The sequence below is a fragment of the Bradyrhizobium zhengyangense genome, from assembly GCF_022012555.1.
GTDB classification, from domain to species: domain Bacteria; phylum Pseudomonadota; class Alphaproteobacteria; order Rhizobiales; family Xanthobacteraceae; genus Bradyrhizobium; species Bradyrhizobium zhengyangense.
This window is the reverse complement of record NZ_JAKLTZ010000004.1, coordinates 113,201-169,339: the sequence shown is the minus strand read 5'-3', so window position 1 is coordinate 169,339 and position 56,139 is coordinate 113,201. Positions and strand designations below refer to the sequence as shown.

At 63.8% G+C, this 56,139-nt stretch carries 55 protein-coding genes (1 of these 55 running past the window's edge); 43 read left to right on the top strand and 12 right to left on the bottom strand.

Going from position 1 to position 56,139, the window contains the following annotated elements:
* The 17 genes from L6639_RS16320 to L6639_RS16240 form a co-directional block, all read left to right on the top strand.
* A protein-coding gene (locus L6639_RS16320) for a MotB family protein (RefSeq protein WP_237862729.1) crosses the window boundary here: on the top strand, nt 1-539 show its 3' portion. 781 nt of this gene lie to the left of the window's left edge; the window shows 539 of its 1,320 coding nt (coding positions 782-1,320); its start codon lies beyond the left edge, outside the window; the stop codon is at nt 537-539.
* A complete protein-coding gene (locus L6639_RS16315; protein ID WP_237862727.1) occupies nt 536-1,720 on the top strand; it encodes a chemotaxis protein in 1,185 nt (394 codons plus the stop codon). Before L6639_RS16320 ends, L6639_RS16315 begins: the two co-directional genes overlap by 4 nt.
* Entirely contained in the window at nt 1,717-3,045 is a 1,329-nt protein-coding gene (gene fliK / locus L6639_RS16310) for a flagellar hook-length control protein FliK (protein WP_237862726.1), read from the top strand. Before L6639_RS16315 ends, fliK begins: the two co-directional genes overlap by 4 nt.
* Entirely contained in the window at nt 2,996-3,577 is a 582-nt protein-coding gene (locus tag L6639_RS16305) for a transglycosylase SLT domain-containing protein (protein ID WP_237862725.1), read from the top strand. The genes fliK and L6639_RS16305 overlap by 50 nt, the downstream gene beginning before the upstream one ends.
* 103 nt (nt 3,578-3,680) lie before the next feature.
* Nucleotides 3,681-4,919, top strand: coding sequence for a flagellar hook protein FlgE (locus L6639_RS16300; RefSeq protein WP_237862724.1), 1,239 nt, complete (start codon nt 3,681-3,683; stop codon nt 4,917-4,919).
* Between the two features lie 46 nt (nt 4,920-4,965).
* A complete protein-coding gene (gene flgK, locus L6639_RS16295; protein WP_237862723.1) occupies nt 4,966-6,444 on the top strand; it encodes a flagellar hook-associated protein FlgK in 1,479 nt (492 codons plus the stop codon).
* Nucleotides 6,444-7,490: a flagellar hook-associated family protein gene (locus L6639_RS16290; RefSeq protein ID WP_237862722.1), complete on the top strand. Its 1,047-nt coding sequence runs from the start codon at nt 6,444-6,446 to the stop codon at nt 7,488-7,490. Before flgK ends, L6639_RS16290 begins: the two co-directional genes overlap by 1 nt.
* A 60-nt stretch (nt 7,491-7,550) precedes the next feature.
* Nucleotides 7,551-7,898, top strand: a complete 348-nt coding sequence (flaF, locus tag L6639_RS16285) for a flagellar biosynthesis regulator FlaF (protein WP_237862721.1) — start codon at nt 7,551-7,553, stop codon at nt 7,896-7,898.
* Nucleotides 7,898-8,308: a flagellar biosynthesis repressor FlbT gene (gene flbT, locus L6639_RS16280; RefSeq protein ID WP_237862720.1), complete on the top strand. Its 411-nt coding sequence runs from the start codon at nt 7,898-7,900 to the stop codon at nt 8,306-8,308. The genes flaF and flbT overlap by 1 nt, the downstream gene beginning before the upstream one ends.
* 14 nt (nt 8,309-8,322) lie before the next feature.
* Nucleotides 8,323-8,745, top strand: a complete 423-nt coding sequence (flgD, locus tag L6639_RS16275; RefSeq protein ID WP_237862719.1) for a flagellar hook assembly protein FlgD — start codon at nt 8,323-8,325, stop codon at nt 8,743-8,745.
* 2 nt (nt 8,746-8,747) lie between these two features.
* The gene (fliQ, locus tag L6639_RS16270) at nt 8,748-9,014 is read left to right on the top strand and encodes a flagellar biosynthesis protein FliQ (protein WP_220004841.1); all 267 of its coding nucleotides are present in this window, start codon (nt 8,748-8,750) and stop codon (nt 9,012-9,014) included.
* A gap of 81 nt (nt 9,015-9,095) precedes the next feature.
* The gene (gene flhA / locus L6639_RS16265; RefSeq protein ID WP_237862718.1) at nt 9,096-11,177 is read left to right on the top strand and encodes a flagellar biosynthesis protein FlhA; all 2,082 of its coding nucleotides are present in this window, start codon (nt 9,096-9,098) and stop codon (nt 11,175-11,177) included.
* Nucleotides 11,174-11,926 carry a flagellar biosynthesis protein FliR gene (fliR, locus tag L6639_RS16260; protein ID WP_237862717.1) on the top strand — a complete coding sequence of 251 codons (753 nt, stop codon included), beginning with the start codon at nt 11,174-11,176 and terminating at the stop codon, nt 11,924-11,926. Before flhA ends, fliR begins: the two co-directional genes overlap by 4 nt.
* Before the next feature lie 6 nt (nt 11,927-11,932).
* Entirely contained in the window at nt 11,933-12,352 is a 420-nt protein-coding gene (locus tag L6639_RS16255) for a hypothetical protein (protein WP_237862715.1), read from the top strand.
* Nucleotides 12,349-12,816 carry a rod-binding protein gene (locus L6639_RS16250; RefSeq protein WP_237862714.1) on the top strand — a complete coding sequence of 156 codons (468 nt, stop codon included), beginning with the start codon at nt 12,349-12,351 and terminating at the stop codon, nt 12,814-12,816. The genes L6639_RS16255 and L6639_RS16250 overlap by 4 nt, the downstream gene beginning before the upstream one ends.
* Nucleotides 12,817-12,860: 44 nt before the next feature.
* The gene (locus L6639_RS16245) at nt 12,861-13,400 is read left to right on the top strand and encodes a flagellar biosynthesis protein FlgN (RefSeq protein WP_237862713.1); all 540 of its coding nucleotides are present in this window, start codon (nt 12,861-12,863) and stop codon (nt 13,398-13,400) included.
* A complete protein-coding gene (locus tag L6639_RS16240; RefSeq protein WP_237862712.1) occupies nt 13,397-13,855 on the top strand; it encodes a hypothetical protein in 459 nt (152 codons plus the stop codon). Before L6639_RS16245 ends, L6639_RS16240 begins: the two co-directional genes overlap by 4 nt.
* A gap of 117 nt (nt 13,856-13,972) precedes the next feature.
* Here L6639_RS16240 and L6639_RS16235 read toward each other — a convergent pair whose 3' ends face one another.
* Nucleotides 13,973-14,743, bottom strand: coding sequence for a response regulator transcription factor (locus L6639_RS16235; protein WP_220004834.1), 771 nt, complete (start codon nt 14,741-14,743; stop codon nt 13,973-13,975).
* 810 nt (nt 14,744-15,553) lie between these two features.
* On the opposite strand from L6639_RS16235, the gene L6639_RS16230 reads away from it, so the two are divergent.
* Complete coding sequence (locus L6639_RS16230; RefSeq protein WP_237862711.1) at nt 15,554-16,489, top strand: hypothetical protein; 936 nt, start codon at nt 15,554-15,556, stop codon at nt 16,487-16,489.
* Between the two features lie 13 nt (nt 16,490-16,502).
* Here L6639_RS16230 and L6639_RS16225 read toward each other — a convergent pair whose 3' ends face one another.
* Nucleotides 16,503-17,081 carry a MarR family winged helix-turn-helix transcriptional regulator gene (locus L6639_RS16225; RefSeq protein WP_237862710.1) on the bottom strand — a complete coding sequence of 193 codons (579 nt, stop codon included), beginning with the start codon at nt 17,079-17,081 and terminating at the stop codon, nt 16,503-16,505.
* Between the two features lie 67 nt (nt 17,082-17,148).
* Between L6639_RS16225 and L6639_RS16220 the strand changes: the two genes are divergently transcribed.
* The 3 genes from L6639_RS16220 (at nt 17,149) to L6639_RS16210 (ending at nt 19,810) form a co-directional block, all read left to right on the top strand.
* Nucleotides 17,149-17,424: a hypothetical protein gene (locus L6639_RS16220; RefSeq protein ID WP_237862709.1), complete on the top strand. Its 276-nt coding sequence runs from the start codon at nt 17,149-17,151 to the stop codon at nt 17,422-17,424.
* 163 nt (nt 17,425-17,587) lie between these two features.
* The gene (locus L6639_RS16215; protein ID WP_237863333.1) at nt 17,588-18,808 is read left to right on the top strand and encodes an MFS transporter; all 1,221 of its coding nucleotides are present in this window, start codon (nt 17,588-17,590) and stop codon (nt 18,806-18,808) included.
* 114 nt (nt 18,809-18,922) lie between these two features.
* On the top strand, nt 18,923-19,810 hold the full coding sequence (locus L6639_RS16210; RefSeq protein ID WP_237862708.1) for a dienelactone hydrolase family protein: 888 nt from the start codon (nt 18,923-18,925) through the stop codon (nt 19,808-19,810).
* 37 nt (nt 19,811-19,847) lie between these two features.
* Here the strand turns inward: L6639_RS16210 and L6639_RS16205 are convergent, their stop codons facing one another.
* Nucleotides 19,848-20,699: an SDR family oxidoreductase gene (locus tag L6639_RS16205; protein ID WP_237862707.1), complete on the bottom strand. Its 852-nt coding sequence runs from the start codon at nt 20,697-20,699 to the stop codon at nt 19,848-19,850.
* Nucleotides 20,700-20,841: 142 nt separating this feature from the next.
* On the opposite strand from L6639_RS16205, the gene L6639_RS16200 reads away from it, so the two are divergent.
* On the top strand, nt 20,842-21,603 hold the full coding sequence (locus tag L6639_RS16200; RefSeq protein ID WP_377818814.1) for an HAD family hydrolase: 762 nt from the start codon (nt 20,842-20,844) through the stop codon (nt 21,601-21,603).
* Between the two features lie 9 nt (nt 21,604-21,612).
* Here the strand turns inward: L6639_RS16200 and L6639_RS16195 are convergent, their stop codons facing one another.
* On the bottom strand, nt 21,613-22,020 hold the full coding sequence (locus tag L6639_RS16195) for a nuclear transport factor 2 family protein (RefSeq protein ID WP_128950075.1): 408 nt from the start codon (nt 22,018-22,020) through the stop codon (nt 21,613-21,615).
* Between the two features lie 89 nt (nt 22,021-22,109).
* Entirely contained in the window at nt 22,110-23,591 is a 1,482-nt protein-coding gene (locus tag L6639_RS16190) for a mannitol dehydrogenase family protein (RefSeq protein ID WP_237863332.1), read from the bottom strand.
* Between the two features lie 133 nt (nt 23,592-23,724).
* On the opposite strand from L6639_RS16190, the gene L6639_RS16185 reads away from it, so the two are divergent.
* The 3 genes from L6639_RS16185 (at nt 23,725) to uxuA (ending at nt 26,849) form a co-directional block, all read left to right on the top strand.
* Complete coding sequence (locus L6639_RS16185) at nt 23,725-24,534, top strand: FadR/GntR family transcriptional regulator (protein WP_237862705.1); 810 nt, start codon at nt 23,725-23,727, stop codon at nt 24,532-24,534.
* A 61-nt stretch (nt 24,535-24,595) separates the two neighbouring features.
* Nucleotides 24,596-25,645: an L-idonate 5-dehydrogenase gene (locus L6639_RS16180; protein ID WP_237862704.1), complete on the top strand. Its 1,050-nt coding sequence runs from the start codon at nt 24,596-24,598 to the stop codon at nt 25,643-25,645.
* Nucleotides 25,646-25,658: 13 nt separating this feature from the next.
* Nucleotides 25,659-26,849 carry a mannonate dehydratase gene (uxuA, locus tag L6639_RS16175; protein ID WP_237862703.1) on the top strand — a complete coding sequence of 397 codons (1,191 nt, stop codon included), beginning with the start codon at nt 25,659-25,661 and terminating at the stop codon, nt 26,847-26,849.
* A 304-nt stretch (nt 26,850-27,153) separates the two neighbouring features.
* Here uxuA and L6639_RS16170 read toward each other — a convergent pair whose 3' ends face one another.
* Nucleotides 27,154-28,038, bottom strand: a complete 885-nt coding sequence (locus L6639_RS16170; protein ID WP_237862702.1) for an ABC transporter substrate-binding protein — start codon at nt 28,036-28,038, stop codon at nt 27,154-27,156.
* A 322-nt stretch (nt 28,039-28,360) separates the two neighbouring features.
* Nucleotides 28,361-29,383, bottom strand: a complete 1,023-nt coding sequence (locus L6639_RS16165) for an ABC transporter substrate-binding protein (RefSeq protein WP_237862701.1) — start codon at nt 29,381-29,383, stop codon at nt 28,361-28,363.
* 1,099 nt (nt 29,384-30,482) lie between these two features.
* On the opposite strand from L6639_RS16165, the gene L6639_RS16160 reads away from it, so the two are divergent.
* Complete coding sequence (locus L6639_RS16160) at nt 30,483-31,940, top strand: M81 family metallopeptidase (protein ID WP_237862700.1); 1,458 nt, start codon at nt 30,483-30,485, stop codon at nt 31,938-31,940.
* 99 nt (nt 31,941-32,039) lie between these two features.
* Here the strand turns inward: L6639_RS16160 and L6639_RS16155 are convergent, their stop codons facing one another.
* A complete protein-coding gene (locus tag L6639_RS16155) occupies nt 32,040-32,978 on the bottom strand; it encodes a LysR family transcriptional regulator (RefSeq protein WP_237862699.1) in 939 nt (312 codons plus the stop codon).
* Between the two features lie 210 nt (nt 32,979-33,188).
* Between L6639_RS16155 and L6639_RS16150 the strand changes: the two genes are divergently transcribed.
* From L6639_RS16150 to L6639_RS16125, 6 genes are all read left to right on the top strand, one after another.
* Nucleotides 33,189-34,268 carry an ABC transporter ATP-binding protein gene (locus L6639_RS16150; RefSeq protein ID WP_237862698.1) on the top strand — a complete coding sequence of 360 codons (1,080 nt, stop codon included), beginning with the start codon at nt 33,189-33,191 and terminating at the stop codon, nt 34,266-34,268.
* 30 nt (nt 34,269-34,298) lie between these two features.
* A complete protein-coding gene (locus tag L6639_RS16145; protein WP_237862697.1) occupies nt 34,299-35,012 on the top strand; it encodes an HAD family hydrolase in 714 nt (237 codons plus the stop codon).
* 15 nt (nt 35,013-35,027) lie between these two features.
* The gene (locus L6639_RS16140) at nt 35,028-36,335 is read left to right on the top strand and encodes an NAD(P)/FAD-dependent oxidoreductase (protein WP_237862696.1); all 1,308 of its coding nucleotides are present in this window, start codon (nt 35,028-35,030) and stop codon (nt 36,333-36,335) included.
* Nucleotides 36,336-36,357: 22 nt separating this feature from the next.
* Complete coding sequence (locus L6639_RS16135; RefSeq protein ID WP_237862695.1) at nt 36,358-37,404, top strand: ABC transporter substrate-binding protein; 1,047 nt, start codon at nt 36,358-36,360, stop codon at nt 37,402-37,404.
* 69 nt (nt 37,405-37,473) lie between these two features.
* Nucleotides 37,474-38,286 carry an ABC transporter permease gene (locus L6639_RS16130; RefSeq protein ID WP_237863331.1) on the top strand — a complete coding sequence of 271 codons (813 nt, stop codon included), beginning with the start codon at nt 37,474-37,476 and terminating at the stop codon, nt 38,284-38,286.
* On the top strand, nt 38,283-39,068 hold the full coding sequence (locus L6639_RS16125; protein ID WP_237862694.1) for an ABC transporter permease: 786 nt from the start codon (nt 38,283-38,285) through the stop codon (nt 39,066-39,068). Before L6639_RS16130 ends, L6639_RS16125 begins: the two co-directional genes overlap by 4 nt.
* Before the next feature lie 176 nt (nt 39,069-39,244).
* Here the strand turns inward: L6639_RS16125 and L6639_RS16120 are convergent, their stop codons facing one another.
* The gene (locus tag L6639_RS16120) at nt 39,245-39,892 is read right to left on the bottom strand and encodes a TetR/AcrR family transcriptional regulator (protein WP_237862693.1); all 648 of its coding nucleotides are present in this window, start codon (nt 39,890-39,892) and stop codon (nt 39,245-39,247) included.
* 208 nt (nt 39,893-40,100) lie between these two features.
* On the opposite strand from L6639_RS16120, the gene L6639_RS16115 reads away from it, so the two are divergent.
* From L6639_RS16115 to L6639_RS16095, 5 genes are all read left to right on the top strand, one after another.
* A complete protein-coding gene (locus tag L6639_RS16115; RefSeq protein WP_237862692.1) occupies nt 40,101-41,438 on the top strand; it encodes an MFS transporter in 1,338 nt (445 codons plus the stop codon).
* A gap of 22 nt (nt 41,439-41,460) precedes the next feature.
* A complete protein-coding gene (locus tag L6639_RS16110) occupies nt 41,461-42,957 on the top strand; it encodes a carboxylesterase/lipase family protein (protein WP_237862691.1) in 1,497 nt (498 codons plus the stop codon).
* Nucleotides 42,954-44,612 carry a carboxylesterase/lipase family protein gene (locus L6639_RS16105; RefSeq protein WP_237862690.1) on the top strand — a complete coding sequence of 553 codons (1,659 nt, stop codon included), beginning with the start codon at nt 42,954-42,956 and terminating at the stop codon, nt 44,610-44,612. The genes L6639_RS16110 and L6639_RS16105 overlap by 4 nt, the downstream gene beginning before the upstream one ends.
* 150 nt (nt 44,613-44,762) lie before the next feature.
* Entirely contained in the window at nt 44,763-46,526 is a 1,764-nt protein-coding gene (locus L6639_RS16100; RefSeq protein WP_237862689.1) for a cytochrome b5 domain-containing protein, read from the top strand.
* An 80-nt stretch (nt 46,527-46,606) separates the two neighbouring features.
* The gene (locus tag L6639_RS16095) at nt 46,607-46,765 is read left to right on the top strand and encodes a hypothetical protein (protein WP_200469582.1); all 159 of its coding nucleotides are present in this window, start codon (nt 46,607-46,609) and stop codon (nt 46,763-46,765) included.
* Nucleotides 46,766-46,776: 11 nt separating this feature from the next.
* Here L6639_RS16095 and L6639_RS16090 read toward each other — a convergent pair whose 3' ends face one another.
* The gene (locus L6639_RS16090; RefSeq protein WP_237862688.1) at nt 46,777-48,078 is read right to left on the bottom strand and encodes an MFS transporter; all 1,302 of its coding nucleotides are present in this window, start codon (nt 48,076-48,078) and stop codon (nt 46,777-46,779) included.
* Nucleotides 48,079-48,321: 243 nt separating this feature from the next.
* Nucleotides 48,322-49,158 carry a transporter substrate-binding domain-containing protein gene (locus L6639_RS16085; protein WP_237862687.1) on the bottom strand — a complete coding sequence of 279 codons (837 nt, stop codon included), beginning with the start codon at nt 49,156-49,158 and terminating at the stop codon, nt 48,322-48,324.
* 218 nt (nt 49,159-49,376) lie between these two features.
* On the opposite strand from L6639_RS16085, the gene L6639_RS16080 reads away from it, so the two are divergent.
* From L6639_RS16080 to L6639_RS16055, 6 genes are all read left to right on the top strand, one after another.
* Entirely contained in the window at nt 49,377-50,294 is a 918-nt protein-coding gene (locus L6639_RS16080; RefSeq protein ID WP_237862686.1) for an NAD(P)-dependent oxidoreductase, read from the top strand.
* Nucleotides 50,295-50,303: 9 nt separating this feature from the next.
* Nucleotides 50,304-50,657: a RidA family protein gene (locus L6639_RS16075; protein WP_237862685.1), complete on the top strand. Its 354-nt coding sequence runs from the start codon at nt 50,304-50,306 to the stop codon at nt 50,655-50,657.
* Between the two features lie 112 nt (nt 50,658-50,769).
* Nucleotides 50,770-52,431 carry a thiamine pyrophosphate-binding protein gene (locus tag L6639_RS16070; protein WP_237862684.1) on the top strand — a complete coding sequence of 554 codons (1,662 nt, stop codon included), beginning with the start codon at nt 50,770-50,772 and terminating at the stop codon, nt 52,429-52,431.
* Between the two features lie 3 nt (nt 52,432-52,434).
* Nucleotides 52,435-53,700 (top strand): NAD(P)/FAD-dependent oxidoreductase, encoded by a 1,266-nt coding sequence (locus L6639_RS16065; protein WP_237862683.1) that lies wholly within the window; start codon nt 52,435-52,437, stop codon nt 53,698-53,700.
* A gap of 9 nt (nt 53,701-53,709) precedes the next feature.
* A complete protein-coding gene (locus L6639_RS16060; RefSeq protein ID WP_237862682.1) occupies nt 53,710-54,453 on the top strand; it encodes an aspartate/glutamate racemase family protein in 744 nt (247 codons plus the stop codon).
* Between the two features lie 96 nt (nt 54,454-54,549).
* Nucleotides 54,550-55,251: a GntR family transcriptional regulator gene (locus L6639_RS16055; protein WP_237862681.1), complete on the top strand. Its 702-nt coding sequence runs from the start codon at nt 54,550-54,552 to the stop codon at nt 55,249-55,251.
* Nucleotides 55,252-55,374: 123 nt separating this feature from the next.
* On the opposite strand, the gene L6639_RS16050 is transcribed toward L6639_RS16055, so the two are convergent.
* Nucleotides 55,375-56,139 (bottom strand): CARDB domain-containing protein (locus L6639_RS16050; RefSeq protein ID WP_237862680.1); only part of this gene is annotated, 765 nt, incomplete at its 5' end.

Below are 56,139 nucleotides of genomic sequence, written 5' to 3'. Positions count from 1 at the left end.
CCAACGCCGCGCCGCAGGCGCGCCCGACCGATGCCTCGAAGGAGCCCGAGGCGCGCGACACCGCCCAGACCCAGCAACCGACCGTGAAGCAGCTTCAGTCCGCGATTGCTGATGCGCTGTCGGACATCAAGGCCGGCGCCGGGCCGGTCGCCGAGGTCCGCCAGGTCGAGGAGGGCCTGCTGATCAGCCTGACCGATGATGCGAGTTTCGGAATGTTCGCAGTCGGCTCGGCCGAGCCGCGGCCTGAACTGGTCCGCGTCATCGACAAGATCGGCCCGCTCATCGCGAAGCGTCGCGGCATGATCATCGTCCGTGGTCACACCGACAACAGGCCCTACAAATCGGACAATTACGACAATTGGCGGCTGTCCACGGCGCGCGCGCAGATGGCTTACTACATGCTGGTCCGCTCCGGCATCGATGCGCAGCGGATCGAGCATGTCGAAGGATATGCCGACCGGCGGCCAAAACTTCCGCACGATCCTGGGGCTGCGCAAAATCGACGGATCGAGATCCTGATCCGGGAGAAGCATCCTTGACCAGACCGCTGCTCCGCACTGTGCTGTTGATGCTGTTGTCGCTGGCGGCGACCCGTGCCTTTTCCGATCCAGCGCCATCGTCCGGCGAGCCTTATGAGCTCGTCCGCGCGCTGCAGGCGGTACAGGACGGCATCGCCAATGGCGATACCGCGGCGCATGGCAGCCACATCGCACTGATCCGCCAGATTGGCGAAAAATTTCTCGCCGCAAATCCGACCGTGTGGAGCAGCCCACAGAACGGTCAGGCGCTCGTGATCTATCTGCTGTCCGGCGGCGCGCCACAGATCGTCCGCAAGCTGCCGCGCGACAAGATCAACGTCGACAAGGCGCTGTTTGACGGCGCGCTCGCTTATGTCGAGGGACGGCAGGACGAGGCGAGGGAGCTGCTCAAGGATGTCAAGCCGCGGACGATCGCGTCCGGCATGGGCGGGCAGGTGGCGCTGGTCCAGGGCGCGCTGTTCGCCCGGTCCGAGGCCTCGCTCGCGATCGAGCGTCTGGACGATGCACGCCTGCTGCTGCCCGGTACGCTGGTCGAAGAGGCGGCGCTGCGGCGCGAGATCCTTCTGGTCGGGCAGGCCGAGGATTTCGACAAGTTCGAGTTCCTGACGCTGGCCTATATCCGTCATTACCGTAACTCGGTCTATGCAGGCGATTTCTGGCAGCGTTTCTCCACGGGCCTGACGCAATCGAATCTTGCGCTGGACGATCGTCGCTTTGCACGGGTCTCGGCGCTGCTGGAACAGGTCGATCGCGCCAGCCGCCTCAAGCTCTATCTGGTGATCGCGCGCGGGGCGCTGATCCGTGGCAAGCTCGCCGTCGTCAGCCTCGCGGCCGAGCGAGCGCTGACGCTCAGCGCCGACGCCACGCCCGATCGGGAGCGAGCACATTTCTATCGCGGCGCATCCCGCGCGCTCACCGACGAATATGACGGCGGCTTTGCCGAGCTGAAGGCGCTCGACCGGTCGAAGCTGGCGGAGCGCGATGTCCTGCTCCTCAACGCAACCCTCCAGCTCGCCCTCGACATTCGCAAGTCGATCACGGGTCCGGCTGCCGTCATGACGGCCGACAAGCCGCCGCCGACGCCGGCACGGATCGATCTCGCCTCGTCGAACGCGATGCTCGCGCGTGCGAAGTCGCAGCTCGGCGAACTGGAGCTTCTCACCAGGGATCACCGCCCATGACCAAGCTCAGTGGAACCTCCGGACAACTCTTCGCTGGTCTCGCCGAAAGCCTTGCGCGCGGGGTGACCCGGTCGACGAAAGGCGCGGCAACATCAGGCGCCAAGACCGCCGACGATTCCTCGTTTCACGATCTGCTCCACACCGTCTCGAACATGGCCAAGCGGGCCTTGGACGATCAGGGAGCTGACACGACCGCGAAGGCTGCCCCAGCACGCCCGCGCGTGACCCAGTTGACCGAGCGTGACACGTCGAAGGACGAACCGGTGCATGAACGCACCGAGGAGACCAAATCGTCGAACAAGCATGAGCAGGTCGATCAGGTCGCGAAGTCGGATGTCTCGACCAGATTGGGCCTTCCGGCGATCATGGGGCAGGAGCTTGCCGCCGCGCAGGCGGTGACAGTGCAGACACCACGGCCGTCCGGCGAAAAGAGGGAGGCGTCGACCCGGGACGAGCGTCCCTCGGTGGCGAAGCAAGGTATTGGCGACGCAAAGGCGGCGGCAGACGTCGGCCAATTCACCTCCGCTCCTTCGGCTATGGCACGTTCCGGCGGCGATACGTCCCACGCGCACGGACAGCCAGCCGCAGGCGCACAGGCTGCGGCGATGTCACAGGGAAGCGCCGTTCAGACGAATGCCATACCGGCAACACCGGGCTTCGAAGCCGTCGCAGCGAATGTCGAGCGTGCCGCAAAGTCTGCGGGCCGCGACGCCTTGCCTGAGACGACCAAGGTCACGGTGGTTCAGCAGGAGACCCATCTGCCTCCCGTGGGACAGTTGAGCGCGACCCAGCAGGTCGCAAACGCCGTCGTGTCGGAGCTCAAGGACGCGCCCGCGCCGGCGGCGTCCGCCGCGACAGATATCGCGGGCGCACAGAACAATTCTCCGGATCGGCCGCTCAAGATCCTCACCGTCAATCTCGAGCCGCCTGATCTCGGCAATGTCACCGTGCGTCTTCGTCTCGTCGGCAACGAGGTGTCGGTTCAGCTTGCCGCCGAACGCAAGGACACCAGCACGATGCTGGATCAGCAGCGCGACCAGATCCGCGACCTGATGCAGTCGGCGGGTTATGTCGCCGACGTCGCGCCGGTGCAGCACGGTTCGCTCGACGGATTCCAGGCCGGGTCGGGCCAGTCGCAGCAGCAACTCTCGGGCCAACAACAGCAATCATCGCAGTCGCAAAGCGCGTTCGGCGGTGCGGGCACGTCGGCCGGTCAGTCCGACAGCGGCCCCAGGCAAGCCCGGCAGAACCAGCAGCCCAACCAGGAGGCACGCCATGACCAGGACGTGGCGCCGCAGTCTCGTCGCGGCCCTGTTTATCTGTGACGTCGGCGCCGCCGCGGCGGCGACGGACACCGTGCGACCTTGCGAGCGCGAGATGGCGCGCGCCTCGCAGCAGCACGGAATTCCGCTCGGCATTCTCTATGCCGTCGGCCTCACCGAGACCGGCCGTCGCGGCGCGCTCTATCCCTACGCGCTCGGTGCCGAAGGCCAGACCGTGTTCGCCAAGGACATGGACGATGCGATCGCGAATTTCGAGGCGATGCGGGCCAGGGGCATCAAGTTGATCGATCTCGGCTGCATGCAGATCAACCATTATTTTCACGGCGACAAGTTCACATCGGTGCGGGCGATGTTCGATCCGGCGAAGAATGTCGACTACGCCGCGCGCTTCCTGAAAGAGCTGAAGCAGCGCGAGGGAAGCTGGACCATGGCGGTCGCCCGCTACAATGCCGGTCCGAACAATCAACCGGCGCAGAAGCGCTACGTCTGCCACATCGTTGCGCATCTCGTCTCCAGCGGCTTCGGCGCGTGGACCGACAAGGCGCGCTCGTTCTGCCAGCCGAAGACGACGTGAGCTGACGAAGCCATCGTATGAAGTTGTGCATCGCCGCCAACCATCAGCCCCGCGCAAGCAAGACCCCCCATTGTAACGACAATCTGCCAAAGGAGCCTACTACATGAGCCTGTATGGTGTTATGCGCACCGGCGTTTCCGGGATGAATGCGCAATCCAACAAGCTGTCGACGGTCTCGGACAACATCGCGAACGTCAACACGGTCGGCTACAAGCGCGCTTCGACGGAATTTTCCTCGCTGATCCTGAAGAGCGGCTCCGGCAACTACGACTCCGGTGCGGTCGAGACCACGGTCCGCTACGCCATCACCGATCCCGGCAATCTTCAGTTCACGACCTCGACGACGGACCTCGCGGTTCAGGGCAACGGCTTCTTCGTCGTGCAGGATGCGAACGGCAACAACTTCCTCACGCGTGCCGGCTCATTTGTGCCCGACAGCACCGGCAATCTCGTCAACACCGCCGGCTTCCAGCTGATGGGCTACAACATCCAGAACGGTGCCGCGCCCAACGTTGCCGCTAACGGCTTCGGCGGTCTCCAGGTTATCAACGTCAACCAGATGGCGCTGCAGGCCTCGCCCTCGACCAAGGCGACCGTGGCCGCCAATCTTGACCCGAGCGCTGCGAATGTCGCTTCCCCGCTTGCTGCAGCTGGTCCGGGCAATTACACCTCGAAAACGTCGATGGTGACCTACGACAACATCGGCAACGCCGTAACGCTCGACGTCTATGCGGCGAAAACTGGCGCGAACACCTGGGACATTGAAGTCTACAACGGCGCCAGCCTGCTGACGGGCGGTCCCTCAGCCGCGACCGCATTCAGCTTCGACGTCACCGCGGCCGGCAAGGGCGCGCTGGCTGCAGCGAGCCCCAAGACGCTCGCGTTCAACGTTCCCGGCGGCTCGGCCTTCACCATGGACCTCTCGGCCATGACCCAGGTCGCCTCCAGCTTCGACTTCAAGGCGACCGTCGATGGCAACGCGCCGTCCGCTGTCGAGAAAGTCAATATCGACAGCAAGGGCGTGGTGACCGCCGTGCTCAAGAACGGCACCCAGCTGCCAAGTTTCCAGGTTGCGCTCGCCACCGTGCCGAGCCCGGATCACCTGACGCCGGAGGCCGGCAATGTCTATTCGCCGAACCTCGAATCCGGAAACGTGCAGGTCGGTCTGGCCGGGCAGGGTGGCCTCGGAACCATCCAGTCCGGCGCTCTCGAAGACGCCAACGTCGATCTTGCGAGCGAGCTGACCGACATGATCTCGGCGCAGCGCGGCTTCACCGCGAACTCGAAGTCGTTCCAGACCGGCGCCGATCTGCTTGACGTCGTCGTCAACCTGAAGCGCTGAGTCCTGCGGCGCCGATCCCGGGCAAGAGAACGTTCAAGAGCACGCCATGTCCCTTACCTCAGCGCTCGACTCCGCCCGCAACTCGCTCATGGCGTCGGGCATCCAGTCGTCGACGATCTCGCGCAATATCGCCGGTGCCGGTTCGACCGGCTATTCGCGCAAGATCACCGAGCTGGATAATCTTCCCGGCGCTGGCGTTTATGTCGCGGCGATCCAGCGCGCCGCCTCTTCGGGCTTGTACAGCAACGTTCTGACCGCGACCTCGGCAGCCGCCACGCAGAGCGCGATCTATACCGGTCTCCAGAAGATCGCCGCTGCCACGGTGGACGATCCGCAGCTCGACCAGTCACCGACGGCGCAGCTTAATGCGCTGAAGCAGGCGCTGCAGCAATATGCCAACGCGCCTGATAACACCACGCTGGCGCAGGCCGCCGTGACGTCCGCCAAAGACATGGCGACCGCGCTCAACCAGGCGACCCAGACCGTGCAGTCGGTGCGCGAGGGCGCGGACGCCGACATGAAAACGTCGGTCCAGAACATCAACCAGCTGCTCTCCCAGTTCCAGACAGTCAACACTGCGATCGTGAAGGGTACGATCGCCGGTGACGACGTGACCGACTATCTCGACCAGCGCGACAGCATCGTCTCGCAATTGTCGCAGGAGGTCGGCGTCACGATGGCGATCCGCACCAACGGCGATGCTGCCCTCTACGCCGACAGCGGCGCGGTGCTCTTCGACAAGACAGCGCGGGCGGTGACTTTCGCTCCGACCAACGCCTATTCGGCGAGCACAACGGGTAACGCGGTCTTCATCGACGGCGTGCCTGTGACTGGTGCCAATTCGGTGATGCCGATCAAATCAGGCAAGCTCGCCGGCCTCGCCCAATTGCGCGACACCGATACGGTCACCTATCAGAGCCAGCTCGACGAGATCGCGCGCGGCCTGATCAACAGTTTCAAGGAAAGCGACCAATCCGGCGCGGCGCTGCCCGACGTTCCCGGTCTCTTCACTTATCCTGGCTCACCGACGATGCCCGCCAGCGCCACTGTCTCGGTTGGCCTGGCCGGCACGATTTCGGTCGCCGCGTCGGTCGATCCCGCCCAGGGCGGCAACCCGAATCTGCTGCGCGACGGCGCGATCAGCGGAAGCCCGGCCTATAACTATAACACGGCAGGTAACGGCGGCTTTTCGGCCCGGCTTCAGCAGCTCATCGGCAACATGGATGCGTCGCAGCCGTTCGATGCCACAACGCAGGGCAAGCCGAACGGCAGCCTGATCGACTACGCGTCGTCATCGACGAGCTGGATCGAGAACCAGCGCAAGACCGCCAACGACAATTCCCAGTACCAGAACACGTTGCTGGACCGCAGCACGACAGCGCTGTCGAACGTCAACGGCGTCAACATGGACGACGAGATGTCGTTGATGCTCCAGGTCGAGCGTACCTATTCGGCGTCGTCGAAGATCATCTCGACCGTCGACCAAATGTTGCAAGCCTTGCTAGCCGCCGTGGGGAATCCGTGATGATGAGCGCCAACTACATTTCCACCCTCGTGCTACACTCGTCCTTGAGGTATTCGATCACGAACAATCAGGCTGCGCTGAGCAAGGCGTCGACGGAAGCGACCACCGGCCGCTTCGCCGATGTCGGCCTCCAGCTCGGTGCGACGACGGGTGGCGACGTCACCCTGCGGGCGGACCTGAGCTTCGGCGATCAGCTCGTCGACACCAACGGCCTCGTCGGGGGGCGCCTGGACGTGACCCAGGACCGCATCACCCAGCTCAGCACGACCGCAACTGACTTCCTCAAGGACCTGATCGCGGCCCGCAGCACCGACGGTGGCGGGCGGATCATCCTGCCGCCGGCGTCCTCCAATCTCCAGGACCTGATCGGCGCGTTGAACATTTCTTATAACGGCTCGTACCTGTTCTCGGGCATCAACACGCAGAACCAGCCGATCACGGCCTACCAGGCCGGCTCGGCCAGCAAGAACAAAGTCGATGCCGATTTCGTTGCGGCCTTCGGCTTCACGCAATCCTCGGCCAGCGTGAACACCATTACGCCTGCTCAGATGCAGACATTCCTCAACGGCCCGTTCGACGCCGAGTTCGCAAGCCCGGCCTGGAACACCAATTGGTCGTCGGCCACTGACCAGGTCATGCAAAGCCGCATCTCGACGACCGAGATCGCCGATACGTCCGTCAGCGCCAACCAGACCGGTTTTCGCAAGCTCGCCGAGGCCTACACCATGATGGCCGATCTCGGGAACGCGAACCTCGACCAGTCGACGTTCCAGGTGGTGGTGGACAAGGCCATCGGCCTCGTCGGCAGCGCCATCACGGACCTTGCGACGCTCGGCGGCGACGTCGGCACGGTCCAGCAGCGGATCACCAACGCGACCGACAAGCTGAAGACCCAGAAGGACATTCTGAACAATCAGATCGTCGGCATGGAGAAGGTCGATCCGACCGAAGCGTCTGTGCGCGTCAACACGCTGCAGACCCAGATCCAGACGGCACTCGCACTGACCTCGCAGCTCCAGAAGATCAGCCTCATCAACTATCTCTGAGCCCAAGGGCGGTCGCGTTCGCTTTCAGTTTCCTGCAATTTCCTGCGCAGAGTATTACGGATGACTTTTGAAGCCTATGAGACGGTTGTTGAAGACAGCGGCTACGAGGCGCGAGGGCGCGAGCGCCAGGCGCTCAGCCTCGGCATCGACCGGCTGGAGCGGCTCCAGAAGGAGCAGCGCTTCAGCATCGAGGATCAGGTCCAGAGCCTGCTCTACGTCCGGCGGCTGTGGACCATCTTCATCGAGGACCTCGCGCATCCCGAGAACGGGCTGCCCGAGCAGCTGCGCGCCGACATCATCTCGATCGGGCTGTGGGTCGTCAAGGAAGCCGATCGCCTTCGCGAGGAACGATCGAACGACGTGATGCAGCTCGTCGAAATCAACCGCCTGATCCGAGACGCGCTTTAATGAAGATCTCCTTGCGGGCCGGCGAACGGGTCTACATCAACGGCGCGGTGCTGCGCGTGGACCGCAAGGTCTCGCTGGAGCTCGTCAATGACGTGATGTTCCTGCTGGAAGGGCAGGTGATGCAGGCCGCCGACGCCACCACGGCGATGCGCCAGCTCTATTTCATCGTTCAGCTCATGCTGATGAATCCGACGGACGTGGCTGCCGCCGCTTCGCTCTATGGGCAGCACCACGCAGCCCTGCTGGCCGTGTGCGAGAACCGCGAGATGCTCGACGGGCTCGCTGCGATCGACGAGATGGTCGGCGGATCCCGCTACTTCGAGGCGCTCAAGCGCATCCGGGCGCTGTTCCCTCTGGAGGAGGCGATCCTGGCCGGCACCACCACCGAATCTCCAATCAAGGCTGCCTGACAGCGGAGAGGCTCATGAACGTTCCCAGCGTGACCGATACCACAAGCACCAATTCGACCAGCTCGACCTCGTCCGGTTCGACGCCGTCGAGCAGCGGTGTCGACTACAACACTTTCCTTCAGCTCCTCATCGCCGAGATGAAGAACCAGGATCCGACCAATCCGACGGATACGTCGCAATATATGAGCCAGTTCGCCCAGCTGTCGACGGTCGAGCAGGCCATGCAAACCAACACGAAGCTGGATTCGCTGCTGTCCTCCCAATCGCTGTCGCAGGCGGACGGGCTGATCGGAAAGAACGTCAGCTTCACCGACTCGACCGGCGCGACTTTCACCGGCAAGGTCGCGTCGATCTCGATCAACAGCAACGGCTCCGTCGCGACCCTCCAGGACGGCACCAAGGTCGCGGTCGGCCCTGGTCTGACGATCAGCAACTAGCCATGAACGAGCGGGACGCCCTCGACCTCGTCCAGGCAGCGATCTGGACCATCCTCGTTGCGTGCGGACCCGCAGTCGGCGCGGCGATGCTGGTCGGCATTGTCATCGCGCTGATCCAGGCCCTGACCCAGATCCAGGAGGCGACGCTGACCTTTGTTCCGAAGATCATCGTCATCCTGGTGGTCGTGGCCATCTCCGGCTCCTTCATCGGCGCCCATCTCTCCACTTTCACGGAGATGGTCTATTCGCGGATCGAGCACGGCTTCTGATCCGCAGGCCAGGCCCGGCCACCACCCTCGCGTAAGCTTTGCGGGGCAGATTGCAGGGCGGACCCTGCCGCCCGGTGACCTATGGCCGATACGTTAGCTGCTAGCCTGCCGAACCCGCGACGCTTTGGTGCGGACGCCTTCTTCGCTGGCGGTATCGTGACCATGCTCACGATCCTGTTCCTGCCGATTCCCCCTGTTCTGATCGACCTCGGCCTCGCCTTCTCGATCGCGCTGGCGGCGCTGATCCTGATGGTCGCGTTGTGGATCCAGCGACCGCTGGATTTTTCCGCCTTCCCGACAGTGCTCCTGATCGCGACGATCCTGCGGCTCGCGCTCAACGTCGCGACCACCCGCCTGATCCTGTCGCGCGGTGGGGAGGGCGAGACCGCTGCCGGCCACGTTGTCGCCGGCTTCTCCAAGTTCGTCATGGGCGGCGACTTCGTCATCGGTCTGATCATCTTCGCGATCCTGGTCACGGTGAATTTCGTCGTGATCACCAAGGGCGCCACGCGTATCGCCGAAGTCGGCGCCCGCTTCACCCTGGATGCCATTCCCGGCAAGCAGATGGCGATCGACGCGGACCTTTCCGCGGGCCTGATCGACGACAAGGAAGCCCAGCGCCGGCGCCGCGAGCTCGAGGAGGAGAGCTCCTTCTTCGGCGCGATGGATGGTGCCTCGAAATTCGTGCGCGGCGATGCCATCGCCGGCCTGATCATCACGGCGATCAACATCTTCGGCGGCATCATCATCGGCGTAACTCATCACGGATTGACCCTGTCGCGCGCCGCTGACGTCTACACAAAACTCTCGGTCGGCGACGGTCTGGTCACGCAGATGCCGGCGCTGATCGTGTCGCTGTCGGCGGGCCTCCTGGTGTCCAAGGGCGGCACCAGGGGCTCCGCCGAGCAGGCGGTGCTGCGGCAGCTCGGTGGCTATCCGCGCGCGGTGTCGGCGGCCTCCTTGATGATGTTCGTGCTTGCCCTGATGCCGGGGTTGCCGATGGCACCGTTCGTGCTGCTGGGCGGCGTCATGGCTTTCGTCGGCTATTCGCTGCCGAAGCGGCAGGCAGCGCGCGAGCGGAAAGAAGACGCGCGCAAGGCGGAAGAGCGCGCCCAGAACGAGGCCAAGGAATCGGTCAAGGAATCGCTCAAGACCGCCGAGATCGAGCTGTCGCTCGGGAGCCATCTGTCGGTTCACCTGCTCGGTTCGCGCAACGAGCTTGCCCATCGCGTCGCCAAGATCCGCAAGAAGTTCGCCAAGCAGTACGGCTTCGTCATTCCCGAGATCAAGCTGTCTGACAATCTGTCGATCGACCCCAAGGGATACCAGATCCGGATCCACGATACGCGCGTCGCCCATGGCGAGCTCCGCATCGGCGAGGTGATGGTGCTGGTGGACAAGGACGGCAAACCGGACGTGCCCGGCGACGAGGTGATCGAACCCGCGTTCGGCATGAAGGCGCTGTGGGTGACGGAAGCCTTCACCGAAGAGGTCAAGCGGCAGGGCTGCAAGCCGGTCGACAATCTGTCGGTCCTGCTCACGCACTTAAGCGAAGTGCTGAGGGCTAACCTATCGCAGCTGCTGTCCTACAAGGACATGCGCGGGCTTCTCGACCGGCTCGAGCCCGAGTACAAGCGCCTGGTCGACGATCTCTGCCCATCGCAGATCTCCTATTCCGGCCTGCTGGCGATCCTGAAGATCCTGCTGGGTGAGCGGGTTTCGATCCGGAACCTGCATCTGATCCTCGAAGCGATCGCCGAGATCGCGCCGCATGTGCGGCGGTCCGAGCAAGTCGCCGAGCACGTGCGGATGCGTCTTGCCCAGCAGATCTGCGGCGACCTCTCCGACAACGGCGTGCTCAACGTCCTTCGCCTCGGCAATCGCTGGGACCTTGCCTTCCATCAGAGTCTGAAACGCGACGCCAAGGGCGACGTCGTCGAGTTCGATGCCGACCCGCGGCTGATCGAGCAGTTCGCGACCGAAGTCAGCGCCGCGGTCCGGAAGTTCACCGAGGACGGCACCAGCGTGGTGTTGGCGGTCACGCCGGAAGCCAGGCCCTATGTCCGCATGATTCTGGAGCGGGTGTTCCCCACCTTGCCAATCCTGTCGCATGTCGAGGTCGCTCGCAGCGCCGAGATCCGCGCGCTTGGAGCCATTTCGTGATCGGCGGCCTCACCGACAACGTGCTCGCCACGTTCATCGTGTTCTGCCGTATCGGCGCCTGCCTGATGCTGGTGCCTGGCTATTCCAGCGTGAACGTTCCGCCGCAGATCCGCCTGTTCGTTGCCCTGGTCACGACCTTCGCACTGACGCCGATCCTTATCGCCATCCTGAAACCGCTCGTCGACGGCGCCTCGCCGCTGACGCTGGCGCTGCTGATCGGCACAGAGCTTCTGGTCGGCAGCGTCATCGGCCTCGGCGGGCGGGTGTTCTTCCTCGCACTCCAGACCATGCTCACCGTGATGGCGAGCGCGATCGGGCTCAGCAGCATCCCGGGCACGCCTGTCGGCGACACCGATCCGGCGCCGCCCGTGGTGCCGCTGATCATGGCCGCCGTCACCACGCTGTTCTTTCTGACCGACCAGCACTGGCAGGTGTTGCGCGGGCTGATGAACTCCTACGACGTCTGGCATCCCGGCGAGAAGCTGACCAGCGAGATGGCCCTGAACCAGCTGGTGAGCCGTCTCGCCGACGCGTTCGTGCTGACGCTGCGGATCACCAGCCCCTTCATCGTTTATTCCGTCATCGTCAATTTCTCGGTCGGTCTCATCAACAAGCTGACCCCGGCTATACCGGTGTATTTCGTCTCGGTGCCATTCGTCCTGTTCGGTGGTTTTCTGCTGCTTTACCTGACCAGCGACGAACTGCTGGCGCAGTTCATGCTCGGCCTGTCGTCATGGCTGGCGGGATGACGAAACATGACCTCGCGCGCCGACAAGCTCAGTCGCATTGTCTCGCTGGTGAAGCTTCAGCTCCGGCTGTCCGAATGGCAGCTCGCGCAAATGCGCCAGGAGGAGCAGGCCATGCAAGATGAACAGGCATGGCTGGTGGGGACCTTGAACGAAGGCAAGGCGCCGGCGGGCTCGTCGAGCGATTCGATTGCACGGCGCCTCAACAGGACGAGCGTAGGCGCTCGCGCCGTGCAGGAGCGCGCTGCGATGCAGCTCGACAAGGTCCGCTCGGAGACCCGGCGCGTGAAGCAGCTCGAGGACGTCGCCAAGGCGGCGCTCGCCGACAAGCTGCGCGACGCCGAGAAGCGCTCGCTCGAAGACATGGTGGGAACACACGCCGCCGCGCGCGATCTGACGCCGCGGCCAGCCAGGCGGACCAAGACATGATTGTGACACCGACATCCGACCTCGTTCTCGATGTCCTCGATGCCGCCGATCCGGTTGCGCAGCGGACGGCGACTGCGAAGCTCGAGTCGCTGAAATCGTCGGACGCCGATTTTGCTGCGACGATGGATGCGGCGGCCAGCAAGGCGGCCGATCAAGCCGCGACGAGGGTGGCCGAGGCGCAATCGGGCGTGGTGAACGGACCGCCGGTGCAGGTGATCAAGAAGCCGGGCCCGGACGAGGTCTATCGCAAGTTCGAGGCATTCGTCCTCCAGACCTTCGTCGAGACGATGCTGCCGAAGGAGTCGGAGGAGGTGTTTGGCAAGGGCACCGCGGGCGGCATCTGGAAATCGATGCTGGCCGAGCAGCTCGGCGCCCAGCTGGCGAAGGGCAAGGGGATCGGAATTGCCAAGCAACTCGCCTCTGCGCATCCGGCAGGCCTGGAGGTCGCGGGCAAGTCGGGCTGATGAATCTGGGACATGGGTGACGAAATTTGAGGGGTGAATTTGCTATGCAGGTAGAACAAGGCGCGACGACCCAGGTGATGGAGCAGCCGGTCGTTGAGCAACACGTCCTGGACATCGAGGCCGTGACGGAGGCTGAGCCGCGCGACGTTCTGTTGCCGGCGCTCCTGCCTGATGTCGGCAGCGGCATGACGCCCGACGATGCCGATGCGGCAAGGTTGGAGGCGATGCGGTCCGAAGAGGTCGCCGGATTGCTGGTCGCCATTCGCCGGCTCGAAGACATCATCGAGGAGGAGACCACTGCGCTCGCGACGGGGCAGAAGGTCGATTTCGACGATTTCAGCGCGCGCAAGAGCCGGAGCATGCTGGAATTCGTCCGGCTGATGCGGGCGCGGATGCATCTCGGCCGAGAAATCGAAATCACCGAGGAGATCCAGCGGCTGCGCGAGAAACTCGAGCGAAACCGCTCTCTGCTCGAGATGCACTACGACGCCGTGCGCGAGGTCGCGAGCATCATCGTCAGGGCGATCAAGGAGGCTGAATCCGACGGCACGTACACCGGTCGCGCAGCGCAGGACGGAAAATGATCAAGCTGGTGCTGGCCGGGCTCTGGGTATGCATCCTTACCGCGGGCACGAGCTACGGCGTTGCCTATTGGAAGGAAAATGGCAGCCTGCTGCCCGCGAAGGACGAATATCTCGACGGACTGCAATACCAGAAGACGCGGGCGCTGAGCGTGCCCATGGTCGAGGGCGGCGCCGTGCAGGGCTACATCGTCGCGCGCTTCGTCTACACCGTCGAGGCGAAGACTATGCACCAGCTGACCGTCCCGCCGGAGCCGTTCGTCGTCGACGAGGCCTTCCGCAGGATCTACGCTGACGACAAGCTCGATTTCAGGAAGCTTGCCCGTTACGATCTCTCCGGCCTCACCTCGGTGATCAAGCAGCGCGTCAACGAGCGCATGCAGGCCGACGTCGTCCAGGACGTCCTGGTCGAGGACTTCAACTACGTCTCCAAGGAAGAATTCCAGCAGAAGCCGTAGTTCGCTGGTCCGCGAAGTCGCGCCGGCAGCACGACATCTCTGCCGTTAAAAGCAAACCGGCCCCTGCGGGAGCGTCCCGCAGGGGCCGGTGGTCGTTTGTGAGCCGGGCTCGCTGCTTCAGTTGCCGGCCGGGTAGGCCGCCGGGGCGGCATGGGCCCGGTTCAGGAGGATGCCGACTTCGTCGAGCTCCTGCATCGGCTCGTCGATGGTCTCATTGGCCGGGATGTTTAGCCGGTATCCGACATAGCGGCGTGCCACGATCGCATCGAAACCGAGGCGGTCGCGGAGCTTCTTGCGCAGCTTGCTGACGTGACTCTCGATCACGCTCTCGTCGAAGGTGGATTCAAAGATGCCATAGACCGCGTTGAAGATCTGCGTCTTGGTGATCCACTTGCCGTGGTTGCTGACCATATATTCGAGAATGCGCAGTTCGCGGCGGGGCAGCGTCAGGGCGTGGCCCGCGATCTCGGGGTCACGTCCGTTGAAGAAGACCTGGATCCTGGTCTCGCAGGGCCTCGGCAACTCGCCCACCCGGCGGCGAGCGATCGCGGCCGTTCGGGCGAGGATCTCACGCAGATGGATCGGAACGTGGACGACGTCGTCCACGCCGGATTCGAACAGCTCCAGCGTGTTCTTGAGCATCTTCTGGCCACTCATGGCGATGATCGGAGCCGTAGACCGCTTGCGCATCGCCCGTGGCAGGCTTCCGCGGGCATCGCAGTCCCCCAGAAGGAAGGCATCGACGGCTGCCAGGTCCGATTCACTCGCGGATTGCAGCCAGTCCCAGAATTCTCCGGAGGAGAAGCCGATCGACGATACGCCTTCGCGAACGAGCCCTCCTACGTAGCTGTTCGTGACGCTCTCGCGATCATCAACGATAATATACATCAGTCTTTCGCCCCTGTTTCGCACTTGCTGTGGCCGGGAGGTTTGTTGTGATGCCCCGGCTCGGCAGCCATGCTGTTTGACGATATTCCCTCCCGCGAACCGTTATTGTGGTTTCGATATTCGCGGGCAGCCCTACGCATTCAGTGCCCACGTGTGTGGGCCTGCTACTTCGACTCGATACTGAACGCTTACTGCGTGAAGCCCGGCGGGTGTCTTACGGATCACCTTGCGGGGCGAATTGAGACCGCGACCTGGTACAGTTGCGTTACGTTGCTCATCGCGTCCGAACGCCACTGAACTCAGTCGATCTCCTCGCCAACGGGCGAGAATCACTTGAGACAGACCGTAACAATTGCCGATTTCCGATCAAGCGTGCGGAACAAAGTGTTTGCTACGTGTGCTTGATGCTGTTGGTTTGTTTCCAGTTGTTTCTTTGTATGTTCGAACGTATCAGTTGATTTAAAATCCGAACCAGTTTGCACTGTGGCGGTTATAAAGTTCCTATACCCGTATAAATAAAGCCATTTTGAGTCGTGTCACCGCGCCGTCATACCGAGGATTTTCAACCCCGGATTGACTCTCTTGGCCATGCACTCACGTGCGACAATTCGACTCACGTATGGCGGCGAGACTCCAGCTTGGCAAAATCTTGGCGAGTGTGTGTCTTTCGAGTCGCACTTTTGACTCACGCATGATGCGTCAGGCTCGCGCGTGCATCATGCGCGACGAAAGATTTCCGATGCGCACGTTTCAGGCAAGCTTCGCCAACTAGCTTCGTTCGACGGATCGAAACGAACGGAGCATTTTCAAATGTTGTCCGATGGAAAAACGCGTCCCGCTGAAGCGGCGGATTTGACCGCTGCGGCGAAGCCTGCTCCGGAAACACGCGATACAAAGCCCAATAGTAATGCGCGCGCGGCCAAGCCCGCGGCAGGGGCGAAGCCTGCATCAGTGTCGAGCGACGAAGCCGCAGCGAAAGAGGCGCTCGAGGGATTGAAGCGCATTCGTGCCAAGGCGCGCCTTGATAAGATGGCAATACCGAAACCTGCGCCGGTGGTGATCAAGCCGGCGGTGATCGTGGCCAAGCCGCCGCCGCCGCGCCCCACATGGGTCGCGCCGCTCGCGACATTGGCGGTTGCCGCCATTCTGGTGGTTTGCGCGTGCACCGGCGTCATCGCCTATCTCACGATGCAGCCGGGCCAGACCAATGTCGCGGCCAATGCGGAGATCAGGAATCTGCGCGACACGGTCGCCCAGCTGCGCAAGCAATTGTCCGGCGTATCGGAGAATCTCGATGGCCTGCGCACCGCGGTCGATCAGTCGAGCAAGGCAACCAGCGATCGTTTCGGCCGGTTTGCCGAGAATCTGGATCGTATCGAGCGGGTCAGCTCGTCTTCGACGGCGAAGCTCGACAGGCTTGCTCAGGCCCAAATCCAGGCGCCGGTGCAAGTCGCCGCGCAGCCGTCGCCGGCGATGCCGGTGATGGCGTCGGTTGCCGCGCCGGAGACCACGGGCTCGGTGGCTCCGGTCGAGCGGAGCTCAGCGCCGCGGAAGGTTGTCAAGGGCTGGTCGGTCCGCCAGGCCTATGAGGGCATTGCGATCCTGCAGGGCCCGAACGGCGTCGTCGAGGCCGTGCTCGGCCAGCAGGTCCCAAATCTCGGTCGGATCGAGGAGATCAGGAACGAGAACGGCCGTCTCGTGGTGGAAACCAGCGGCGGGGGTGTCGTCTATTCGGCGCGCAAGTAAGCGGCGGACGCTTCTATTGTCGGTGATGCTCGAAGCTGGTGCATAGCAGCTCGATCTCGGCCTCGGCGATCGAGGCACGAAACAGCCGGCAGGTGAACTCGACTGTCGACTTGTTCTCGGAAGCGGTGCGATCCTCCCGCAGGAAGATGCATCGCTTGCAGACGTCGGTATGATGCCTCTGTTCGGCGGCATCCGCCTGATCGAGCACGTGTCGCAACGTGTCGCGAAAGCGGAGCTTGCTGTCGTCATCGAGGACGGCGAAGGCGTCGGCCAAGCCGTTGACCGGATCGCGCGCAAGAAACTTCTTGCCCTGCTGCGTCACGCTCAGCATGACCGAGCGCTTGTCCTTGGACGAGCGTGTTCGCTCCACGTAACCGAGACGTTCGAGCTCGCCGATGATGAACGAGGCGGTGCCGCGCGTCGTACCGACATAGCTTGCCAGCGCCGAAGGCGTCCGTGAGAACCGGTTCGCACGGGAGAGGAAACGCAGCGCCATCCACTCGCGATCGCGCATGCCATGCTTGGTGCCTTCAAACCACAGGATCCGCGCCACCTGTCCCAACAATTCAATCGCTTCGCGAGCCAAATTCATTTCAATGCCAGATCGGATAAAGCTTTATTCAATTGAGCGTTCGAGGGCGCAATCGCTGCAGGTCAGAATGAGCGTTGATTCGCGCGAGACGAATGACATGCCGCGCTTGGTTCTCTCCGTTCTGGAGATGGAACATTCGCGAGTGGAACTAGATCGTCACAAAGAAAGTTCGAGTAAACTGCAAGGCTCGACTGATCCGAAAATTTCAGTCAAATGGCGCGGGCCCGCTGTCTTCGGGCAACATCATGTGTCGCTGTGGCCACGATCGCGCCCGTTTTTTGCATTGAAACGTTTCGAATTGCGCGAAGATGCACACAATGTGCAACTCGGGACGGGACGGTGAGGGGCGCGAGATTTTTTCGGTTAATGGATGTTGCGACGCAATGCGGCTACCCGGTTAAATCGGGCACACAATCGTACCGGGAAATTCACAAGTGTCGTTAGGAACAGAGCAAATCGAACCGTTCAGCGTTAGACGCGCCGCGCTGGCTGCCACTGTCGGCAACATGCTCGAGTTCTACGACTTCATCACGTACAGCTTCTTCGCGATCCAGATTGGCCACACCTTTTTCCCAACCGGCAGCGAGTACGGCAGCCTGATGTTGTCATTGGCGACCTTCGGCGCGGGCTTCTTGACGCGGCCGATCGGCGGCATCGTGCTTGGGATCTATTCCGACCGGGTCGGCCGGCGGCCGGCCATGCTGCTGAGCTTCGCGCTGATGGGGGTTGCGATCCTGACCATCACGTTCACGCCGTCCTACAATTCGATCGGGCTTGCTGCGCCGGTCATCGTGATCGCGGCCCGCTTGGTGCAGGGTTTTGCACTCGGCGGCGAGGTCGGGCCCACCACCGCCTATCTGATCGAGATCGCGCCGCCTGAACATCGGGCGCTGGTGGTGGCATGGCAGCCGGCGAGCCAGGAGATCGCGGCGACGGCAGGCGCCCTGGTCGGTGTGATCCTCAGCAAGACCATGGCACCGGAGATGCTCGACCTCTATGGCTGGCGGGTGGCCTTTCTGATCGGCGCGGTCTGCCTGCCGTTCGGCGTCTGGATGCGTCGGACCTTGCCGGAGACCATCCCGCAGGCGGAAGCCGGAATCGTGGCGAAGGAAAGCACGGGCCATCTCTCGCTGGCCCGCCGTCACATCGGCCTGATCATGCTGGCGCTGATGGTTCTGGCCAGCGGCACGATCTCGACCTATGTCACGCAATACATGACGACCTATGCGCAGAACACGCTGCATGTCTCGTCGACCCTGGCGTTTGCGGTTTCGCTCGTCAGCAACGGCATTCAGTTCGTGGGCGCGCTGGTTGGCGGCGGGCTGGCTGATCGTCTCGGCCGCAAGCCGGTGATGATCTGGCCGCAGCTCGCAGCGCTGCTGCTGACCTATCCGGTCTTCCTTTGGATCGTCCATGTGCCCGGCACATTGTCGCTGCTGGCTGGCTTCGGCCTGCTCTCCGTCATCGGCTCGCTGCCGTTCACGGCCTTCTATGCGACGTTCTCCGAGGCGCTGCCTCAGAACATCCGTGGCGGCGTATTCGCTACCGTCTATGCGGTTGCGATCGCAAGCTTTGGCGGCACGGCGCAACTCGTGGTCACCTGGTTGCTCCATGTCACCGGAGATCCGCTGGCGCCGGCCTGGTACCTGCTGCTCGCGGGGATCGTCGGGCTTGTGGCGATGAGCCTGATGCCCGAGACCGCGCCGGCGAAGACCCGGAGAACCTGACCGGGCGAAAGCTCGCAGGCTGGTGATTTGCGTTTCGGCGGCAATTGTCGGCGAATGCGTCGCCTGAAGGATCAGGGCAAGATACCAGGGCAAGGCATCAGGAAGGATCGACCAATGAGCATTGAACCCACCATGACGGCCGACGTGGTCGGGTTGACGAAAGTCGCCCCGGTCTCGCGTCGCGGATTCATGAGCGCCACCGCGGCCGTCGCCGCCGGCTACACGCTTGCGGCAGGTCCCGTCCGCGCCGAGGTGATCACGACCGACACCAGCGGCCTCCAGGCCGGCGACGCCAAGATCAAGGTCGGTTCCGAGGAGATGCCGGCCTATTTTGCCCGGCCCGCCGGCAACACCAAGGCGCCGGTGATCATCGTCGCGATGGAGATCTTTGGCCTGCACGAATACATCAAGGATGTGACGCGGCGCCTCGCCAAGCTCGGCGCCTTTGCGGTTGCGCCCGACTATTACTTCCGCAAGGGCACGGACCTCACCAAGATCACCGACATCAAAGACTTGCTGCCGATCGTCAACGCCAAGCCGGACGCCGAGCTGTTGTCCGATCTCGATGCGACGGTGGCCTGGGCGGGATCGCAGGGCGGCGACACTGCCAAGCTCGGCATCATCGGATTCTGCCGCGGTGGCCGCACGGTTTGGGAATATGCCGCCCATAGTGGCACGCTCAAGGCCGGCGTCGCCTTCTACGGTCCGCCGGTCGATGCGCCCAATCCGCTGTGGCCGAAGAGCCCGATGCAGCTTGCGCCCGAGATGAAGGCGCCGGTGCTCGGCCTCTATGGCGGCGCCGACACCGGCATTCCGGTCGCCCAGGTCGAGCAGCTCAAGGCCGCGCTCGCGGAGAACAAGAAGACGGCCGAGTTCAAGATCTATCCGGAAGCGCCGCACGGCTTCCATGCCGACTATCGCGGCAGCTATCGCAAGGAAGCGGCGGAAGATGCCTGGGCGCAGGCGCAAGCCTGGTTCAAGAAATATGGCGTCCTGAGCTGACGCCGAATTCGAAGAGGGCGGCCGATTGGCCGCCCTCTTACTTTCGCATTTCGTCATCGCGCCACAGCGCATCGAGGCCGTGCCGATAGGTCGGATAGGCCAGCGTGACGCCGAGCTGGCGCTTCAGTTTCGCATTGGAGACGCGGGCGCTGCTGGCATAGAAGCTGCGCGCCATTGCCGACATGTCGGCCGTTGCGAACGCTTCTTCGGCCGGCGGTGCAATGCCCATCAGCTGCGCGGCATAGGCGATCACGTCCTGCGGCGGTGCGGGCTCGTCGTCGCAGATGTTCCAGGTGCCGCCATTTCTGTGGTTGATCGCGGCCATGATGGCGCTCGCGATGTCATCGACATGGATGCGGTTGAAGACCTGGCCGGGCTTGATGATGCGCCGGGCGGTGCCGCCATGCAGCGTCACCAGCGCGTTGCGGCCAGGTCCGTAGATGCCGGCAAGCCGTAGGATCGCAACATTGCCGTGCACCGTCTCCGTCCAGGCCTGCTCCGCCGCGACGCGCATCCGCGCGCGATCGAGGGAAGATTGCGGCGGCGTGCTCTCGTCGACCCATCCGCCGGCGTGATCGCCATATACGCCGATGGTGGAGAGATAGATGACCTTGCGGCGGCCTGCCGCCAGCACATCACCGAACGCCGCGAGTGCGGGGTCGCCGCTGCTGCCGGGCGGGATGGAGACGAGCAGGATATCGGCCTCGCGGATCCGGTCGACCGTCGCGTCAGCGGGGCGGCTGCCGGCAAAGCCATGCAGCTCGATGCCGGCGAGGTCGTCTCGCGTGGCCGGATCGCGCACCGTGCCGGCGACATGCGAGAAGTTGCCGCTGAACCTGCGGATGAAGTGCCGGGCGCTATAGCCGAGGCCGAGGATAAAGAGCCGCATGCGTCTTCCGTGGTCCGAGTTCCGTTCGCGCGAGCCCGCGCGTCCTCGCTCATAAGAGATTTTTGGGTCTTGCAAAAGATATTGCGATTTTACGCGACCGCCGGTGCAGGCGATGCTCATCCGTTCACGGGAGGCGTCGACCATGCAGGCGGAAGCGATCGCTCCAGCGGGCGCGGCAGAACTGATCCGGAACGCGGTCGCGCTGATCTTCGATGTCGACGGGACGCTTGCCGAGACCGAGGAACTGCACCGGCGCGCCTTCAACCACGCCTTCGCCCGTCATGGTCTCGACTGGCACTGGGACCGCGCCGCCTACCGCGATCTGCTGCGGGTGACCGGCGGCAAGGAGCGCATCCGCGCCTTCCACGCCAGGCAACAGATCGCCCCGCCCTTGTCGGACGCCGATATCGCCGAGCTTCACCGCATCAAGACCGCGCATTACGCCGAGCTGATCGAAACCGGCTGCTGCCCCTTAAGGCCCGGCGTGGCGGAGCTGCTCACGGCGGCAAAGGCGCGTAGGCAGCGGATCGCGATTGCGACGACGACCTCGCACGGCAATATCGATGCGCTGCTGTCGCGTGCGCTGGGGGCGGGCTGGGCTCTTGATTTCGAGGCGATCGTTGCCGGCGATGATGTCAGGCACAAGAAGCCGGCGCCGGATGTCTATCTCGCGATCCTGGCACGGCTGAGGCTGGCGCCTTCGGATTGCGTCGCGATCGAGGATTCCGCCAACGGGCTGGTCGCGGCCTCGCGAGCCCACATTCCCGTACTCATCACGCGCAGCATCTACTTCAGGGATGATGATTTCAGCGCGGCGCGGTTCGTGCTGGACGAGCTGTCGGAACTCACCGACGAATACGACACTGAAAAACAACCCCATGCACAGTACATCACGCCGGCGTGAAGGTTGCCGTCAGTGCACCCGGTGGCTTGCTCTATCGTCCTCAGCCTGCTCGACAATCTGTGCGATCGGGCTCGACTGGTGATGCACCATGCGCCAGTCGTCACCGACGCGGCGAAAATGGTTGGCGGCGGCCAGCGCGGTTCCGTCGACGATCTCGATGCAGAGCACGCGGGCGCTGTCGCCGTCGACGATCGCCTGCGGCTCGGCGCAGACGATCTGCGGCCTCTCAGGGTTTTGCAGGATGTCGCGCCAGCTTCCGATCACCGTGGCGTGGCCGACGATCGCGGGCCAGCCAGGATGAATGCAGGAAATGGCATCGTCATCCGCCCACATCCGCTTCATGCCGTCAAAATCGCCCGTTGAAAAGGCGGCGTAGAAAGCCGCGTTCGCGGCGATGACCTTGTTGTCCTTTGCCATATCTCTCGGGTGGGGCAATGGGAGGCAAAAATCAAGCGCGACTTCAGTCCGACTTTGAACGCAGCGCAACATCGCTGCCCACTTTCTGGTCACGCCGAAATCTGCGTCTCCACCGCGCGCCGCGCACCTTCCGCGTAGAGACGTCCGAGCGCTGCGGTCACAGCCTCGCGCAGGCGCGGCTCGCCACCAAGCGGCCCGAACACTTTTGTGACGCCGAGCAACGCGGGTGCAAGCCGTTCCGCGACGGGACCTGCCTCGCGCGCCAGCGCCGCCAGCTCGGCGGCGAGGGGATCGCGCACGTCGATGGTGCGACCCTGCTCGTCGGACGCGGTGACGTAGCGCATCCAGCCGGCCACCGCGAGCGCATGCGTCGCGATCGGCAGGTTCTTGGCGAGACGATCCTGCATCGCCCCGAGCAGGCGCTGAGGCAGTTTTTGCGAACCGTCCATCGCGATCTGCCAGGTGCGGTGATGCAGCGCCGGATTGGCAAAACGCTTGAGCAGGGAGGCGCGATAGGCGGAAAGATCGGTGCCTTCTGGCATCGTCAACGTCACCGCGGCGTCTTCCATCATTTGTGCGGCGAGGCGTGCGAAATGCGGATCCTGCATGGTGTCGGCGATGGTCTCGTACCCGGCGAGGTAACCGAGATAGGCGAGCGCTGAATGGCTGGCATTGAGCAGCCGCAGCTTCATCAGCTCGAACGGCTTGACGTCGCTGACGAGCTCGACGCCCGCTGCGGCGAGATCAGGCCGGCCTGCGGCAAAGCGATCCTCGACCACCCATTGCGTGAACGGCTCGGTCATCACGGGCCAGGCGTCACGCATCCCGAGCGCCGTAGCGACCGCGTCACGATCGGCATTGGTTGTCTCGGGCACGATGCGGTCGACCATGGTGCAGGGGAAGGTGACCGTATCAGCGATCCACTGACTGAGCTCCTTTGAGCGGAGCGCGGCGAATTGCGTCACGATCCGCTGCACGGTTTGGCCGTTGGCGGCGAGATTGTCGCAGCACAGCACGGTGAAGGGTGCAATGCCCAGCACTCGCCGGCGGGCCAGCGCCGCCACGATGAAGCCCGGCGCCGAGCGCGGCGCGTCGAGATTGTTGAGGTCGTGCACGACATCGGCATGGCGCTCGTCGAGATCGCCTGACTGAGGCGTGTGGCAATAGCCCTTTTCGGTCACCGTCAGCGAGACGATGCGAACGGCGGGATCGGCCATCCGCTCGACCAGCGCGGCCGGCTTCTCGCGCGCGACGACGCTGTCCAGCAGTGCCCCGACGACGCGATGCGCGGTGCCTTCGGCGGCGCGCGCGGCGACCGTGTAGAGATGATCCTGCGGGGCGAGGGCGTCGCGCGTATCGGGGCTGCGCAGGCTCGCGCCGACGATGCCCCAAGAGCTGACCGATGAGTTGCTACCCGCGGCAAGGCAATCGTCGATGACGACAGCCTGGTGGGCGCGATGAAACGCGCCGAGACCAAGATGCACGATGCCTGGCGTGATCAGGGAACGGTCATAGGCCGGGCGACGGATGGCCGGCGGCATCCGGTCGAGATTGGCGTGGCCAAGCCGCATAGTCATCTCCCCTCTGTGTGGCCGCTGCTTGACATGGCGGCCGTATCAGGTCAATTGGTAAGGCCAATTATCCAAAATGGGCGGGGCCGCCGGGCAGCAACCCTTCCCGGCGAGACCCTACGGGGAGGCCAGCGTGCCGCTGGAAGCTGTGGAGGCGAGACGGCTTTACCGCCAGGTCGCCGATCAATTGCGAAGCCTGATCGACAGCGGCGAGTACGCGGTCGGCAGCCGCTTGCCGACCGAGCGCGATCTCGCCGAGCAGCTCAAGATCTCGCGGCCGACAGTGCGCGAGGCCCTGATTGCCCTTGAAGTGGAGGGGCGCGTTCGCATTCGCGTCGGCTCCGGCATCTATGTGACCGAGCCCGTCGACGCCGCGCCGGTGCCCTCGGCCGTCCTCGAGGGGCCGTTCGAGCTGCTGCGCGCCCGCGAATTCCTGGAAAGCGCCATCGCCGAGCAGGCCGCCCGCGTGGCGACCAGCGACGATGTCGCCCGCATCGACGCGGCCCTTGTCGCAATGGCTGACGTCGAGCATCCCAGCGAAGCCTCGATGGTCCACGACCGCGCCTTCCATGTCGCGATCGCCGAATGCCTCGGCAACGCCGTGCTGGTGCGCGTGGTCGGCGAGATGTTCGACCAGCGGCTCAATCCCTACTTCACGCAGCTTGCGCATTATTTCGAAAACCCCGGCACCTGGCTCGCGGCGCTGAGCGAGCATCGCGCCGTGCGCGACGCCATCGCGGCGCGCCGGCCAATGTCGGCTCACGACGCCATGCGCGATCATCTCGCGCATTCGCAGGAGCGCTTTGCGCAGAGCTTTGGTGCCGAGGCATCAGCAGGAGCGCCATCGGCACGGAAGCGGGCGGCGCGATCCGAAGGTCAGCCGGCGAAGCCAAAACGACCGTCTGGCGTGCAGCCCAAGAACGGCAGCGCGCGGCGACGATGAGATGGCTCGTCTCATTTTCGGGACGGGTGAACGAAGCTGCAGACACAATGGGATTTGATCGATGACCTCGACCGCTCTCGCCGCAACCCTGTTCGGACCTGAAGATCTGCGCATGATCGAGCATCCGCTCGATAAACTTGCCGACGGCATGGTGCGCATCCGTTTCGGCGCCGGCGGCATCTGCGGCTCGGACATGCATTACTTCCGCCACGCCCGGACCGGTGATTTCGTGGTGAAGTCGCCGCTGGTGCTCGGTCACGAGATCTCGGGCGAGGTCGTCGAGATCGCAGGCACGGCCGCGAACCTGAAGGTCGGGGATCGTGTCGCCGTCAATCCGTCGCGCTGGTGCGGCCATTGCACAGCTTGCCGCGAGGGCCGGCAGAATCTCTGCGAAAATATCTACTTCATGGGATCGGCCTCGAAGACGCCGCACATGCAGGGCGGCTTTGCCAACTATTTCGACGCGGTTCCGGCGCAGTGCGTGAAGATCCCCGATCACGTCTCCTATCAGGCTGCGGCTCTCGCCGAGCCGCTCGCGGTCTGCCTGCACGCCGTTGCGCGCGCCGGCAACGTCCAGGGCAAGCGTGGCATCATCTTTGGTGCCGGCCCGATCGGGCTTCTGACCATGCTCGCCGCCCGCCGCGCCGGCATGGCCGACATCACGGTGGCCGACATCGCGCCAGCGCCGTTGGCTTTTGCGACCAGGCTCGGGGCGTCCCATGTCGAGAACGTCTCTGGCGGCGAAGAGGGCCTAAAGGCGCAGGCCGCGTCACGTCCGTATGACGTTGCCTTCGAAGTTTCGGGCACCGCCGCGGGTCTTGCCAGCGCCATCGGCATCGTCAGGCGCGGCGGTGTCGTGGTGCAGATCGGCAATCTGCCGGGTGGCCAGATTCCGACGCCGTCGAATGCCGTGATGGCGAAGGAAATCGATTTGCGCGGCTCATTCCGCTTCGGGCTCGAATTCTTGACCGCGGTGGAACTGATCGGCGCGGGCAGCGTCGACGTGCTGTCGCTGGTCACCGCCGAGCGGCCGCTGTCGACCGCGCCCGACGCCCTGCGCTTGGCGCTCGACCGCTCGCAGAGCGTCAAGGTCGTGTTGACCGCCAACTGATTGGAGACAACGCATGATGCGCGAGGGATGGCGCTGGTACGGGCCCAACGATCCCGTGTCGCTGGACGATGTCAGGCAGGCCGGCGCGAGCGATATCGTCTCGGCATTGCATCAGGTGCCGATCGGCGAGGCCTGGACACGCAAGGCCGTCGAGGAGCGCAAGAATTTTATCGAGAACGGCCAGCCGGGCCGTTCGCAATTGATCTGGTCGGTGGTGGAATCGATTCCGATCCCTGACGACGTCAAGCGGCTCGGGGCTAAGGCGACCAAATCCATCGACGCCTGGATCGCCAGCCTGGAGGCGGTGGCCGCCTGCGGCATCAAGATCATCTGCTACAATTTCATGCCCGTGGTCGACTGGTGCCGGACCGATCTCGAATGGGAGCTGCCGAATGGTGCCCGCGCCCTGCGCTTTGATCAGGACCGGTTTGCGGCGTTCGAGCTGCATATCCTGAAGCGCCCGGCGGCGCCGCAGGAATATTCACCTGCGCAGCAGGCGCGCGCAAAAGCGCTGTTCGACAAGATGAGCCAGGCCGATATCGACTATCTCATCATGGTCATTGCCAGCGCGCTGCCCGGCTCGACCACCGAGCCGCTGACCATTCCGCAATTCCGCGACCGGCTGGATGCCTATCGCGACATCACGCCAAAAATCCTGCGGCAGCATCTCGTCGAATTCCTCACCCGCGTCGCGCCGGTCGCCGAGCAACTCGGCGTCTCGCTGACGCTGCACCCCGACGATCCCCCGCGGCCGCTGTTCGGCCTGCCCCGGATCGCCTCGACTGCCGAGGATTATCAGGCGCTGTTCGACGCCGTTCCGTCCAGGGCCAACGGCATCTGCCTGTGCACGGGCTCGCTCGGCGTGCGCGCGGAGAACAACCTGCCTGAGATGGCCGAGCGTTTCGGCGCGCGCATCGCCTTTGCCCATCTGCGCGCGACCAGGCGCGAGGCCGACGGGCTCTCATTCCACGAGTCAGATCATCTCGACGGCGACGTCGATATGATTGCGGTGCTGAAGGCCCTCCTGAAGGAGAACGCGCGGCGCCCAGCCGATCAGAGGATCGTGTTTCGGCCCGACCACGGCCACCGCATGCTGGACGATCTCGTTGCGACCAAACGCACCAATCCCGGCTACACCGCAATCGGCCGCCTTCGCGGTCTTGCTGAGCTGCGCGGCGCGATCAGGGCGATCGGGCATCGGTGAACTTCGCCTCTCCCCGCGTGTGGGGAGAGGAATGCGCGCTGAAAGCGCGGATTCCGGGTGAGGGGGACTCTCCGCGGGTCCATCTCTCACCATGATTGCGGAAGCAGCCCCTCACCCCAACCTCTCAGGGCGAGCAGAGCTCGTCCCGGCCCCGTAGGAACGGGGAGAGGAAGAATGTAGGCCGCGGACCCATAAACGCGGCGGCTTGATGCGACGAAAGCAGCGTCCGCTTTGCCCCCTATAGCGACAAGTTCGTGCGGTAGCGCAATATGTTGCGATGGGCCAGAAGCGGACCTTCACCTGCTCAATCGATGACGTGGTCGGCGCTTGCAACAAGCGCAGGAGGCACCGTTATTCCCAACTGTTTCGCTGCCTTGAGATTGATGGACAACTCGAACTTGGAAGTCTGGTAGAAAGGGATATCTCCCGGCTTTGTCCCTTTGAGTATCGCATCGATGTTGTTTGCCGCGCGCTTGTACAGTTCGATCAAGTCGAAGGAATAAGCCATCAACCCGCCAGCCTCAACGGGCTCAAAAAACGTAAACATCGAAGGAAGCCTGAATTCGCCGACCAATCTTGCAATGAGCGTGCTGTTTCGCAAAACGTCGGCCGAGTCGACCACCATGATTGCATTTGCGCCATCGTGGGCGGCGCTCTCGATTGCCGAGCGGTAGTCTGCTTCACTCGCGCCAAATGCGACCAAAGACACAACGAGAGGCACGCCCATCTTCTCGGCTGCCGCGCGGATTGCGGGGCCTGCGATGGCACGGGGACCTTCCCATTGAAAGCGAAGAGCAAGACAGCTCAGTTTCGAGATGGCGGGAAACATCTCGCGCAATAATGCTATCCGCTTCTCATGGATGGACGGTCCGGTGTCGATGCTGACGCCCGTGAAATTACTCCCCGGGTGGGCTAGACTCTGCGCAATCCCCAACGCGACCGGGTCAGCGGTCAACGCTACCACCGGAATACGCGATGTTGCCGGTTTGAAGCTGACCGCACCCGGACCGACCGTGTAGATGACATCGGGATGTCTTTGAACAATTGCCGTCACCAGAACGTCGAGGCCGGACGTGTTCTGATCTCTCCCGTAACCCTCGACCGTGAGGTTTTGTCCCTCGACCCACCCCAGCCGCCGAAGCTCTTCGAACAAGACCCTATAATACCGGTTCTCGCTATGCTCATGCATGAGCGTGCTCGACTCTGACGGGCTAAAGATTGCCAGAAGCTTGCTATTGCTTTGCTGTCCTCGAGCCACAAGTGGCCATGCCAGCCCGCCCCCAAGTGTCGCGATGAACTCACGTCGCCGCATTAGATCACCTCGAAGTCAGAAGTCACTGTCTAGCGTATCACGTCGCACTGGTTCGAGCGCCGGAAACGTCGTTACCGATCGACGATGCATGTCAAAGAGGATCAAAGCGTCGGTCTAGGTCTCGGCTGTAAACTTCCGGACTCCCCTATCGCGGCACCGCGTCAACGGTAGCGATGGCCAGACTCGGACATAAGTGACGCTACTCAATCACCTCGTCGGAGCGGGCAAGAAGCCCTGCCGGTACGGTAACGCCGAGAGCCTTCGCCGTGTTAAGATTGGCTGCCAACCATAATTTGGTTGGAAATTCGATGGGCAGGTCACCGCATCGAACACCCCTGAGGATTTTGTCTACAAAATAGCCGAGGCGACGATAACACCAGCGCAAATCGACTCCGTAGCTGACGAGGCCGCCGTGAATAACGTGCTCGCGATATCCGAAGACGGTCGGTAGCCGCTTTTCAAGGGCAACGGCCCCGATCTGCTCGCACCTGACAAGGAGCAGATTAGTCTGAAGGACAACGACGACATCGACCTTTTCGTTCGCCAACGCAGCGAGCGCCCCCGGAATGTCGTTCGGCGTATTGGCTTCGGCTTCGACGACGCTGAAGCCTAAAGATTGGCAGGCCGCCCTCAAGTCCCCGACTTGAGGCGGGCCCTTGGGATCGTTCATGTTGGTAAGCAGTCCAACGCACCGTGCCGTTGGCGCGATTTCTCGTGCGAGTTCAATTTGCTTGGTCGGCAATCCGGCGATGTAGGGCTCAATGCCCGTTACGTTTCCTCCTGGGCGAGCATCGCTGGCAATCAAGCCGAGATAAGCCGCGTTCGCGAGCGCGCCACAGACAATCGGTATCGTCGACGTCGCCTTTCGGGCTTCGACGGCTTGCAATGTCGCCGGCGCGGCGATGATATCGGGTTTGACCAGAGCCACCATCTCTTCCATGGTTGCTACTCGGTCAGTAAACATGTCAAATCGCTTTATGACATCAACGTTTCGACCTTGCTCGTAGCCGAACTCCGAGAGCCCCTTAACAAAATTGCCAAACGTCAAGTCCAATATGAATTGAGGTACGTTTGCGCCTGCGGGCGTACCTGCAGGCGGAGCGCCCGCCCACGCAATGAGCGGACGTTTTGGCACAGACTGCGCGCTTGAGCCGCGACCAAACATTGTTGATGCGGCTGCGCCAATAAGGCCGAAACGCCCGATGAACTCCCGCCGTCGCATGTCCGCTCCCAAGCTCAGGTGATGGCATCGTAGCGGTTTAGTCCGGCACATTGATAGTCATTAAAGCTATTGCCGCAGTGCACAGCCAGGTTCTCAGTTGGGTCATGAGCGACGTTTTGGCTCGGTTTACGTTAGGCCCGGTCTACCCCTGACAGCCGACACATCCTCAGCCGTGGGCTGCGGCAGCGATAAGCAAACAGCGGGCATGCAGAACTGATTGTCTCGTCCAGCCCGGCACCGCGCAAGGATGAGGGCTCTTCGCTTAGGATCGGCCCGATATGTAAGAGTTTGCAATGCGAGAAATTTCGTCGCACTCAGCATCTAAGATGCTCGTGTCCAAACAAATGGCTGGCCCCGAAATACTGTAGCGGGTCACCCACCCGAAGAGCCTACCGGCCGGCCGCATAAGAATCGTTTGCCTGAATTTGGGCTCTATCACAAGCTCGATTCCGGTTGCGCTCCTTGATCTGCTGGGAATGTACGGCGACACCGACTGGATCACGTTCCAGGGTATGGCTGTGGACGTTAGTCGCTCGTCCCTGAACCCCGTCTCGTCGATCGAAACGACGACTTGGCCCCTCGCGGTTAGCAACAGATAAGAAAACGCAAGGGCTGCACATGCCATCGCTGCAGCCACAATGTAGCTGGTCACGGTGAACCAGTTTTGGCTCCTCATCTGGGCGGCAACAAACCAAAGCATCACTGCAAGGCCGCCGCAGAAGCCCACGCGACTCAGCAACGCAAGAACCGAATAGTGAGCGTTGAGTCTTAGGTTGACCATCTCAGGTCCTCTGTGGCGCACCAGCGAAAAGGGACTGCCTGTCCAACCTCGAACCTACCTTTCCCCTGCGCAGCGTAGCAATCCAGAATCTCTCCGCGGAACGACTCTGGATTGCTTCCGCCTTCGCCAAGGCTTCGGCGGACAAGTAGCTGCGCTCGCAATGACGTGGAGAGAGCGGTCCCCCTACACCGCAATCGGCCGCCTGCGCGGCCTTGCTGAGTTGCGCGGCGCGATCCGGGCGATCATGCATTAAAGACGGTTGCGCCGGGCCGCCATAGCGGGCGTTATTGCGCTTCTCAATGTGAGAAGTGAAATCCCATGCGCGTCTTTTCCGCCGCCCTTGCCACCGAGACCAACACCTTTGCGCCGATGCCGACGGGCGTGTCGGCGTTTCACGAGCGCGCCTATTATCCGGCGGGGAAGCATCCCGATGCGATGCAGATGCATGGCGGCCCGCTCTGGGCCGCGCGGGAGGTCGGGCCGTCGCGCGGCTGGACGCTGATCGAGGGTCTGGTGGCGGCAGCCGTGCCGAACGGCATCGTGACGCGCGCAGCCTATGAAAGTCTCCGCGACCAGCTCCTCGGGGATCTCAAGGCGGCGCTTCCCGTCGACATGGTTCTGCTCGGCATGCACGGCGCCATGGTCGCCGACGGCTATGACGATTGCGAAGGGGACCTCCTGGCGCGCGTCCGGCAGATCGTGGGACCGGATACGGTCGTTGGCGGCACGCTCGATCCCCACACCCATCTCAGCGACGCGATGGTCGGGAATGCCGACCTCCTGATCTGCTGGAAGGAGTATCCGCACACGGACATCCTGGAGCGGGCGCGGGAGCTCGTCGAATTCTGCGCGGCGCTGGCCGAGAAGCGCCTCGAGCTGCGCGTCGCTGTTATCGACACCGGGATGATCGCGTCGCTGCACACCACGCGCGAGCCGGGCAAGAGTTTTGTGAACCGCGTGCGCGCACGCGAGGGCAAGGACGGCATCGTCTCCATCTCCCCCGTGCACGGCTTTGCATCGGGCGACGTGCCTGACATGGGCACCAAGGTGCTGGTCTACAGCGATGCCTCGGTCGATCCGGACGGCGCACGGGGACAAGACCTGGCGCAGCGCCTGGCACGCGAGCTGTGCGACCTGCGCGAGGCGCTGAACGAGCGGCCGACCGGGATCGATGCTGCGATCGACGCCGCGCTCGCCGCTGATGGCACGGTGGTGCTCGGCGATGGCAGCGACAATCCGGGCGGCGGCGCACCCGGCGATTCGACCTATATCCTGCGGCGGCTCATCGATCGCAACGTCGCGAGCGCTTGTCTCGGGCCGCTGTGGGATCCGGGCGCGGTCCGGATCGCCTTCGATGCCGGCGTCGGCGCGCGCCTCGCTTTACGCATCGGCGGCAAGATCGGGCCATTGTCGGGCGATCCTGTCGATGCCGTCTGGGAGATCCGCGCGCTCAAGCCGGACATGGTCATGACGGGACTTGCGGGAACGCCGGCGAAGCTCGGCGACTGCGCGCTGATCGCCTCTGACGGCGTCGAGGTCGTGCTCTCGACCTACCGCTGCCAGGCCTTCGGCGTCGACCTTTTCACCCAGCTCGGGCTCGATCCCGCGCAGCGCAAGATCGTCGTCGTCAAGTCATCGCAGCATTTCCGCGCGTCCTTCGAGCCGATTGCCACGCGCGTCATCATGGTCGACGCGCCCGGCGTCGTGGCCCGCGACATCACTTCGCTGCCATACCGCAAGATCCGGCGCCCGAAATGGCCGCTGCATGCGAGCTGAAGGACGGCGCCGAGAGTACCCGGCGGGCCATCCCAATCTCATCGCGCTTCAGGCGAGAAAGTCGCTGCGGTCCGCGAGCGGACCACCAGCCGGTTGCTCTCAATAGCACGCCGCCATCGCGCCGAGCTCGGGATAGAGCTTGTCGATCGCCGCGATCTCGCTGTGCATCTGGTCGATGATCCAGTCGCGGATCTCGGCGGCGATGGGGCGCATCGGGCGGTTGCGCGGCGGCAGGAATTCGCAGATGCGGCGCGTGGTGGTGAGCCTGTCGGAGGCCGGCACCAGCGCGCCGGTCAAAAGCCAGTGCGAGGCGACCGTGAGCCAGCCGAGCGCGATGCCCTGGCCGAGCAGGGCGGCCTGCACCACGACGGCATAGTCGGTGAAGCTCAGCCCCTTGGCCGCGCCGCGGCGTCCGGTGAGCAGCGATGCGTAATCCGCGGCCCAGTCGCCCGGCGTCTCGGCGAGGCGAATGATGGTGTTGCCTTCGGCGGGATCGGTCTCGCCGAGATAGGCAGGGCTGCACATCGGCAGCATCACCTCCTTCATCACCAGCATGCCGCCTGAGGACGGCTCGTCGCGATCGCGAAAGCGCATGCCGAGATCGACATTCTCGACCGCGCCGCGCAGCGCGCCGGAGATGAGCTGGAAGCGCAGATCGACCTCTGGAAACTGCTTCTGCAGCTTGTCGATGCGCGGCATCAGCCAATGCGTGGTGAAGGCGGAGGAGACCGACAGCGTCACCGTCTCGGTGCCCTTGCGGCGCCGCTCGATCTCGGTGAGCCCGGTCTCGATGCTGCGAAAGCCTTCGAGCACGCGGCGATAGAGTAATTCGCCTTCCTCGGTGAGCACCGCGCGGCCCGCTTTGCGGTCGAACAGGCGGACCCCGAGATGCTCCTCGAATTGCCCGAGCATGCGGCTCACCGCCGGCTGCGTCACGTTCAATTCGGCGGCGGCAGCCGTGAAGCTGCCATTGCGCGCCGCCGCGTCGAAGACGAACAGGGCGTTGCTGGAGGGCAGCATGCGGCGGAGCTCAGGCATAACGTCATGTTATGAGGCGCGTGAGAATTTGGCAATTGCCGGATTTTCGCAAGTCTGGTGTCATTGACCTGACAGCCTAAACACAGGGCCTGTGAGAGCAGATTTGGTGCGGTGCACGCCGCGCCTCCGAATGCTCCAAAACCCTGTCTATAAAGCAGGCTTATGGCGTGCAGTGAGGCACGCCATTGCGGGATTGCGCGAGGTCGATCGTTGGACAAACGAGCGGAAAGCGTCGAGATCAGGTCGGCCAGCAAGGCCTATGGTGCCGTTCGCGCCCTCGACGATGTGTCCCTCGATGTCGGCGCCGGCGAGTTCGTCTCGCTGCTCGGTCCCTCCGGTTCCGGCAAGACCACGCTGCTCGGAATCTTGGGCGGCTTCATACTGCCGACCTCGGGCACGATTCTCTTCGGTGGCCGCGACGTCACCTACATGGCGCCGCACAAGCGCGACATCGGCGTGGTGTTCCAGAACTACGCGCTGTTCCCGCATATGAGCGTCGGCGAGAACGTCGCCTTCCCCCTGCGCGCACGCCGCCTGCCGAAAGCGAGCTGGCCTGACAAGGTGCGCGCGGCGCTCAGCATGGTCGGCCTTGGCGGCTACGAGGAACGCGGCATCGCGCAGCTCTCCGGCGGCCAGCGCCAGCGCGTGGCCCTGGCGCGCGCCATGATCTTCGAGCCGCGCCTGATCCTGATGGACGAGCCGCTCTCGGCGCTCGACAAGCAGCTGCGCGAGACCATGCAGATCGAGCTGCGCACGCTGCACAAGCGCATCGGCGCGACCATCATCTACGTCACCCATGACCAGCGCGAGGCGCTGACCATGAGCGACCGCGTCGCCGTGATGAAGGACGGAAGGCTGATCCAGATCGACGAGCCGGCGCGCCTGCACGACCACCCCGCCGATTCCTTCGTCGCCAGTTTCATCGGCGAAGCGACGATGCTGCCGGTACGCCGCGTCGATGCGGTCAGTGTCGCGCTCGGCAACGCGCTGCTGCGCAGTGCCCGCGCCATTCCCAATGGCGACGCACTGATGCTCGCCGTACACAGCGAAAAGCTGCTGATCGACGACGGCGCACAGGATGCCGCCTGCAACCGGCTGACCGGAACGGTCACCGACATCGTCTATCAGGGCGAGAGCCTGCGCATCTTCCTGGCGCTCGCCGACGGGATCGCGCTCAGCCTGCGCCAGCCCAGCTATCACCAGGCCTATGGCCGCATTCCGCCGCTCGGCGGCAGCCTCACCGTCACTCTCCACCCCGAGGACACCATCGTCGTGCCCCGGGTGGACTGAAGCCTTGTTGCAACCTGAGAGAAGAAGCACATGTCGACCCAAGCCGCGTTCAGCAATTTCAAGGTTCTCACCTTCGACGTCGTCGGCACCTTGATCGATTTCGAGACCGGCGTGCTCAACGCGGTGCGCAAGATCTCGGGCAAGACCCCCGCCGAGCTTGGCGACGAGCAGATCTTCGAGCCATACAAGCGCGGCCGCGACAAGCATTACGAGCGCTCCAGCGAAGTCATGTTCCACGTCTATCGCCATCTCGCCACCGAGCTCGGGCTGCCGGCGGATGATGCGTCCTGCGAAATGTTCCAGCTCTCGGTGCTGCGCTGGCGGCCGTTCTCGGATTCGGTCGAGGCGCTGAAGCGCCTGCGCACGAAATTCCGCCTGGTGGCGATGACCAATGCCGACCGCGTTGCGCTGTCAGCTTACGCGCATGCGCTCGGCAATCCCTTCGACGACACCGTCTGCGCCGACGACACCGGCGTGGCAAAGCCGAACCCGGAATTCTTCGCCTATAACAAGGGACGGCAGTCGGCTTTCGGCTACAAGCAGTCCGACATCCTGCACGTGGCGCAGAGCCAGTACCACGACATCGGGATCGCGCGGAAACTCGGCTACAAGGTGTGCTGGATCGAGCGCCGCCAGGGCATCGCTGGTTTCGGCGGTACGCCCGCGGTCGAAACGCTGACCAAGCCGGACTTCCACTTTCCGACGTTGAAGGCGTTGGCTGACGCCGCCATCGGGCCGGCGTAAGGGATGAGTGCCGGCATGACACGGGACTGGCGCGCATTGCCATCGGCCAACTCGTTGTGGGAAGCCACAGCGGAGCCGGCGCGCGCCTTTCCGGTGCTGTCCGGCGAGCACAAGGCGGATGTGGTGATCATCGGCGCGGGCTATACGGGCCTCTCCGCCGCGCACCACATCGCCAAGAGCGGGCTCGCGCCTGTTGTGCTTGAGGCCGTCAGGCCGGGCTGGGGCGCGAGTGGCCGCAACGGCGGTGTGATCACCGCAAAGTTTCGCCTGTCGTTCCGCGAGATCGACGCCGCGCATGGCCGCGCCATGGCCAGGCGCATGTACGAGATCGCGCATGAATCGACCGACATGGTCGAAGAGCTGGTCTCTGAATACGGCATTGCCAGTGCCAACCTGACCCGCACCGGCCAGGTCAAGGCCGCGCATAACGAGACGACGCTGAAGGCTGCGATCGACGAAGCCATCTGGATGACGCGCGAGATGGGCTCGGCCGAGGTCCGTATCCTCGACAAGCACGGCGTGCGCGAGGAGACCGGCTCCGACATCTTCGTGGGCGGCGTGCTCAATCCCGGCTCGGGCGGCATCCATCCGCTGAATTACCTGCGCGGTCTCGCCGACGGCGTGGCGCGCCGCGGCGTTCCCATCTTCCAGGAATCGCCGGTGATCAGGCTCAGGCGCGATGGCGACGGCATCGTTGCCGAAACGTCACAAGGCGCGGTGCGCGCCAGGCAGGCGATCATCGCCACCAACAGCTATTCCGATCTCACCGGCGCGACTGGGCAACTCCAGCGCACGCTGATCCCGTTCCGCAGCGCCCTCATTGCGACCGAGCAGTTGCCGCGCAATCTCGCGGGGCAACTGATGCCGACGGGACGCACCTACACTGAGACCAAGCGCATGATGCGCTGGTTCCGCATGGTCGACAATCGCGTCATCTTTGGCGGCCGTGGCGCCTTCGGCAAGCAGGACTCGCAAGCCGCCTTCGACGCGCTGCGCAGGGCGATGGTCGGCATCTTCCCTGATTTGGCCGACGTTCCGCTCGAATACAAATGGTCGGGCCTCGTCGCGATGACGCTGGACTCGGTGCCGCATATCGGCCGGATCGACGATCGCACGCTGGTCTCGATGGGCTACAACGGTGCGGGCGTTGCGATGTCGAGCCTGATGGGCCGCTATCTCGCCGCCTTCGCACGCGGCGAGACGCCCGACGTCGGACTGCTCGACGTCAGCCGCATGAAGGCCATTCCGTTCTATCCGCTGCGCGAGCCCGCCGTGCGCATGGTCGCCGGCTGGTACCAATTTCTCGATGCGATCGGTCGGTGAGATCACTTTGAAGGAGGCGAGGATGATGACGAAGCAGAGTTTTGGATTTGGGTGTGCGTTGTTGAGCGCAATCGGATTGGTCACTTCGGCAAGCGCGGCCGAGCAGATCACCTTCGTCTCGCAAGGCGGCGCCTATCAAGAGGCGCAGACGGTGGCGATCCTCGATCCCTCTGCCAAGAAGCTCGGCATCACCATCAACCAGGATTCCATTCCCGACGCCTGGCCCGCGATCAAGACCCAGGTCGGCAGCGGCAAGCCGATCTGGGACGTCGTCGATACTCCGACCGGCAACTGCCTGCGTGGCGGCGAGCAGGGGCTGATCGAGAAGCTCGACTTCTCGAAGATTCCAAACGGCGGGGCGATGCCGGAGTCCTATCGCAGTCCCTATTCGGTCTCCTATGAGTTCTATTCCAGCGTACTGTCCTACAGCCAGAAGACGTTTCCGAAGGACGCCCCGAACAGCTGGGCCGATTTCTGGGACGTGAAGAAATTCCCGGGCCGCCGTGCACTGCGCAACCATCCCTTCGCGACGCTGGAGGCGGCCCTGATGGCCGACGGTGTTGCGCCCGACAAGCTCTATCCGCTCGATGTCGACCGCGCCTTCAAGAAGCTGGAGGAAATCAAGCCTGCCATCACGGTGTGGTGGACCTCTGGCGCGCAGTCGGCGCAGCTGCTCAATGACGGCGAGGTCGACATGGAGATGGCCTGGAATGGCCGCGTCAGCGCCGTCGCCAAGGAAGGCGCCAAGGTCGCCTTCACCTACAACCAGGGCATTTTGCAGAGCACCTCGCTCTGCATCCTCAAGGGCGCGCCGAACCTCGACACTGCCGTCAAGTTCCTCAACGAGGCCGTCGATCCCGTACACCAGGCCAATCTGCCGCTGCAAATCGATTATGGTCCGGGCAATCCCAAGGCGTTCGAGACCAACGTGATCAAGCCCGAGCGCGCCGCGCAATTGCCGAGCGAACCGGCCAATGCGGCGAAGCAGGCGTTGATGTCCTACGCCTGGTGGTCCTCGCCCGCGGGTGAAGCTGCCGAGAAGCGCTGGGCGTCGTTCATGCAGAAGTAGGCGAGGTCAGCCTTGGCGACTTCCGTGCCAGATCCATCGCAAAAGCATCAGCGCCGCGAACACGGCCTGATGCTCGCGCTGGTGTCGCCCGCGCTGCTGGTGATCCTGGCTCTGATCGTGCTGCCGGTCGGCTGGCTGGCCTGGCAGTCGATCTACCATGATGGTTTTACCCTGGAGAATTATCGCCGCGTCTTCACCGAGGACATCTACTGGCGCAGCTTCGCGCTGACCTTCGAGATCAGCCTCGCAGTGACGGTGATCGCACTGCTGCTGGGCTATCCCGTAGCCTATCTGGCCAATTCGGTGCCGAAGGGCTGGAGCATCCTGATCCTGTCGCTGGTGGTGCTGCCGTTCTGGACCTCAGTGCTGGTGCGGGCCTATGCGTGGCTGGCGCTGCTCCAGCGCACCGGCGTGATCAACCAATTCCTGCGCTATCTCGACGTGATCTCCGAGCCGATGGCGCTGGTCCACAACACGTTCGGCACGGTGGTCGCAACCGTGCACATCCTGCTGCCATTCATGGTGCTGCCGCTCTACGCCACCATGCAGAAGATCCCGGGCGATCTCATGCAGGCTGGCGCCAGCCTGGGCGCGAGTCCGTCGCTGACATTCTTCCGCGTGTTCCTGCCGCTGTCGCTGCCCGGCGTGCTCGCCGGCTGCACCATGGTGTTCGTGCTCTGCCTCGGCTTCTACATCACGCCGGAATTGCTGGGCGGCGGCCGCACCGTGATGGTGTCGATGCTGGTGAGCCGCAATGTCGAGCTCTACAACCAGTTCGGGGCGGCGAGCGCGGTTGCGGTGGTTCTGCTCCTCGGCGTGCTCGCGATCTTCTTCGTCGTCAGCCGGTTCATCTCGCTCGATCGCGTGTTGGGGCAGAAATGACACGCATCTCGCCCGCCCGGATTGCCCTCTATGTGATCAGCGCGCTGGTGCTGCTCTATCTGATCCTGCCTGTGCTGATCATCGCGCCGATCTCGTTCTCCAGCGCCCGCTTCCTGACCTTCCCGCCGCCGTCGTTCTCGACGCGCTGGTACCAGCAGTATTTCTCGAATCCCGCCTGGATGCAGGCGACGCGCGTGACGCTGACGGTGGCGCTGTTCACCGTGGTGATCGCAACGCCGTGCGGTGTCGCCGCTGCCTACGCCATCAGCCAGTCGAAATTGCGCATCATGCGGATCATCCACATGGCATTGCTGCTGCCGCTGGTGGTGCCTGTTGTCATCACCGCGATCGGCATCTTCTTCGTCTATGCCAAGGTCGGCCTGGTCGCGACCATGCCCGGCCTCGTGCTGGCCAACGTGATGCTGGGCTTGCCTTACGTCGTCATCTCGGTGCTCGCGGGTATGCAAAGCTTCGATCCCGCGCAGGAGATGGTGGCGCGCAGCCTCGGCATGAACCGGCTGCGCAGCTTCTTCGCGGTGACGCTGCCGCAGATCAAGTCCAGCGTGGTTGCGGGGGGCATCTTCGCCTTCATCTCGGCGATGGATGAGACCATCGTCGCCCTGTTCATCTCCGGTGGCCAATACCAGCCGCTGACCAAGCGCATGTTCACCGCGCTCCGCGACGAGATCGATCCCACGATCGCGGCGATCTCGACACTGATGACGGCGGTGTCGTTCCTGCTGGTGCTCGCGGCGAGTGCGCGGCAGAAGAGGAGTGGGTGAGGGGGCTGGTGCTCCATTCTCGGTGTCATCGCCCGCGAAGGCGGGCGATCCAGTATTCCAGAGACAGTTGTAGTCGAACCGAGCGGCCGCGGCGTACTGGATGCCCCGGTCAAGCCGGGGCATGACATAGATTGTGTGGCGACCAGCGTCTCAACGCGTAGGTCTTTGCAAAGCGCTCACTTCTTCTCCAGCCACGCCAAAATCATCTCCACGATCTGGCTCCTGCTCCTCGCCAGCACCTTGGGCTCGCTCAAATCGCGGTCGAACAGCGCACCGAACGTATGCCGGTTGGCGACGCGGAAGAAGCAATAGGAGGAGATGGCCAGATGCAGATCAATCGCGTCGACGTCGTCGCGGAAGGCGCCCTCGGCGCGTCCGCGCTTGAGGATGCTATCGAGGGTCGCGATCACGCTGGCGTTGAGCTGGCGCAGCTGCAAATTCTGCTTCAGATGCTTGCCGTGGTGGATGTTCTCGATCGAGACGAGGCGGATGAAATTCGGATTGCGCTCGTCGTGGTCGAAGGTCGCCTCGATCAGCCGGCGCAGGCCCTCGCGCGCGTCGCAGCTTTCGATATCGAGCTGGTCCTCCAGCGCGCGGATGCTGCGATAGGCTTCTTCCAGCACCGCAAGGTAGAGCTGCTCCTTGCCGCCGAAATAATAATAGATCATGCGCTTGGACGTGCGCGTCCGCGCCGCGATCGCATCGACGCGGGCGCCGGAATAGCCCTCCGAGGCGAATTCGGCCATCGCCACTTCGAGGATGTCGCGCTTGGTGCGCTCGGGGTCGTTGGTGCGCTTGGATGGGGCCGGCATGCGCTTGAGCATCACTGTTTCTCCCGCCCGTTTCTATGGATCACCTTGAAGGTGAAGGCAAATTTCGCCCAATCCGACGTTTTTCGATGTGATCTTGCATAAACGTACTAGTTCGTACATTATGGATCGAAACCAAGGTTGCGGCAACCAAAAGCAAAAACGCGCGCAAGGCCGGACGGGCACGACGCGAGCCGCGACCGCCACACGGGGAGGACGATTGATGAGCTTGACCTCAACTGCATCGCTGCACGCGCCGGATAGCGCGGGCGTTTCGCAAAACAAGCTGCCGAAGCGCGCCGCGCTGGTCAGCTTCGTCGGCAGCATGCTCGAATACTACGACTTCTTCATCTACGGCACAGCGGCGGCGCTGATCTTCCCAAAAGTGTTCTTCGCCAATGTCGATCCGTCGACCGGGACTCTGCTCGCGCTGCTGTCGTTCGGCATCGGCTATATCGCGCGTCCGATCGGCGCCGTCATCCTCGGTCATTTCGGCGACCGCATCGGCCGCAAGACGGTGCTGTTGTTCACGCTGGTGGTGATGGGCTTCTCGACGCTGGCGATCGGCCTGTTGCCCGACGCCAAGACGATCGGCAACGCCGCGCCCATCATCCTGACGTTGCTGCGCCTGTTGCAGGGCCTGTCGGCGGCCGGCGAGCAGAGCGGGGCGAACTCGCTGACGCTGGAGCATTCCGCCAATTCCAACCGCGCCTTCTTCACGAGCTGGACCTTGAGCGGCACCCAGGCCGGCGCGATCCTGGCGACGCTGGTGTTCATTCCCGTCGCCAGCATGCCGGAAGATCAGCTGCTGAGCTGGGGCTGGCGCATTCCGTTCCTGCTCTCGGCGCTGGTGCTGCTGGTCGCTTACCTCGTGCGCCGGACCATGCCGGAAACGCCCGTGTTCGAGGAGATCAAGGACAAGGCGCAAGTGGCGCGCTTTCCCGTCGTCGCGCTGCTGCGTGACTACTGGCCCGATGTGCTGCGCGTCATCGTCTGCGCGCTGATCGCGACCGTCAGCACCATGACCGCGGTGTTTACGCTCGGCTATGCCACCAGCAAGTTCGGCGTCGCGCGTCCGACCATGCTGTGGGCCGGCGTGCTCGGCAATGTCGTGGCGCTGTTCGCGCAACCGCTCTGGGCGTTGCTCGCCGACAGGATCGGCCGCAAGCCGGTGTTCATCGGCGGCGTGCTCGGCTGCGCCGTGCTGCTGTTCCCTTACTTCATGCTGGTGACGTCAGGCAGCACGCCTGCGATCTTCGCCGCCGCGATCGGCCTCTACATCATCTATTCCGCGCCGAACGCGATCTGGCCGTCGTTCTATGCGGAGATGTTCGAAGCGCGCGTGCGCTATTCCGGCACGGCGATCGGCACCCAGCTCGGCTTCCTCGCCGCGGGCTTCACGCCGCTGGTGAGCGCGAGTCTCGTCGGCGAAGGCCCGAACGGCTGGATCCCGGTTGCGATCTTCGTCGCGGGCTGCTGCGTTGCTTCGGCCGCGGCCGCATCAACCGCGCGCGAGACCCACAAGGTCGACATCGCCGATCTCGGCAGGCGGCGCGCGTGAGCGCATGACGGGACAGAGATCGATGTTGACCAACGCTGTTCCCACCGCGCTCGGCCCTGTTATCGGGGCCGAGCAGGGCCACGTCCGTGCTTTCAAGGGCGTGCCGTTCGCAATCGCGCGGCGCTTCGCCAAGGCGACGCCGCCGATTGTTTGGACGGAGCCGCGCCGTTGCACCGACTACGGCCCCTACGCGCCGCAGCCCGGACATCTCGATCAGCCGGAGCAATCCTGTCTCAGCCTCAATATCTGGACACCTGTCGGCGCCGATCGCCCGCTGCCAGTGCTGTTCTTCATCCATGGCGGCGCCTTCGTCACCGGCGGCGGCGCTGATTATGACGGCAGCTTCCTCGCCGCGCACGGCCCGGCCGTCATCGTCACCATCAATTATCGGCTCGGCCCGCTCGGCTTCCTGCAACTGCATCGTCACGGATTGCCCGAGGCCAACAATCTTGCGATCTCGGATTCACTCGCTGCGCTCGATTGGGTCCACGCCAACATCGCCAATTTCGGCGGCGATCCTGACAATGTGACGCTGTCGGGCCAATCCGCCGGTGCCTCCATGGTGATCGCGCTGGCGACGCTGCCGCAGGCCAAGGGCAAGTTCGCCCGCGCGCTGGCGCTGAGCGCGCCCGGCCGCAACATCATGAGCGCCGACCATGCCGACATCGTCGCGCGCCGCGTGCTGGCCGCGCTCGAGCTCGAGCAAGACCCGCGTGCGATCGAATCCGTGCCGCTGCCAAAACTCTTCGCAGCCGTGGAACGCGTCGGCCGCAGCATCGCGGAGGAAACTGATTCCGGCACCGTGTTCGGTCCGGTGCTCGATGGCCTCGCGATTCCTCGCGAGCCGCGCGATGTCTTTGCCAGGGGCGCCTTGCGCGACATTCCGCTCTGGCTCGGCTCCTGCCGCGACGAGATGGTGATGTTCCTGAAGAGCACGCCGCCGGCCGCGATGATCCGCATCACCGAGCGAAACGTGCGTGTCGCGCTCAGTGATGCCGGCTGGGAACGGTTGCTGGCCTGCTATCGCGGCTCGGCGCGTCCCGATGAAGATCCGTACGAGGCGTTGCTATCGGACGCGTTCTGGCATCGCCCGATGGCCGATCTCGCGCGGAGCCACGCGGCCGCCGGCGGCATGGTGTGGCTCAGCCGGTTCGACCATCGCCCGGCGCTGGAGCCGTTCCTGTCGCAAGGACCGACGCATGGCGCCGACAATGCCTGCCTCTGGGCGCATCTGCCTGAGTTCATCGACCGCCCGATCCTGAAGCGCAAGGGCGGCTCGATGACACCTGCCGATATAGACGTCGCGGCGCGCTTTCAAACCAGCCTGCTGCGCTTCGTGACGTCGGGCCAGCCCGATGTCGCGGAAGCCTGGCCACGGTTCGAGCTGAGCAAGGAGCCGCTCGCCATTTTCGGCCAGCCGTTTCATATTATTCCCCTCAACGAAGGCGTGCGCTCCCGCCTGTGGGCGGAACTGAGCAATGGCGACAACGATAAAAAGAACATCAGGGAGGCCGTATGAGCATTTTGAACAAGAACGCTCCGTGGTCCGCGATCTCGATCGCTTCGCTCCTGACAATATTGGTGGCTTCGCCCATCGCCGCGCAGATCGTCGCGACGCCCGTTCCCGGCGACCCCGTCAGCATCGACAGCGGCGCCGTGTCCGGCAAGGTGCTGCCGTCGAATGTAAAGGCCTATTTCGGCATTCCCTTTGCCGCGCCGCCGCTCGGCGATCTCCGGTGGCGCGCGCCGCAGAAGGTCGAGGCGTGGAAGGGCGTCTATCATGCCGACCGGCTGGCACCGGAATGCATCCAGGTGCTTCGCCGGCACAATCTCAATCATTATTTCGGCGAGGAAGCGACCAGCGAGAACTGCCTTTATCTGAACATCTGGGCGAGCGCGGATGCCAAGCCCGGCGCCAAGCTGCCAGTGGTGGTCTGGATCTACGGCGGCGGTTTCACGCTCGGCTCCAGCGGCATGGCGATGTATGACGGCGAGAACGTTGCGAAGAAGGGCACGATCTTCGTCAGCTTCAATTATCGCGTCGGCATCCTGGGTAATCTTGCCCATCCGGAACTCACAGCGGAATCGCAAAATCACGCGTCCGGCAATTACGGCCTGATGGACCAGGTCGCGGCGTTGCAATGGGTCAAGCGTAACATCGCGCAGTTCGGCGGCGACCCTGACAACGTCACCATCACCGGCCAGTCGGCCGGCGCGATGTCGGTGTCGGCGCTGGAGGCAAGCCCGCTGGCCAAGGGCTTGTTCAATCGCGGCTTCGCGATGAGTCTGAGCATGTTCGACGTCAGGTTTAAATTCCCGGCGCTTCCTGCCGCGGAGAAAATCGGTCTCGAGGTGCAGTCGGCGCTCGGCGCGTCCTCGCTGGCCGAGATGCGGCTGATCCAGGCTGACAAGATCCTGGCGGTCCAGAAGGATTGCCAGCTCGGCTGCGCCGGAACGATCTCGGTTCCGCTCGATATTGACGGCTACGTGCTGCCTGACACCGTCCCGAACATCTTTGCGGCCGGCAAGCAGAACGATGTGGCGACCGTCGCAGGCTTCACGAGCGACGAGAGCTCGAACGACCTTCGCACTGCCGGCACGCTCGAGGCCTACGTCGCCGCTGCGAAAAAACTCTACGGCGATCAGGCCGATCGTTTCCTCGCGCTCTATCCCGCCAAGACGGACGCCGAGGCGAAGGCCATGGGCCTGCTCGCCGCGCGCGAGGGCTTGGTCGAGATCGGTACGCGCAACTGGGCCGAGGCCCAGGCGAGGACCGGAAAGGCGCCGTTCTACATGTACATGTTCTCGCGCGTGCATCCCTTCGCGCCGGGTGTCGAATTCTTCGACAGCCCGCAGAGGATCGGCGCCTATCACACCTCTGACGTGCCCTACTGGTTCGGAACGCTGGACGCCTTCAACAAATTCCGCACCACGCGGAACTGGACCGAGTTCGATCGTGCGTTGTCCGAGCGCATGATGGATACGCTCGTGACCTTCGCGCGATCAGGCAATCCCGCGACGCCGGCAACGCCATGGCCGCAATGGAAGCAGGACGCGCAAACCTATGTCGAGTTCGGCGACATCTCGGGCGTGCGCGAAGAGAACCGGGCGCGGCTCGAGTTCCACACGCCCGGCAACGTCACGCCGTCGACGCCGCGGATTTCGCGCGACTAGCGCGGGGCTCACAGATCCCTGGAGGATGTCCCCCGAGACGGACGTCCAGCCGGATTTGACCCTTCGCAATTGTGCAGCGCGCGCATACGCTGCCGACGCGAGAAGCCGCTTTATCGCCGGTTCGCTCGCGGCTAGTCTTGCTCGTCTGTTTTGACGGCATCCGCGTTGCCCTCGCCGAGAGGCAGGACATCGGTGCGTCGCTTAACCCGGAAGGGAGACAGGATGCGCGCTGTCATCGTCGGTGCGGGGATGGGCGGGTTGATGTCGGCATTGGCACTGCGACAATCCGGCGTGTTCGCGTCGATCCATGTCTATGAGCAAACGAAAGTGCCGAGCACCGCGGGTGCCGGGTTGAACATTCCACCCAACGGGGCCCGGATATGCCGTTGGCTGGGCGTCGACCTCGATGGGGGAGATCCCAGGGGCCCCGATGGGGCGATCGACGGCGGCCGGGCGGCTATTCTGGAATCCACACGGCAGTTCAACGCGGATGGCAGCGTGACAAAGCGGCCGTTCGATCACGTTACCGCTGCGGGCGACGGCGCCGGGTTTCATCACATGCACAGGCTGGACTTGTTGATGTGCCTCTACAAGCGCGTGTTCGAATTCGGCCCGGATAGCGGGGCACCGTGCCCGATCACTGTGCACATGGATTGTCGGCTCACCGAGTTGCGTCAGACCGACGGCGAGGTCACGGCGACGTTTTCGAACGGCCAAACCGCGACCGGAGAGGTCCTGGTCGGTGCGGACGGCATCAACTCCGGCACGCTGCAACTGGCGTGGCCGAACCCGCGTCCCAAGCGCTGGACCGAGGTGACCTGCTTTCGTGGCCTCATTCCGCGAGCCGTCGTCGCCTCGCTCCGCAAGGCCGATGGCAGCGCGCTGGACCACAATCCGATCGACTCTTTCAGCATGGACCGCCACCGCAATGACAGGAGCGGGGCAACGACATATTGGGTGCGCGGCGGTGAGTTGTTGAACGTGTGGATCGCCCGCTACGAGCCCGACTCGGCCGCGTTCGAGCGAGAGGAGGGCGACTGGTTTCCCGTCGGTCGGGAAGAGATCCTTCGCGAGGTGGGCGAGGCATTCGAGGGGAGCCCCAGTCGCGAGGACCTGCTCGCTCTTGCAGGGGCGATCGTTCGCCCGACCAAGTGGGGCCTCTACGATCGCGATGCCCTCGAAACCTGGGTCCAGGGCCGTATCTGTCTTCTCGGCGATGCGGCGCACCCAATGCTTCCAACTTTCGGCCAGGGCGCTGCGCAATCCTTTGAGGACGCGGCTGCGCTCGCCAGCGCCTTCACGCTGCACAAGGGCGATGTCGCGACAGCGTTGTTGCATTACGAGCGCGTGCGGCATTACCGCGCCACCCGCTTCCAACTCGGCTCCAAATTCGCCTTCGATCATCTGCGAGCAAAGGACACCGCCGAGCAGAAGGCGCTGCTCGAGAAGCTGGACGAGCGGGTGAGCCCGGCGTTTGCTCACGACAAGCGAGGCGGCGAGGACGATTCCTGGATCTACGCCTACGATGCCCGCAATATCGGCACTGAGCTGCCTTACAAGAGATTGGGGCCGTGGGATTTCCGCCGCGCCGCCAAGACCAACTACGCCACGGTGACCGGCGCGCTATGGAAGCCAGCTTCTCCCGCCAGCGCTCCGCGCCGCGTCACGCGCGAAGAGGTCGCCAGGCACAACACCCGAGACGATTGCTGGGTCATCATCTCGGGGAAAGTTTATGACATTACCGAGTGGGCACCCCATCACCCCGGCGGCGCCGGAATTGCCCGAATGTATGCCGGCAAGGAAGCCACGGCGGAATTTGGGGACTACCACAGTGCCGAAGCGGTCGCGCACATGGCTTACTTCCGCGTCGGCGATCTCATTGAGGTTCCGGTCGATCGCCAAAAACACCTGTAATCTGCTTCACAGGCGGCCTCGCCAATCTGCGCTAGATGAAGTCAGGCCCCGTGTCCACGCGGCCGACTTCGGAGCTGGCGATGATTGCTGCACTGGCAAGAGCAATATCCCGCGCGACGGGAACCAATGTCGACGTCGAAACTCTGAAGATCCTCGTGATCTTCTCGGGCGCGGGCCTCCTGGTCTCGCTCGTCGCCGCGATGATCTACGGGCAGGCTCTCAACGCCGCTCTGTTCTGAGCGGGTTGCAATCAGGCCACCGGCTCCTTGGGACGGCTTCGCTCGCGCGGCGCCAGCGGCGGCGCCTGCTTCAGCGGAGCTGCCTCGCGTGGCGCGGCGTCGCTGCCTGAGACTTGTTCGACCGGCGCAGGGCCGTTGTCGCGCCAGGCGACGAACCAGATCAGCAAGCCGAGGACTGCCAGCCCCGCGCCGACGGGACCCGTCGAAGTCCAGCCGAGCCCATGACGAATGGCGAGGCCGCCGAGGAACGGGCCGAGCGCATTGGCTGTGTTGAACGCCGAATGGTTGAGCGCGGCGGCGAGCGCCTGCGCGTCTCCGGCAACATCCATCAGCCGCGTCTGCAGGACAGCACCGAGCGCAACGCTGGCGCCGATCGCGAAAATGTCGATCGCGAGCAGCCAGGGATTGCCGGCGACAAGCGGAAACGCCAGCAGCGCCATGGTGGCAAACACCAGGATGCAGCCCGCCGTCGGCATCAAGGCGCGGTCGGCGAAGCGCGGCACGAACAAATTGCCGAGCGTGGCGCCGATGCCGAAGATCGCCAGGAAGAACGGAATGACCTCGGTGCTGACCTTGGTGACCTCGATCAATGTCGTCGCCAGATAGGTGTAGACGGCGAACATGCCACCGAAGCCGATGGCGCTGATCGCGAGCGTCGTCCAGACACGGCGGCTTTTGAGCGCGCCGAGCTCGCGCAGCGGGTCCGACCGGCCGGCCTGGTCGCGTGGTGCGAACAGCGCACAGAGCAGAACCGTGAGCAGGGCCAGCACCGACACGAGGCCAAAGCTCGCGCGCCAGCCGACGGCCTGGCCGATCAGATTGGCCAGGGGCACGCCGATGATGGTGGCGACGGTCAGGCCCAGCATCACCTGTCCAACCACCTGCGAGCGGCGATGTTGCGGAACGAGCGAAGCGGCAACCAGCGCGGCGATGCCGAAATAGGCGCCGTGGGGCAGGCCCGAAAGGAAGCGGGCCGCGACCATCGAACCAAAGCCGGGCGCCAGCGCGGTGAGGGCGTTGCCGAGCGCGAACACGGCCATAAGCGCCAAGAGCTGCGTGCGCCGCGCGAACTTCGCGCCGAGCACCGCGATCAGCGGCGCGCCGAGCACCACGCCGAGCGCATAGGCGCTGATCGCGTGTCCGGCCGTGGGCTCGTCGATATGAAGGTCGGCCGCGAAGAACGGCAACAGGCTCATCGATGCGAATTCGGTGGTCCCGATCGCAAAGCCGCCCATTGCGAGCGAGAACAGGACGATGGCGAGATGAGGGGGCGCTGAATTGCGAGGTGAGGTCGCGTGAGGCGAGGTCGTCATGTGTCCTGCTTAGGTGACGGCAACGGGAACCAGCCCAGCAAACGTCGCCATCCCTGCAGTCTTTGTCTCACCTACTTAAACGCGCATGTGTCAGCGTCAACACCGGAAGGCCCACGTAAGGCGCGCGCATATCAGCGTCCCGGTTTGCTCAGGGCATCCGCGTCAATCTGTCTCGTGACATCGACTCAAAACGTCTCCAGCGGCTTGTTGCACGGCTGGAGACGTCCAAGACCAAAATGACGATCAGAACTGCACTTCGCCCGGGATGTCGTCGGCACTGAGGCCGACGGTTTGATAGGCCTTCAGCAGCCATTCACGGGTCTGGCCCAGCGAACGGTTGTAGTCGGCCCAGGCGCTGAGGAAATCCTTGTAGCGGCGGTCGGCCTCGGCGCGGATGCCGAGATTGGTCGGCAGCGTCAGGATCGGCCGCGGGATCGCGAGTTCGCCGAGCGTCGGATTCTTCTTCAGTGTGAAGATCGACAGCACCGCCAGCGAGATGTTGCAGTCGGCGCGGCCGGTCGACACCGCCAGGATCGCCTCGTCGCGGGTCTTGAAGCCGAGAATATCAGCCTTCGGGCAGTAACGGCGCGCGATGGTCTCGTGCGTCGAGCCGATGTCGACGGCGATCTTGACCTCGGGCTTGTTCAGCTCGGACCAGGTCTGCGGCTTGGCAAAGCCCTTCTTGGTGATGACGGTGAAGGAGTGCACCAGGATCGGCGTCGAGAAGTCGATGACGAGCGAACGCTCGGGCGTCGGGTTCACGGCGAAGGCGAGGTCGACCTTGTCGGCTTGCAAATCGAGGATCTGGTTGCCCCAGGTCGATTCCAGCATCTCGACCTTGGCGCCCAGCTTGCCAGCGATGTCGTTCGCCATGTCGATGCAGGCGCCCGACCATTGATTGGTGGCGAGGTCCTTGTGGAAATAGGGATCCTGGCCGGCGATCACCGCGATGCGGAGCACGCCGCTCTTCTTGATGCGATCGAGCGTGGAGGTCGGCGCGGTATCGGCCTTGACTGGCGCGGTCGCGGCCATTGCGGCGCCCGCCAGTGCCACGGTGGTGAGTGCGTCCCTGCGGTTCATCGTCAGTACTCCCTGAGGAATGGGGATCCATCGGCTCCGGCTGGTGGACTATTTCTGTATTCAGCTCATAATGCAATATGGTATTGCAGCTTTGCCGGGGATTTGAGCGATGAGGCAGGTTAGAGCTTAATCCTTTGGCAAAGCGAGAGAAAATTCCGTGAAGCCGGGCCGGATAGTGGACCGGCCGGCGGGTGCTTGGAATTAAGAGGAGGAAGTCCGTGCGTGCTGTTTTCGTCGATGCCAACGACACCCTGGCCGCGGTCACCGAGAGGCTGCTGGGTGCCGCGAAGCTGCCGGTCAGCATCGTCAGCAACCCCTCCATCGCGCCCGAGGATCTCCCCGGCCTGCTCGGCGACGCCGAGATCATGATCGTCGACCACACGGCGGTGCCATCAGCGATCGCCAAGAAATGCAAGGCGCTGAAGCACGTGGTCTTCCTGGGCACCGGCGCGCGCAGCTACATGAATCCGGAAGAGCTTAGCGAGCGCGGCATCGCCGTCCACACCATCAAGGGCTACGGCGATACGGCGGTGGCCGAGTGCGCGATCGCGCTGATGTGGGCGTCGGCCAAAAGCTTTGGCGAGATGGACCGCGGCATGCGCGAGGGCAACTGGCTGCGGCGCGATGCAGTCCAGCTCACCGGCAAGACGCTCGGCCTGATCGGCTTCGGCGGTATCGCCGCGGAAGCCGCGCGCATGGCGGCCGGCTGCGGCATGAAGGTGATCGCCTGGAACAGGACGCCGAAGACGCATCCGGGCGTTGAGTTCGTCTCGCTGGAGAGACTGCTGGCAGAGAGCCACGTCGTCTCGCTGCATCTCCTGCTCAACGACGAGACCAAGGGTTTTCTGTCGCGCGAACGCATCGCGCAGATGCGCAAGGGCAGTATCCTGATCAACACCGCGCGCGGCGCCATCGTCGACGAGGACGCGATGCTGGACGCGCTCCGCTCCGGCCACATCGCCCATGCCGGCCTCGACGTTTTCACTATCGAGCCGCTGCCATCAGGCCATCCCCTGACAAAACTGCCCAACGTGACGCTGTCGGCGCATTCGGCGTTCCGCACGCCCGAGGCGAGCGACAATCTCATTGGCGCTGCGCTCGATCATTGCCGCCGCATCATCGCCACCGGCAAGTAAAGGACATCCATGTCGGATATCACCCGCATCGACCAGAACACCCGCCGCAGCCGCGCCTCCGTTTACGGCGACCTTGTTTTCCTCGCAGGCCAGGTGGCTGACACCAAGACCGCTGACATCACCCTGCAGACCCGCGAAGCATTGGCAAAAGTCGACGACATGCTGGCGCGTGCCGGCACCGACAAGTCGCGCCTGCTCAGCGTGCAGGTCTGGCTGAAAACCATGGACGATTTCGATGCGATGAACGCGGTCTATGATGCCTGGGTCGTGCCAGGCAACACGCCGTGCCGTGCTTGCGGCAAGGTCGAGCTCGCCGACCCTGCTTATCGCATCGAGGTGATCGCAATCGCGGCGCGGCGCTGACATGCGCACCGATGGCCTCTGCACTGTCGGCATCGGCCTTGCACCTGATGTCCGCCTGTCCTACGCCACCCCGGAACAAAAGCGCATTCGCTAACGCCTGCAGGGAGCTGTCATGACCATCAGAAACACCCGCACCGGGGGCCAGATCCTGATCGACCAGCTGGTCGCGCAGGGCGTCGAGCGCGTCACCTGTGTGCCGGGCGAGAGCTATCTGGCGGCGCTCGATGCGCTGCATGACAGCCCAATCGACGTCGTGATCTGCCGTGCCGAAGGCGGCGCCGCGATGATGGCGGAAGCTTACGGCAAGCTCACCGGACGCCCGGGCGTCTGCTTCGTCACCCGCGGTCCCGGCGCCACCAATGCCAGCCACGGTGTCCACATCGCGATGCAGGACTCCACGCCGATGATCCTGTTCGTCGGCCAGGTCGATACCGGCATGCGCGAACGCGAGGCGTTCCAGGAGCTCGACTACAAGGCGGTGTTCGGCTCGATGGCGAAATGGGCCGTCGAGATCGATCGTCCCGACCGCATCCCCGAGCTGGTCGCGCGCGCCTTCCGCGTCGCCATGCAGGGCCGCCCCGGTCCGGTGGTCATCGCACTGCCGGAGAACATGCTGACCGAGACCGCCGCCGTTGCGGATGCCATGCGCATCGAGCCGGCGGTGAGCTGGCCGGCGCCTGCTGATCTCGAGCGCGTCGGTGCGCTGCTTGCGAGCGCCAGGGCGCCGCTGGTCATCCTCGGCGGCTCGCGCTGGACCGATGAGGCCACCAAGAGCATCGCGCGCTTTGCCGAACGCTTCGACCTGCCGGTCGCGACCTCGTTCCGTCGCGCCTCGCTGATCGACGCCGACCATTCGCATTATGCCGGCGACCTCGGCATCGGGCCAAGCCCGAGCCTGAAGGCGCGCATCGACAACGCCGATGTCATTCTGCTGATCGGCGGCCGCATGTCGGAGATGCCGTCCTCGTCCTACACGCTGCTCGACATTCCCTCGCCGAAGCAGAAGCTGATCCATATTCATCCGGGCGCCGAAGAGCTCGGCCGCATCTATCAGCCGGAGCTTGCGATCCAGGCGACGCCGGCTGCGTTCGCGGCTGCTGTGGAGACCCTGAAGCCCGTTGGTGCCGTTGCCTGGAAGGGCGAAGCGGCCAAGGCGCATGCCGATTACCTCGCCTGGACCGACAAGGCGCGCGAGCTGCCGGGCACGTTCCAGTACGGCCAGGTCATGACCTGGCTGCGTGATCGCCTGCCCAAGGACGCGATCGTCTGCAACGGCGCCGGCAATTATGCCGGCTGGATCCATCGCCATCACCGCTTCCACAGCTTTGCCTCGCAGCTCGCGCCGACCTCGGGCTCGATGGGCTACGGCGTGCCGGCCGGCGTGCTAGCCAAGCGGCAATATCCCGACCGTGTCGTCGTCGCGTTTGCTGGTGACGGCTGCTTCCTGATGAACGGCCAGGAGTTCGCGACCGCCGTGCAGTATGACGCGCCGCTCGTCGTGATCGTCGTCGATAACTCGCAATACGGCACCATCCGCATGCATCAGGAGCGCGACTATCCCGGCCGCGTGGTCGGCACTCAGCTGAAAAACCCCGACTTCGCAATGTACGCAAAGGCGTTCGGCGGCCATGGCGAGCGCGTCGAGCGCACTGAGGAGTTCGCGCCGGCATTCGAGCGGGCGCTCGCCTCGGGCAAGCCGTCGATCCTCCATTGCATCATCGATCCCCGCGCGATCTCGGTCGGCAAGGATTTCACCCCGGCGGTGAAGGCGTAAGCGATGTCGCAGGGCCGCCACGTCGCCATCATCGGAGCCGGTGCGGTCGGCGTGATCAGCGCCATCGAGGCGCTGCGCGAGGGGCATCGCGTCACGCTGATCGACGCGGGCGAGCCCGGTGGCGAGCAGGCGGCGAGCTACGGCAATGCCGGCTGGCTCTCGTCGCATTCGGTGATCCCGCCGGCCGAGCCCGGCGTCTGGAAGAAGGTGCCGGGTTATCTGATGGATCCGCTCGGCCCGCTCGCGATCCGCTGGTCGTATTTGCCAAGGGCACTGCCCTGGCTGATCAAGTACCTGCTCTCCGGCTGGACCGAGGCGCGGGTCGAGACGACGGCGTTCGCGCTGCGCGATCTGTTGAAGGACGCGCCGCTCTTGCACCGGAAGCTCGCGGAAGAAGCCGGCGTGCCCGAGCTGGTCGAGCGCAACGGCGTGATGCATGTATTTCCCTCGCGCGGCAATTTCGACAGCGATCTCGGCTGGCGGCTGCGCAAGAAGGTCGGCGTCGAATGGATGGAGCTGAACGCCGACGAGATGCGTCAGCGCGAGCCGGATCTGCATCCGCGCTACACCTTTGGCGTGGTGGTGGAAGAGGCCGGGCGCTGCCGCGATCCCGGCGCCTATGTCGCAGCGCTTGCTCAGCACGCGCTGGCGAGCGGGGCCAGGCTGGTTCATGCCAAGGCGACCGGTCTCAAGCTTTCCGGCAACAAGCTTGTCGCGGTCGTCACTGAAACCGGCGAGATCGCTTGCGATGCCGCCGTCGTTGCGGCCGGCGCGCATTCGAAACGGCTGACCGCATCGGTGGGCGATTCCCTTCCGCTTGAAACCGAGCGTGGCTATCACGTCATGATCGAGAACCCGGAGTCAGGTCCGCGCAGTTCGATGATGGCTTCCGACGCCAAGATGGTGGCGAACTGGACCAATAAGGGCTTGCGCGCCGCCGGCACGGTCGAGATCGCTGGCCTTGAGGCCGCGCCGAACTGGCAGCGCGCCGAAATTTTGCGCGACCATCTTCTCAGCATGTTCCCGAAACTGCCGCGGGACATTCCGGCCTCGCGCATCAAGATGTGGTTCGGCCATCGCCCTAGCATGCCGGACGGACGTCCCTGCATTGGCTACTCTCGCGCCTCGCGCGATATCGTCTATGCCTTCGGCCATGGTCATGTCGGCCTGGTCGGTTCGGCTCGCACCGGCCGTCTCGTCGCCCAGCTTCTGAGCGGCAAGCCGCCCGAAATTCCGCTTGCGCCGTTTTCGCCCAATCGCTTCCTCTGAGATCGCACCATGACCTATCCTGCCAACTCACCCTCGCGCATCGCCCGCGGCGGCAAGGCCATCTATGGCGCGCCGCTCGGAATTTTGATGCTGGAAGCACGCTTTCCGCGCATCCCCGGCGACATGGGCAACGGCACGACCTGGCCATTCCCCGTGCTCTATCGCGTGGTGAGTGGGGCGTCGCCCGAGAAGGTGGTGCTGAAGGGCGCGGCGGGGCTGCTGCCTGATTTCATCGATGCGGCGAAGGACCTGGTGCGGCTCGGGGCCGAAGCCATCACCACCAATTGCGGCTTCCTCTCGCTGTTCCAGAAGGAGATCGCGGCGGCGGTCGGCGTGCCCGTCGCGACCTCGTCGCTGATGCAGGTGCCGTGGGTGCAGGCGACCCTGCCGCCCGGCAAGCGCGTCGGCCTCGTCACGGTATCAGGGTCGACCCTGACGCCGGCCCATCTCGAAGGCGCCGGCGTGCCGCTCGATACGCCGCTGGTCGGCACCGAGCACGGCAAGGAATTCTTCCGTGTCCTGATCAAGGCTGAGAAGGACGACATGGATGTGGCCCAGGCCGAACGTGACGTGGTCGAGGCGGGCAAGGAGCTTGTTGCTAAGAACCCCGACGTCGGCGCCATCGTGCTCGAATGCACCAACATGCCGCCTTACGCGGCGGCGTTGCAGGCCGAAGTCGGGTTGCCGGTCTACGACATCTATTCCATGATCACCTGGTTTCATGCTGGACTGCGCCCGCGCGCCTTCAGCTGATTCCACGGCTCGCACAACCTCCGCTGTTGTTTGCATTGCAATCGCGCTGGCAGCCCCGGTATATTGGGCTGTGTTCGGGCATGAATGCAGTTGATGATGAGCAACGTGGAACTGGCCTCTGACAGTATCGTCGATCGCGTCTATGAACAGCTCAAGGCGATGGCCGTGAGCTATGAGTTCAAGCCAGGCGAACGGCTCAACGAGGGCGAACTGGCCAAACGCCTGGGCGTCAGCCGCACGCCGCTGCGCGAAGCGCTCAACCGTCTCAACACCGAAGGTTTTCTGCGCTTTACCCCGGGCAAGGGCTTCTTCTGCCGCGAGCTCGACGCCCACGAGATCTTCGACCTCTATGAGCTGCGCAAGTCGATTGAGGTCGCTTCCGTCCGCCTCGCCATCAAGCGCGCCAAGGATGAGGATATCGACGCGCTGCTGAAATTCCTCGAAGCCACCGGCCCCGATCCTGGCGACCGCACGTCGGTGGAGCTCGTCGAGCTGGACGAGACCTTCCACGAGCGGCTGATGGCGATGTCGAACAATGCCGAGATGCTGCGCGTGCTGCGTAATGTCAACGCGCGTATCCGCTTCGTGCGCTGGATCGACATGGACAGCATCAACCGTTCCAACACCCAGGCCGAACACCGCGCGGTGATCGAGGGCCTGAAGGCGCGCGATGAGGCGGTTTGCGTCTCGGTGCTGGAGAAGCACATCGACCGCCGTCTCGATCGCATCACCTCCGCGATCAAGGAAGGCTACGCGCAGATCTATATGCCGGCGGCGGCGAGATTGGCGACGAATTGAGTTCTCTTCCCTTCTCCCCTCATGTCCGCCGAAGCCTTGGCGAAGGCGGATGCGGGAGAAGGTGGCGCGAAGCGCCCGATGGAGACGGCGCTTGCTAATCGCAGCCACTATTCCAAGCACCCGCTATGCCAGGTGATAGTCGCTCTGTAGGAGCGGGGGTGTAAGCACCAAGTTATCAAAATACTCGTTCATGCTTGGTGCGAACTGGAGGGATTTGAGGCCCACAAAAGTCGTATCGAAACGGAAACTCTGCATCCCCTGACCGCCATCAAGAGAAAACGTTTGTGTGACCGTGCTGTTGTCGGCTTTGACACCGGTGAAGGTTGCGATTTGCCCAGCTGCTGCGAAGAGAGTATCCAGGTCGATTGATTGCGCTGAGAACAATCCACCGTTCTGACCTTGAATAAGCAGAGTATCTGCCGTCGGAACGCTCCCGCCCGCTGGTACAGTGAGGGTGTGCGTCTCGTGGAAAAAATAGTTGAAATTGTCGGCAAAAGTTTTGTCGAGAGACGTCACGGCAAAGTCTGTCCGATTAACGTTGGTGATACTGAATCCGCTCGCAGTGATCGGACCGTAGTAAGTCAGGGTGCCCCCATTGCTTGTGAACGTGTTGACCACGTTGAGAGCGCCAGAGCTCCATAGATTGTCATCGTTAAGAGTGATTGATACCGGCGCGCTAACCGTGATCTTGACGGTATTGTAGGTGTTGTTGGTTTCGTTGCTCTCGCTGACCTGGTTGTTGTAGTCGGCGATGCCACCGAGATAGTAGGTGCCAGGCGCGAGGTTGCCCGGGAGCGTGACCGACAGGGTTTGATGGTCGTAGTAGCCGGTCAGGCCGACGCTGGTCAGTGCGCCGGAGCTGACCGTCGTCAGCAGTGTATCGGAGGT

Excerpts from the sequence above, each read along its gene's own strand:
- L6639_RS16165 (WP_237862701.1), bottom strand. The coding sequence starts at position 29,383 with ATGCGACGGCGGGAGTTCATCGGGCGTTTCGGCCTTATTGGCGCAGCC.
- L6639_RS16290 (WP_237862722.1), top strand. The coding sequence starts at position 6,444 with ATGATGAGCGCCAACTACATTTCCACCCTCGTGCTACACTCGTCCTTG.
- L6639_RS16210 (WP_237862708.1), top strand. The coding sequence starts at position 18,923 with ATGAGCATTGAACCCACCATGACGGCCGACGTGGTCGGGTTGACGAAA.
- L6639_RS16060 (WP_237862682.1), top strand. The coding sequence starts at position 53,710 with ATGACCTATCCTGCCAACTCACCCTCGCGCATCGCCCGCGGCGGCAAG.
- L6639_RS16220 (WP_237862709.1), top strand. The coding sequence starts at position 17,149 with ATGAGCGTTGATTCGCGCGAGACGAATGACATGCCGCGCTTGGTTCTC.
- L6639_RS16305 (WP_237862725.1), top strand. The coding sequence starts at position 2,996 with ATGACCAGGACGTGGCGCCGCAGTCTCGTCGCGGCCCTGTTTATCTGT.
- flhA (WP_237862718.1), top strand. The coding sequence starts at position 9,096 with ATGGCCGATACGTTAGCTGCTAGCCTGCCGAACCCGCGACGCTTTGGT.
- L6639_RS16055 (WP_237862681.1), top strand. The coding sequence starts at position 54,550 with ATGAGCAACGTGGAACTGGCCTCTGACAGTATCGTCGATCGCGTCTAT.
- L6639_RS16230 (WP_237862711.1), top strand. The coding sequence starts at position 15,554 with ATGTTGTCCGATGGAAAAACGCGTCCCGCTGAAGCGGCGGATTTGACC.
- L6639_RS16170 (WP_237862702.1), bottom strand. The coding sequence starts at position 28,038 with ATGCATGAGCATAGCGAGAACCGGTATTATAGGGTCTTGTTCGAAGAG.
- L6639_RS16240 (WP_237862712.1), top strand. The coding sequence starts at position 13,397 with ATGATCAAGCTGGTGCTGGCCGGGCTCTGGGTATGCATCCTTACCGCG.
- L6639_RS16215 (WP_237863333.1), top strand. The coding sequence starts at position 17,588 with ATGCTCGAGTTCTACGACTTCATCACGTACAGCTTCTTCGCGATCCAG.
- flgD (WP_237862719.1), top strand. The coding sequence starts at position 8,323 with ATGAACGTTCCCAGCGTGACCGATACCACAAGCACCAATTCGACCAGC.
- L6639_RS16160 (WP_237862700.1), top strand. The coding sequence starts at position 30,483 with ATGCGCGTCTTTTCCGCCGCCCTTGCCACCGAGACCAACACCTTTGCG.
- L6639_RS16070 (WP_237862684.1), top strand. The coding sequence starts at position 50,770 with ATGACCATCAGAAACACCCGCACCGGGGGCCAGATCCTGATCGACCAG.
- L6639_RS16225 (WP_237862710.1), bottom strand. The coding sequence starts at position 17,081 with ATGAATTTGGCTCGCGAAGCGATTGAATTGTTGGGACAGGTGGCGCGG.
- flaF (WP_237862721.1), top strand. The coding sequence starts at position 7,551 with ATGACTTTTGAAGCCTATGAGACGGTTGTTGAAGACAGCGGCTACGAG.
- L6639_RS16140 (WP_237862696.1), top strand. The coding sequence starts at position 35,028 with ATGACACGGGACTGGCGCGCATTGCCATCGGCCAACTCGTTGTGGGAA.
- L6639_RS16180 (WP_237862704.1), top strand. The coding sequence starts at position 24,596 with ATGACCTCGACCGCTCTCGCCGCAACCCTGTTCGGACCTGAAGATCTG.
- uxuA (WP_237862703.1), top strand. The coding sequence starts at position 25,659 with ATGATGCGCGAGGGATGGCGCTGGTACGGGCCCAACGATCCCGTGTCG.
- L6639_RS16085 (WP_237862687.1), bottom strand. The coding sequence starts at position 49,158 with ATGAACCGCAGGGACGCACTCACCACCGTGGCACTGGCGGGCGCCGCA.
- L6639_RS16195 (WP_128950075.1), bottom strand. The coding sequence starts at position 22,020 with ATGGCAAAGGACAACAAGGTCATCGCCGCGAACGCGGCTTTCTACGCC.
- L6639_RS16200 (WP_377818814.1), top strand. The coding sequence starts at position 20,842 with ATGCAGGCGGAAGCGATCGCTCCAGCGGGCGCGGCAGAACTGATCCGG.
- L6639_RS16105 (WP_237862690.1), top strand. The coding sequence starts at position 42,954 with ATGAGCATTTTGAACAAGAACGCTCCGTGGTCCGCGATCTCGATCGCT.
- L6639_RS16245 (WP_237862713.1), top strand. The coding sequence starts at position 12,861 with ATGCAGGTAGAACAAGGCGCGACGACCCAGGTGATGGAGCAGCCGGTC.
- L6639_RS16135 (WP_237862695.1), top strand. The coding sequence starts at position 36,358 with ATGATGACGAAGCAGAGTTTTGGATTTGGGTGTGCGTTGTTGAGCGCA.
- flbT (WP_237862720.1), top strand. The coding sequence starts at position 7,898 with ATGAAGATCTCCTTGCGGGCCGGCGAACGGGTCTACATCAACGGCGCG.
- L6639_RS16190 (WP_237863332.1), bottom strand. The coding sequence starts at position 23,591 with ATGCGGCTTGGCCACGCCAATCTCGACCGGATGCCGCCGGCCATCCGT.
- L6639_RS16115 (WP_237862692.1), top strand. The coding sequence starts at position 40,101 with ATGAGCTTGACCTCAACTGCATCGCTGCACGCGCCGGATAGCGCGGGC.
- L6639_RS16130 (WP_237863331.1), top strand. The coding sequence starts at position 37,474 with ATGCTCGCGCTGGTGTCGCCCGCGCTGCTGGTGATCCTGGCTCTGATC.
- L6639_RS16145 (WP_237862697.1), top strand. The coding sequence starts at position 34,299 with ATGTCGACCCAAGCCGCGTTCAGCAATTTCAAGGTTCTCACCTTCGAC.
- L6639_RS16110 (WP_237862691.1), top strand. The coding sequence starts at position 41,461 with ATGTTGACCAACGCTGTTCCCACCGCGCTCGGCCCTGTTATCGGGGCC.
- L6639_RS16155 (WP_237862699.1), bottom strand. The coding sequence starts at position 32,978 with ATGCCTGAGCTCCGCCGCATGCTGCCCTCCAGCAACGCCCTGTTCGTC.
- fliK (WP_237862726.1), top strand. The coding sequence starts at position 1,717 with ATGACCAAGCTCAGTGGAACCTCCGGACAACTCTTCGCTGGTCTCGCC.
- L6639_RS16120 (WP_237862693.1), bottom strand. The coding sequence starts at position 39,892 with ATGCTCAAGCGCATGCCGGCCCCATCCAAGCGCACCAACGACCCCGAG.
- L6639_RS16300 (WP_237862724.1), top strand. The coding sequence starts at position 3,681 with ATGAGCCTGTATGGTGTTATGCGCACCGGCGTTTCCGGGATGAATGCG.
- L6639_RS16255 (WP_237862715.1), top strand. The coding sequence starts at position 11,933 with ATGACCTCGCGCGCCGACAAGCTCAGTCGCATTGTCTCGCTGGTGAAG.
- flgK (WP_237862723.1), top strand. The coding sequence starts at position 4,966 with ATGTCCCTTACCTCAGCGCTCGACTCCGCCCGCAACTCGCTCATGGCG.
- L6639_RS16095 (WP_200469582.1), top strand. The coding sequence starts at position 46,607 with ATGATTGCTGCACTGGCAAGAGCAATATCCCGCGCGACGGGAACCAAT.
- L6639_RS16065 (WP_237862683.1), top strand. The coding sequence starts at position 52,435 with ATGTCGCAGGGCCGCCACGTCGCCATCATCGGAGCCGGTGCGGTCGGC.
- L6639_RS16090 (WP_237862688.1), bottom strand. The coding sequence starts at position 48,078 with ATGACGACCTCGCCTCACGCGACCTCACCTCGCAATTCAGCGCCCCCT.
- L6639_RS16205 (WP_237862707.1), bottom strand. The coding sequence starts at position 20,699 with ATGCGGCTCTTTATCCTCGGCCTCGGCTATAGCGCCCGGCACTTCATC.
- L6639_RS16075 (WP_237862685.1), top strand. The coding sequence starts at position 50,304 with ATGTCGGATATCACCCGCATCGACCAGAACACCCGCCGCAGCCGCGCC.
- fliQ (WP_220004841.1), top strand. The coding sequence starts at position 8,748 with ATGAACGAGCGGGACGCCCTCGACCTCGTCCAGGCAGCGATCTGGACC.
- L6639_RS16250 (WP_237862714.1), top strand. The coding sequence starts at position 12,349 with ATGATTGTGACACCGACATCCGACCTCGTTCTCGATGTCCTCGATGCC.
- L6639_RS16125 (WP_237862694.1), top strand. The coding sequence starts at position 38,283 with ATGACACGCATCTCGCCCGCCCGGATTGCCCTCTATGTGATCAGCGCG.
- L6639_RS16235 (WP_220004834.1), bottom strand. The coding sequence starts at position 14,743 with ATGTATATTATCGTTGATGATCGCGAGAGCGTCACGAACAGCTACGTA.